This is a genomic window from Thalassovita autumnalis (assembly GCF_001458255.1).
Classification (GTDB): Bacteria; Pseudomonadota; Alphaproteobacteria; order Rhodobacterales; family Rhodobacteraceae; genus Thalassobius; species Thalassobius autumnalis.
Window position 1 is genome coordinate 224,458 of record NZ_CYSB01000041.1, and the last position, 53,683, is coordinate 278,140.

Sequence of the window (53,683 nt, forward strand, 5' to 3'; positions counted from 1 at the left end):
TTGATCACCGCAGATTTAAGCGTTTTCCCGTTTGACACGAGATTGTCGCAGCTTAACAATGTGAACAACGGAAGGCGGCGTTTCTGGCGCGTATACAGCGCTTCCACAATGTAAAGAAGCGCGGAGGCGCTTGACTGTTCAAAGTTTGAAGGGGTCCAATCAGGTGACTGATCTTCCGGCCAGACATATCCTTTTTCGGTAATCGTCAGCGTAACAATTTTCACCTCGGGGCGGCAGAGTTCCTCGAGGACACGCGCTGGATCTTCCGGGGCGCAGATCACTTCCGAGATCGAACCGATGACCCTAAAGCGCTCTTTGTCGTTCTCGCGACAGTTCACACTGTAGAGATAGTCCTGGCTGGAAAGAGTGTTCTTTATTCGCGGCGACCGCAGCGAAACACCGACTATTCCCCATGACAGGTCGCCACGACCAAGCACATCGTCAGTATAAACTGCTTGATGGCCCCGGTGAAAATTACCCACCCCAAGATGTACAATGCCATTCGTTACCTGAGCTCTGTCATACGCTGGCTGCAAGACGTCCGCTGGCAAGTTTTTGACACTGTTGTTGTCGAGAAGTTCCGGCACCTTGCTTTGCGAATTCTGAACCATCAGTCCTGATCCAGCATCAGTTGCACTTTCATCGCAGAACCCCGGTCCGCCGCCGCATGCATCGCTTTTTCAGCGTCTTCAAGCGGGAAGGTTTGGGTGATCAGAGGTGCAACATTCAGTGCTTTGTCGTTCAAATATTTCACGGCTTGTGCAAATTCATGATGAAATCGGAAAGTGCCTTTGAAATTCAACTCTTTTCCGACAATGACATTGAGCGGAAACGCAGTCTCACCGGCAGATCCGACGAGAACAATTGTGCCACGCGGTTTCACGTGGTCGATCGCAGTTGCAATTGCAGCCTTCGCGGCGGAACACTCGAAAGCAACGTCAAACTGACCTTCCCGTTCTACAAATGCGCTCAGCAGAGCGGAGGATTTAGCGACGTTAACTTCAAAAGTTGAGCCCATTTGTTTTGCCACGGCGAGCGTAAAGTCAGAAAGGTCAGTCACAACAATATGCTTCGCGCCTTGCGTGGCTGCGACGGCCACACACAAGGCCCCGATCGGACCAGACCCAGTAACGAGAACGGATTTACCCTTGAGGTCTTCGACCTGCGCAGCGGCGTGCAGGCACACCGCCAAAGGCTCTGCACATGCAGCCTCTGCAAAGGTCACGTGGTCTTCAACACGATGACATTGCGACGCTTTCGCCACCATGAAGTTTCGAAAACCACCATCAATATGCGGCTTTGTTTTTGCGGAGCCTGTAAACTTCAGGTCGGTGCAGTGTTGATGTAAATCCTCACGGCAATACGCGCAGTTGTTGCAAGGCAGGCTCGGGTTTATCGCGACTTTGTCGCCGACACTGAGTGATGTAACTGAAGAACCCAATTCACGAACGACACCAGAAATTTCATGGCCCAGAATGATCGGTTCAGACACGCGGATCGTGCCGATGCCTCCGTCTTGATAATAGTGAAGATCGGTGCCGCATATGCCGCCACGCTTCATTTCAACCACAACGGATGAATCGTCTGGACCCTCAAGCATCTGGGTTTGAATCTCGAGCTTACCTTTTTCGAGTAGTGTGCAAACGCGGTTTAGCATTGTTTTGGTCCTGATTAGTTCGTTGTAGTTTACGCGACCGAAAGGTCAGACGGGGTTGGCACAATCGCGCCTTTTGATTGAATGACTGCACTTGCAAGCTGATGTCCCGAAAGGGCTGCCTTGCCGGTGTCTGCATAGCTTAGAAACGTGCCGAGAAAGCCTCCATCAAAGCTATCACCGGCTGCAGTTGTATCGGCAACTTCCGACACAACTGGAAACGAGAACTCTTTTGGCTTGAATTGACCCAGTAAAATCGGCGCACGGGCGCCTCTTTTGATCGCGCCTGAGGAATAATTATAGTGCTGAAAGCGTGCAATTACCTGTTTTTCTGTTTCACCGTAAAGTGCCATTTCGTCGTCCAGCGAAGGCAACGCGATGTCACACAATGTCCAGGCAGTATGCGTTCGCTCAGCCGCAAGTTCACGACTTTCCCATAGGGCCGGCCGATAGTTTGAATCGAAGGCGAACACGCCACCCCGCCGCTTGAACTGCTGCAGCCAATCAAAAAAAGCCAGTCGGGTTGCGTCAGGCAAAATGGCCAGAGAAATGCCCGACGTGTAAACAACATCATACCCGTCCAGTATCGAAAAGTCGGGACCATCATTCGTTTCAAACATCTGGCGTGCCGCTGAGTCAGATCTCCAATAGCTGAAACTGCGTTCTCCTTGATCATCTAAAGTGATTGAGTAAACGCCAGGTAGCTTCGCAGGAACCCGTCTGATCCGCGTTCCTCCCAATCCGTGCTTTTCGATCGCATCAAGCATTTTGCCGGACAGATGATCCTCGCCAAGTGCAGTGACGTAATCCACTTTGTGTTCACCGGGCAAAACGCGACGAAGGTAGACCGCTGTGTTGAACGTGTCTCCTGCAATATTGGCTTCTGTTGCGCCTGGCAGTTCTTCGAACATCAGTTCGATCATCACTTCACCGAAACAGGCGACATTTAGGGGATTGGCCATCTTTGATCTCATGGTAAGGTTGGATGCGGTGCGGCGGTCCGAAGTGTTCGCATCGCCGCACATCATTTCATATGTTGCTGCCCACTACGGAAGAAGGACCGAAGGCAACCAGGTTGCAATCGGAGGCACGTAGGAAACGAGCAACAGCACCAGAATGTTGGTGATGATGAACGGCATGATTGCGATCACCACAGGGGTCAAAGGCAACCTCGCAATCCCCGCGCAGACAAACAGGCAAACGCCCAAAGGTGGTGTCGTAAGACCGATCATCAAATTCAGAACAGCAAATGTTGCAAAATGAAGCGGGTCTATTCCTACAGCGGTTGCAAGGCTCAAAAGCGGCACAAACAGAATGATCAATGCTGCGATTGTTTCCATGAACATCCCCACGAACAGCAGAAGGATGTTAATGATTAAGATGACGACAAACTTATTGTCTGTAAACGACAGAACTGCCGATGCAATCATCTGTGGAATGCGTTCCGAAACCAGTATCCAGCCAAAGACATTTGCAAAGCCGACCAGCGCCAGAATTCCGGAAGCGGCTACGGCGCTCTCGACAACGATTTTGGGTACTTTTCGGATTGGCAGTTCGCGATAGACAAACAAGCCAACACTCATTGCATAGACGCTGGCGACGATAGCTGTTTCTGTCGGCGTCGCGATGCCGCTCAACAGCCCGTATAGAATTAAGCCAGTCATCGCCAGAGCCCAAAATGCGCTTGTGAAGGATTTCCCAATCTCGCGGAAGCCCTGCCAGGGTTGCTTGGGAAAATTTCCACGACGCGCAATGATATAAGTGGTTACCATCATGGAAACACCCATCAAAATGCCTGGAATTGCGCCTGCCAAGAACATTTTTCCAACAGAAATACCTGACAGCGCCCCAACGATAATCATGGGAACGCTTGGTGGAATGATCGGGCCAACGGTTGACGAAGCCGCAGTTACCGCCGCTGAAAAAGCGGCAGGGTAGCCTGCCTTTTTCATTCCGGGGATCATGACGCCTCCAATAGAGGCAGCGTCTGCCACGGCGGTACCTGTGATCCCTCCAAAGAGCATCGAGGCGCCAACATTGGTAAGACCAAGGCCACCTCGTATCCAACCGACCAACGCATTTGCAAACCGAATAATACGCTCTGTGATGCCACCTTGGTTCATCAGGTTTCCAGCCAAAATAAACCCTGGAATGCTTAGGAGAACAAAAACGTCCATTCCCGCATACATCTTTTGTGGCATTACGACGGCCGGAATATCCATCACAAATAAGTAGCACAAAGAGCTCAAACCAAGCGTGACAGCGACGGGGAGTCCCACCACCAAGCCGATCACGAAAACTGATATCAAAATCAACAAACCCATCTTATTGCTCCATTCGGTTTGCAGGGACGCTGCTGTCATCAGCGATGATCATAGAAACAACGCGGAGAAGCGAAAAAACCGCGAGAACAACGAGCAGTAACCAAACAGACAAGTGGATGTAGTCCATACGTAGTCCCAAAGCCGGAGAAGTCTGAAGTTTTCCGATCGAGACGTACTTCCATGCCGGGGGAATCAAGATTGCGCAAAGAATGAATGTCACTGCGGCAGAACACAGCCTTAGCCTGCGCGGCCAATTCCCTGGCAAAGCATCACAAACGATATCGACGTTTACCAGATCACCACTTCGAAATGACAAGCCAGCGCCGAAAGCGACCACAAACAGCATTGCAATTCTTGTGAGTTCTTCTGTCCAAACCGGTGAAGACGCCAAAGTTCGCCCAACGACCTGGGTAAGTACGGCAGCCATCAAAACCATAAAGGCAATGCCTACGCCAATACTGCAGATCGCTACTGTTATGTTCTCGATGCGTTTCATGTTGGTCCCCTTTCTCATTCGGGAGGCCGCAGAACCGAAATGCCGCAGCCCCCCAGGGAGTAAACTTTTCAGATTATTCCGAGAACAAACCTTCTACGATCGGTCGAATTTCGTCGCTTACATTCGCGAGAACAGCCTCTTTTGCTGCGGCTTGGAAGGCAGCGCCGTCGACTTCGACGAATTCCATTCCTTTTCCTTCGAGGTAGTCACGGTCTTCTGCCAGGCTGGTCAGTAACAGGCCACGCTCATATTCTTGAGCAACGGCAGCCGCTTTCATGACAGCTTCCTGATCTTCTGCAGAGAGCTCTTGCCAGGTGGATTCTGCGATTGTCAGGTAGATCCAGGAACGCACATGCTCAGTAAGATTTACATAACCCTGAACTTCGTTGAACGTCGCGGAGCGGATCAGAGCCAGCGGGTTTTCCTGACCTTCGATTACGCCGCTTTGTAGCGAGGTGAACACTTCAGAGAAAGCCATAGGTGTTGGAGCTGCACCAAGAGCACTCCAGACATCAACAAACAGAGGTACGTTTGGAACGCGCATTTTCATACCGTTCAGATCAGCAGGGGACGCGATCGGTCGCTGCGAAGTCAGGTTGCGAGGCCCACGCGCGAAGAATGCGATTGGACGGATCTGCGCATTTGCAATAATCTGATCACGGATGTCGTCGCCGATTTCGCCAGACGCAACTTCATCCATGTGATCAAGCGATTTGTAGGCGTAAGGAACCGCAAGCAACGCGGCCAAGGGAGCCCAGTTTTGCAGACTTTCGCCGGTGATTGTCATGTCAACGGTACCAAGCTGCATGCCATTGATGAGGTCAATTTCTTTGCCCAGCGATTCATTTGGGAACACTTCAACGGCAATCCGGCCATCTGTCAGAGCGCTTAGCTCTTCGCCAAATTTTACTGCCGCCAAATGCCACGCATTTTGCTCATTTGCCAAATGGCCCAGTTTCAGGGTCATTTCTTGTGCAAATGAAGCCGAAGTGCTGATTGCAGCGAAACAAGTCGCCAGCGCAACGGATTTAAGTGATTTAAAGAGCCTCATAGATTTCTCCTCCAGATAATTAAGGCTTACGGATCATTCACCTTGCCACCTCCTCCAGCGAAATACTGTGGATACAGCTGCTGGATTCTTGGCAGGGAATTCAGGATTTCTTTTAGGTGGCGTCGCATGCTGCGCTCGGCGGCATCGGCGTCACCTTCTTCAATTTTATCTACAATCTGACCATGCTGTGCGATCAAGGTGTGGATTGGAAATTCGACAAACGAAATGAAACGAACGCGGTCCATCTGGGCCTTGACGGCCTCAAGATATCCCCATGCCTGTTCAATCCCAGCTGCGATTGCCAGGGTTTCATGAAATACCTCGTCCAATTCGATAAATTTCGCTGGATTTACGTCTGCGATCGCCGCCTGCTCTTTTAGCTGAGAACGCAACTCTTTTATCAGCGACGTATCCGGGGTTTGGGCCAAGTTGTGAACAACGTCTGCCTCAAAGGCTTCCCTTACAAATCGACCACCAAGAACTGAGTTCACATCGATTGGCTTTACAAATGTCCCGCGTTGCGGGCGGATTTCCAACAGTCCCTCATGCTCAAGCGTAATGAAGGCTTCTCGCACCGGCTGTCGGCTGACTTGGTATTCTTTGGCGAGATCGGACTCGGATAATCTGCTTGATGGCTTTAGCTGGTTTCGAACAATGCGGCTTCGCAAGATAACGCGCAATTGTGGCGCAACGGCCTTTCGCGGATTTAGTCGCCAATCATTCAAATCCAACAGCATCCTGTCTCCTCCTGCATTTTTCATACTATCATACTTCCATACAAGTCAACACTCTGTTAACATTTCTATTGCGATGTGGGGGTTCACGATGCCAACACCAGAGAAAAGCAATACAGAACGGATGGTATAAAATGAAGCAAACATGGCGTTGGTTCGGCCCGGTGGATAAAGTATCGCTGGAAAATGCACGGCAAGCCGGAGCGACGGGTATTGTCTCTGCCTTGCATGAGATACCCAACGGCGTCGTTTGGAGTTTGCGTGCAATTCAGGAGCGACAAGCCCAGATCAGTGCAAACGCGAGTGGCCTGACATGGGACGTCGTCGAAAGTTTGCCGGTTTCTGAGGACATCAAACAGCAGTCGGGCGATTGGGCTGATCATATTTCAAGCTACAAGGCCAGTCTGCAAAACATCGCCGCCTCCGGTATCGAAACCGTTTGTTATAACTTTATGCCGGTGCTGGACTGGACCCGTACGGATCTTCGTTTCGCATTGCCGGATGCTGCGCGCTGCATGCGCTTTGACGTATGTGACTTTGCGGTTTTCGATGTCTTTCTGCTTATGCGAGACGGCGCAGAAGGCGACTATGACAAAGACATAGTGGCAGAGGCGCGCATACGTCACCAGCAGATGTCTGACAAAGACAAAGCCGGGTTGGTAAACAACATAATCTGCGGCCTGCCAGGCTCCGAAGAAGGCTATTCTGTTGAAACGTTGAGAGAACAGCTTGAGCTTTACAAAGATATGAGCGCAGATCGGTTGCGCCAGCATCAGATCGACTTCTTAAGCGAAGTCATTCCCGTAGCCGAAGACCTGGGTATTCGGATGTGCTGCCATCCGGATGATCCACCATTTCCACTCTTGGGGTTACCTCGGATTATGTCGACCGAGGCGGATTACACGGCCTTGGTTACCGCCATCGACTCACCGTCCAATGGGATCACATTTTGCACTGGGTCATTGGGTGTCCGCGAATCAAATGACCTGGTTGGGATGGTCGAGCGGCTCGGTTCAAAGATTCATTTCGCACATCTGAGAAATGTGCAGCGCGAAAGCAATGCCATCCCTAACAGTTTCCATGAAGCCGCCCACCTTGAAGGGTCGTCAGATATGGTTGCCGTTGTCTCTGCTCTTTTGAATGAAGAAAAGCGGCGAAAAGATGAGGGAAGAAAAGATAGCGACATTCCGTTTCGCCCCGATCACGGTCAGGACATTTTGACCGACCTGCAAACGGATGCGCAACCCGGTTACCCCGCGGTCGGACGCCTTAAAGGCCTCGCCGAGTTGCGCGGCATTATCGCGGCGCTTTCGGCTGATGGCACATCCAGCCAAAGCTCCGGATTCCATTGATCTTTGTTTGAAAACCTCAGGTTCACCAAAGAGATCATTGTTGAAGGTCAAGACGAAGGAAGAACACAGTGTCTGAACGAACAATCACCAACATAGAAGACCTTGAACGCGCCTATGCCCGCCGCGTGCCAAGGGTCTTTCAAGAATATGTAACGTCTGGCGCCTGGACAGAAAGCACCCTAAAGCGCAATCTGAGCGATTTTGAGGACTTGCAGTTCAGACAGCGCGTGGGGGTAGACATCTCCAACCGTTCAACCGAAGCAACCATCTTGGGAGAGAAGGCAACGATTCCGCTGGCACTCTCTCCTGTCGGCCTGCTCGGAATGCAGCATGGTGATGGGGAAATTCTTGCGGCCCAAGCAGCCGAGGAATTCGGCGTACCATTCACGTTGTCGACGATGTCAATTTGTTCGTTGGAAGATGTCGCTCGCAACACGTCAAAACCATTTTGGTTTCAGCTTTATGTCATGCGCGATCTGGATTTTATGCGCGATTTGATGCAACGCGCGAGAGACGCAGGGGTATCAACCCTGGTCGTGACGTTGGATCTTCAGGTTCAGGGGCAACGCAACCGGGATCTGAAAAATGGCATGTCCGTTCCGCCAGCCCTGTCGGCGGCAACCATTCTAGACATGGCCACGCGCTGGCGGTGGGGTCTGAATATGCTGAAAACCAAGCGGCGCAGTTTTGGGAATCTTGTCGGACATGTGAAAGGCCTTGATGATATGTCCTTGCTTGTCGAATGGGTGAACAAAAACTTTGATCAGGCATTGGACTGGAACAAACTTTCAAGAATTCGTGACGAATGGGACGGAAAACTTGTTCTAAAAGGCATTCTGGACCCTGCGGACGCATCGCGCGCTGTGGAAGTCGGCGCCGACGCCATCATTGTGTCAAACCATGGAGGACGGCAAATGGATGGCGCTCCGTCTACAATTTCGATGTTGCCAGCCATCACCGACAGCGTTCAGGGCGCCGCCGAAGTTCTTCTTGATAGTGGTGTGCGTTCAGGCCAGGACGTTTTACGGGCCCGCGCACTTGGTGCTGATGCTGCCATGATTGGCCGCGCCTTCACCTTCGGCTTGGGGGCGAAAGGAAAAACTGGTGTCACGGAAGCTCTTTCGCTCATAAAAAACGAACTTGAGCTAACTATGGCATTTACCGGATCGGTGAAGAACCAAGGAATCGGACCACACGTGCTACTGTCCTACCCCCCTAATACTGTGCCAGTAAACTGATCAAGAGAGGGGGAGTTGTGATGGTACGGAAACGACATTCGGACGAAGACGTATTGAAGCTGCTGCGTTATAGACCAAAGCGGGACCCAGTGGACATATTGAAGTTAAGGGTACAGTGGCACGCCCCGTGATCTGCCGTGCGATGGCGTCTGCTGCGAGGATGGTTTGAAGCGGATTGTGACATGCTAATCGGCCATCAAATATTGTTTCTCGACCCCGGCCCGCCGCCGCTCCGCAAACGCCGTCCGAGATCTCAGAATGCAAGCCTTCGACGCACGGAAACTCAGCGTTCCTTGTTGGTCCCCCAGCCATTGGCGCGTTTGCACAACTGTTTGGATTACAATCGGCCTTATGCTTTGTCGTTCTTGTAGGTGTCGTCACAGTCTTCTCAAGAAACCTATTTACAGTCGGAACTCACTAATCCAAAATTTAGACAAAGCCGGTGCTAACTTTTCGAAGTGCAAGACCCACATTGAAAGCTGCCCTTGAGGCTAAAGTCAACAAGGTCCCCCAACTTGATCGTCAGCCACAGGTGCTGCGAAAGTACGGTTTGGATTCTGCTGAATTCTGCGCGTCTGAATGACCGCAATCAGGAAACCTGCTGCAACGCCGCAATTCTCGTGCTACCGCTGCGAACACTTTCTGCGCCAGCAATAGCTGCGTAAGCAAAAGGCAGAAAAGTCCCGCACCGCCGACATTCGAGTCGATTGCAGCGAAAGACCGCTTTCCGCCCTCATCATCGAGTATAGAAGCTCCTTCGCGGACCGTGGTAGACCCTGCATCATGGCAATACGTGAACGGAAGCATTCCGGTATCCTGCTACCGTCTCACGCAGCTCCCGAGGCTCAAGCACCTCAACCTCCCTCCCCCATTTGGCCAAATGCCAGGCCATCTCCACCAGCCCGCTGGCCTCGAAGCTGACCAGCAACCCGCCATCCTCCAAGTCGATCATGTCTTGCTTGGGATGGAATTCAAACTCCCGGGCCGTAGCCGCGGCCGCTGGGCTGAACCGCCACACGACCCGGCTGAACTCGTCGTCTGAGTGAAACGACCCGAACGATCGGGCGGCATAGGCCTCAAGATCGAAGTCCCTGTCCTTTTCGAACCAGTCATTGGTGATCTCGGCCTTTTCGATGCGATCCAAGCGGAAGCGCCGCAGGTTGGCATCTTTGGCGGTATCACGGGCAATCAAGTAATGCCGCGTGCCGAGCAGGATCCCATAGGGCTCGATCAAACGCTTGCGCGGTTTGGCATCCTGCGCACCCTGGTATCGGATGATGAGCCGGAACGGCCCTCTCAGGGCAGCCGAGACGATGTTTAGCACAGCCGGAGAGATTTTGACCTTTGGGCCAGGGCGGCAGGCATAGCCTTTTGCCTCGAGGATCGCCTCAGCATCCACCTCCATGCTTCGGGCCTGCGCTGACGGCAATGTTGCCACCAAGCGGTCTCGCAGCGACCGTAGCGCCTCCACCTCCATATCCGCACCCTCCCGCTCAGCCCGCGTGATACTGGCCTCGAGTGCGACGAGTTCGCGGCGGTAAAGCCCCTGCATGCCGAGCATGCTGGTGTCGCGCAGCTTCCACCGTCGGCGGCGCTCGTTGTCCGTCTGATGGGAGATACTTGGAAAGACATCTTTCAGGGCAGCAATCATGCGCTGGGCGGTCCGTTCATTCACGCTGAATGCCTCTGCGACCTCCTTTACAGTGATCCCTCCGTGCCGGCTGGCGGACATGCCTGCGAGCTTCAACAGGTCTTGTGCCTTTTGGAACGACATGGCGCGTATCCCCGACAGTTCTTGACGTAGTGCCTGGGTTATAACCCGAGAGAGGACGATTCGTCCTAAGGATGCCGATCGATTGGAGAATTTGGCAGTCGCCGCATGAGCGTGAGTGCGGGGGTGCAGCTTCATGCGGCCTGCACCCCGGAGTTTCTGCCTCGCTGCCACTTGGGCGGCGTCAGCAACTTGCCAGGCCGCCCGCTGTCTTACCTCGACATCAGAACTGGAGCCCACATGGCACTACCTCAAAGAGCATTCTTCACCCTGCACGAAACCGCATCCCGATGGGGCTGCACCATCGCCGACATTGGCGGCTGGGCCACCGAAGGCAAACTGGACATCGTCACAGGGGTTTCTCTCGCGATCTGCGGCGACGAGAAGGTCTCTGGCAAGATCACGATCTCGCCGATGGACATGCTGCCCCTCTTCCGCCGCAGCGGAACCGGCCCCACGGTCATCAAGCTGCAGCGTATCAAGCCCGAGCATTCCGAGGAGTGGTGCTACGTCACCGAGCCCGCGGATGGGGTCGAGGTGTCCATCGCGGACCTGTTGATCACCGGTCAGGACGTGCTTCGGTTCGAAGACGAATATGACCTGCTGCGCCGCATTGGCGGCGGCACCGGCGCCCTCTCGCCCTACGACTGGGAAGGCATGTATGTGGCCCTGCTGAAGCGCGTCCACGAACATGGCATTCCAGAGACCCAGGCCGAACTGATAGGTTATCTTCAGGACTGGTTCGCCGATGTGGCCGAGAACGGGGAGATCCCCGACGAAAGCACAATTCGCCGTCGCTTGCGCCCCTTCTGGCGCGCCATGCGCGGCGAGAAGTAAGCGGCCCCAGCTTTTAGGCCCGCTTGGCCTCTTTCTCGGCATCCGCGTCATGCACAATCTTCGGGCGTGGCCGGAACATGCCGGCCACGGCATCGACCCCGGCGCGCAGCGGCGAGTCCATCAAATGCGCATAACGCAGCGTTGTCTGCATTTGGCTGTGGCCAAGCAACTTACCGATCATTTCCAGCGAAGCGCCGCCGCTGACCAAGAGCGAGGCGAACGTATGACGCAGGTCATGGATCCGCACATCCGGCAGGTCTGCCTCGCGCTGCACCTTCACCCAAAACCGGCGGATTTCCTTGACAGGTTGGCCCGGCACATCGCCCGGGAACAGCCACGGGTTGCCCTTGGGTACAACAAGCGCCCGCCGGCGCACGATCGCCGCGACGTCAGCTGAGATCGGCACCCGGTGGATTTTGCGCTGCTTGGTGGTCGCCGCGGGCTTCGACCAAATTCCAAGCTCCAGATTGAACTGCTCGAACTGCGCCTGTCGCACCTCCCCCACGCGGGCGCCTGTCAGCATGCAGATGCGGATGATGCCCGCGGCGCGTTGATCCTCGGCCGCATCCAGCACTTCGGCCAGCCGGCCGATTTCCTCATGGGAGAGGAACCGTTCGCGCGCTGTCTCGACACGTTTCTTAAAGCCCGCGGCCGGATTGTCCGTGCGCCAGCCCCATTGGATGGCGAGATTGAACATCTTACGCAGCACCTCACCCACGCGATTGGCGCGCACGGGCGTGGGCTTGCGCCCCTGCAGCTTGCGCGCACGATTGTTGGGCTTCGCCTTCGATGGCCTCGCCCTGCCTTCTGCAATCAGGTTCAAAAGCTTTGTCACATCATGTGGCGTGATCTCCGTGACCAGCTTGTTGCCCCAATGCGGTGCGACCAATTTGGTCAGGAAGGATTTATGATCGGACGCACTTAGGGGCGTCAGGGTTGAGGCATGCTCGATCAAATACCGCTCGATCATGTCCTTGAAGCGAGGCGCCTCACGCAGCGTATCGCGTTCCTCCATCGGATCTGTGCCCTCGTCAATCAGCCGGCGTAGTTCGCGGGCCCGCTCCCGGGCAGCTGTGACGCTCCATTCAGGCCAGCGCCCAATCGCCATGCGGCGCTGCCGCCCGGCAAAGCGGTAATCCATCACGAAGGACCGCTCGCCCGAGGGCATTACGCGGATGGAAAGCCCACGTATCTCGGTATCGAAGACCTGATACGCCCGATCCTCTTCCGGGATCTGCTCGCGCACGGTTTTATCATTTAATCGCAATCGGTTGACCATATTCATACCTCCTTGATGCGCATGACACAGGCGTAGATGCGCAGGCTTATCAAGCGAAGCATGGGGCTTTGGGCGGCATACAGGCGGTGACCGGCGGTGATGCGCCAAAACCCTGCCGGTCGTTGAAAAAATGGGAGAAATTACCGGGGAGCGTTCATCGCGCTGGGCGAATCTGTGGGCCAGCGGTCTCGATCTCGCGCCCGAAAGCGCGCACTGAAGGCCATCTTACTCCTAAAACTGGGCCTGATTTTGTAAATTCCGTTTAAAATCAATGACCGGCAAGGGTCCAGACCCCTTGCCGGTTGGGCGAATACCTTTGAACGCCCGTAAAACCCGCTGAAACACGGCGAAATCTTGTAAAGTGGCCGATTTTAGGCCGTCACGACTCTTCTCCAGCCAATTTGCTCGGCTTCTGCAACGCCCTGCGCCGCAAACTCGACCGGCGCCAAAAACGTAAAACCTCAATGATATCAATGACCGGCAGCCATTTGGCGCATCACCGCCGGTCTCCGCCTTCCCGCCACCCTTTCCGCTCTGCGCTTCTGAACACCTGAACTCTGCCCGTGCCGGGCCAAACTCAGGAGAACCTAGATGCCAGACATTGGAACTGCCCCCCGATCCAGTAGCCCTCAGCGCGTGATGAGCGGTTGGATCAGCCGCCTCGACCTCGCCCTTGAGCTCGGGGTCACCGTCGAAACCCTGCACCGCTGGGAAAAGATCCGCTTCGGCCCACCCTGCGTGCGCGCCGGCCGAAAAATCTATTACCGTCGTGATGCCGTGCAGGAATGGCTGATGCTGCAGGAAGCTCCTGCGCCACGCCGTGCGGGGTCACGCCGATGAGCCTCCCCCTTCCCTTTCGCAAGCCCAGCGCCCGGGACCGTGTACGCCAGGAGTGGATTAAGGAGCGTCGGCGCGAAGCGCGCATGGTGGTCGCCGATATGGTTCACCATTCCGACTATCTCGTTCGGCTCGCCTGCAATGTGTTGGTCCAGCATGGTGAAACACCCGAAGAGCGCGAGGATGCCCGCATCCTGCTTGTCGTACTCGATGCCAAAACGCCGGGGCGGCTGCCCGCGCCAGATCGGGAGGGCCGCTCATGAAGCGACGCGGAACACCCGAGGCAGATCTGCAGCGCGCTGTCGTGACCGCGCTGCGCTTTGCCCTCCCCAAGGGCGCCATCATCCATCACTGTGCCAATGAGGTGACTGAGGCAGGCCCGCGTGGCGCAAAGCGGCAGGCGATACTTGTCGGCATGGGCGTCCATCCCGGTTTTGCCGATTTAGTGGTTGTATGCGCTGGGCGCGTGCTCTTCCTCGAGCTGAAATCCCTCAAAGGACGGCTGAGCCCAGCGCAGGAGGCATTTCGTGATGCGGTCACCGCGCAGGGCTTTGGCTGGGTGCTGGTGCGTTCGCTTGATGACGCGCTGGGCGCCTTGGCAGACCACGGGTTCACAACGCGTGTAGCCTCTCCATCTGGGAGGGTCGCACCATGAGCCATGCCGCCACAAACTGGGCCATTCAGCAGCGTGGACTCAAGCCTGCGACGAAGATCGTCCTCTGGCATCTGTGCGATCGTCACAACCCAGACTTTGGCTGTTTCCCGACACAAGCCCGTCTGGCCGAGGACGCGGAAATGTCGATCTCTTCGCTCAACGATCACCTCAAGAAGCTGGAAGTTCTCGGGCTCATTCGACGCATTCAGTGCCAGGATCATCGCACCAAACGCCGCCAAGCCACACGCTACATCTTGGGGTTTGAAATGATCGACCCACAAGAGCCATCTCCAGAAATCGGAGATGGGCAGGATGGCATAGACTGGGAAAATGACACCGAGCCGTGTCCAGAATTCGGAGACGGAGCCAACTCCGAATTTGAGGCGGGCCCATCTCCGAAAAATCGCCAAAGCCATCTCCGAAATTCGGAGACTAACCCTGTAAGGGAACCTTTAAGTAAACCAGTAAAGGAGGAGGAGGACGCGCAAGCGCGCGAAATCGTCGATGAAGAGTTTTTCGGATCGCTGTTGGCAGCGCTTGGCTTTGACCCTGACGGGCCTCTCCCAGGCTGGTGGCAGGGTTGGCCACCCCGAGAGCATGTTCGGCGCTGGCAAACGGACCTCGGACTGACCGAGAAGGATATCCTCGAGGCGGCGGCAGCGTCCCGGCAGGAACACCCCGAGCCGCCAGATGGCCCCAAGGGCTTGGATCGCATCATGCAGCGCGCGGCCCAACGCAAGGCGGATGAAAAATCCCGGGGTCGGCGCAAAGCCCGCAAGCCAGCGACGTCGGAAACCCGACCAATCACCGACTTGCCCGTATTCTACGCCGAGATGGTCAACTCCGATCGCTACCTTCCCGTCAGCGCAATCTCCAACTCCATGCGCGATGCCATGCTGGCCCGGGGCCTCGTGACGGTCGAGCGCCTGCGCGAACGAGGTATCCGATGAAACACGATCGCAATCTACACAGCTCGTCACGGCAAGCTGGTCACGGGCGGCCGAAACGCGTTATGTCCGTGCAGCAGGCGCTGGAATGGGCGTTTCGCGTTGAGCATGCGCAGCTGGAACTGCCTGAGCCACCCGATCCAGAACGTGGTCAAGGATTTGGCTTCGGTCTCGAATACGTGCTCATGCAGCGGGCGGCGCTGGGCTGCAAAATCGATGGCGGCCAGTACAAGATGGGCACCTACACCCACGAGGATGCCGAAGTGATCGCTGCGACCGTTGCCGGGATACCCGACAACCTCGGCGGTAAGCGCATGGCGATCCGCGTGGCTGAACTCGCTCGCGCTGGGCTTACGCCCGATTGGATGCCAGGGGCTGTACCGCGCTGCGTGCCGGTCGAGATGAAGCGCAACCGTCATGGGGATCATGCAACGACCGTGGTGGTGGGCACCGAGCGTGTGCTGTCGCGCGGCAAGTGGCGGACCGTGGAGGTTCGGGCCTGTCCGGTGATGTTTCGGCCGGATGCCAGGCAAATTGAGGCGGCGCGGCGTGCATACGCTGAATGGTGGCGAGCGCTAGTCTGGACCCGAGATGGGCTCGCCGCCGGCGGCATGTTAAAGGACATCAATGTGACAAGCCTGACACCGAAGGCCAGGCCTTGGGAAACTAAGTGACGACCATATTTTTGCGGCTGACATTAAATTCAACTGATCTGGATGAACTGCTGGCTTCGGTAAGTCAGCTTCGAAACCTCAGCGACCCAGAGTGGTACCAATTGGAACTATCTATCTCGATCCGCTTTCGCTTTCACCGCGCTGCGCACCAGTTTGCCAAACGCACGATCCTTTTCGCGGCGTTCCGCAAGACTGGATGAGTTGAAAGCGTCCTCAGCCTGCAGTTTACGCCAGCGGGCGAGGCGCGCGGGGTCGAGGCTGTCATTCTCGATGACGGTTTGGACGGCGCATCCGGGTTCGGTCTCATGCCGGCAGTCGGCGAAGCGGCACTTGGCGGCCAGCGCCTCGATATCCTCGAACACGTCGGCGATGCCCGCGGCGGCGTCGGTCAGTTGAAGCTCGCGCATGCCCGGCGTGTCGAGGACGAGGCAGCCGCCGGGGGTGGCGTGCAGCTCGCGCCGGGTCGTGGTGTGCCGGCCCCTCGCGTCGTCCTCGCGGATGCCCTGTGTGGCGATGGCCTGAGTGCCGAGGAGCGCGTTGGTGAGGGTCGACTTGCCCACGCCAGAGGAGCCGAGGAAAGCGACCGTCCTTCCTGGTTTGCACCAGTCGGCCAGCGCCGCCGTCGGTTCTTCGCCGCGAGCGTCGAGCGCCACGACGGGCACGCGGTCCGATACCTTCCGCGCCTCTTCGACATAGGGCGTGGGGTCTTCGGCGAGGTCCGCCTTGGTCAGCACGATCACCGGCTCGATCCCGGCCTCGAAGGCCAGCGCGACATAGCGCTCCAGCCGCGCCACGTTGAAATCCTGGTTGCAGGAGGTGACGACGAACACCGTATCGATGTTCGCCGCGATCAGCTGCACCTCGCGGCCCGTGCCCGGTGCGCGGCGCTTGATGAGGCTCTTGCGCTCCAGCACGCGGCTCGACCGGGGGCGCGCGCGATCGTAGAGCAGCCAGTCGCCGACCGTCGCTTCGGGCCCCGGAGGGATCGTCTCGTCGATGCCGTCGCCCACCACCTGCAACCCGCTGCGATGCACGGCCACGACGCGGACTGGCGGCGTTTCGGTCAATGCACCGGCGTCGATCTGGCTTGCGAAGGCCGGGCCCCAGCCCAGCCCCTCAAGGGCCGTGGGTTCTCGCCTTGGTGGTTTGCCACCCGGCAGGAAGGCGGAGTAGTCGCGGACCATAGGCCTACCAGAGCGCGGGGTCGTCGAAGGCCGCGACGCAGCGGGCAGGGCCGCGTAGCGGCGTCAGCGGCGCCTCGGTCAGGGACTGGGCGATCCAGCCCTGCGGCTGGTTCAGTGGCTGCGGCGCAGGAAGATCGGCCTCCGAGACGGGCTCGAACCCGACACGACCGTAGAACGCGGGATCGCCGTAGGTGACCGCGATGTCCACGCCCTCTTGCCGGAGCGCGTCGAGACCGTGGGCGATCAGCCGTTGCCCGATGCCCTTGCCCTGATGTGCCGTTGCCACGGCCACGGGGGCCATCATGAAGACCGTGCGCGGATCGCCCTCGTAGGTGAGGCGCGTGAAGAAGATGCCGCCGACAAGCGTGCCGTCCTCCCAAGCGGTGAACACGCGCAGATCCCCGGCGGGCGTCTCCGCGATCAGCCGGCGTGCGAGGGCGCCGATCAGCGCGCCTTCCTCCGTGCCCTCCGAGGCAGTGAAGGTCGACGCGAAGAGTTCCACAATCGCCTCGGCGTGGGTGGTGTAGTCCGTCGAATAGTCCATTTCTTTATCCTCTCTGGTGCTTGGTGGGGTCAGGCCCGTTCCAGCACGAACATCTCGTAACCGAACTGCCCGCGTCCGGCCTGATTCACGGCGATCTCGCGGCGCAGGTCGTCTAGGACACGGCTCCCCGCGAGATCCGGCTCCAAGGCCTCAAGCCGCGTGGCGAGTGGGCGGTAGTAGGTGTCCATGGCCTCGCGGCCCATGTCGAAATGGCCGAGGACGCGGTAGCCTGCGCGCTTTGCCTGTGCGACGCGCGTCGAAGGCGTCGCCATTACGGGGTATTCTGCGGCCCAGAAGGAGCGGACCTCATCGTCGGGTTTGCCGGTCCGCCAGACCATGTCGGAGAACACGAGAACGCCACCGGGGCGCAGGAGCGCCCGCCAGTCCACAAGCGCCTTTTCCACGCCGAGGACATAGGCGCTGCCCTCGGACCAGATCACATCCCAGGGATGCTCGGGGGCGGGAATTGCGGCCATGTCGACGCACTGCACTTCGATCCGCTCGGCGAACCCTCCCACAGCGATCCGCGACCTTAGCTTGTTGAGCGCGACTTCGGCGGTGTCGGTGGCCGTGATCCTCGCGCGTGTCGCCTCGGCCAGCGTCATCGTCGCCATGCCGGGGCCGCAGCCGATCTCGAAGATCGTCTCGGGCGCGAAAGGCACCAGTGTCAGCGCGCGGCGTGTTGCCTCGGCCGTTCCCGGGCCCCACCAGTCGAGACCGGCGAACACCTCCATGAACACGGCCATGTAGGCGTCATGGGCGTTCATGTCCTTGGACACCAGCGCGACCAGCCCGGCCTCCGCGCTGGAAAACCCCTGTGACATGAGCCAAGCGCGGTGCAGATCGGGTGCGACGCGCTCGACCTCTTCGTGCCAGTCCTTAAGGCTCGACTGTCCGAGCAGAGCCGCCAGAAGGTCGCGCGACTTGCGCTTTTCGGCGATCTCGCGCTCCACTGTCTCGAGGCGCTGTCCCAGCATCTCGCGGTCGAGCTTGCCATCGAGGCAGGCCTGACATTCCTGAAGGCTCAGCCCGCCCGCTTGCAGTTGCTGCATCAGCCGCAGCCGCTGTCGATCGGCGTCGGTGTAGACGCGATAGCCGTTCGCTTGGCGTTTGCCCTTCAGCAGCCCCAGTTTCTCGTAATAGAGCAGCGTCGCGCGTGACAGGCCCACGCTCTCTGCCAGTTCAGAAATGTGATACATTCGCCAACTCGTCTGCCTACATCGAATCACAAAAGTTGAGTGCCTTCTAAGGTGTGAAGCTATAGACAGGTCAAGTTTGATGTAGCTGAGAGTTAGCTTCGTCCTTTTACCCGACCTTCTCGTATGACAGTCGCAACGCGTGACAACTTCTCTGCCAAGCGCCTGAAAACCAAAGCGGGACTGGAATTTGTGTAAGCTTCGTGCTACATATACCTGCAATATGAAGCGCCAAGGTTACAAATGCCCACTCCACACACCCCTCCAGCGGCCGTGCGCCGCGCCCTTCGGAAGCTCGGCGCGGACATCCAGGATGCCAGACGCCGCCGAAAGCTGCCTATGGCAGTCGTCGCAGAACGTGCGTTCACATCCCGATCGACCCTGCAACGGGTCGAAGCTGGCGACACCAATGTGAGCATAGGCATCTACGCTGGCGTCTTGCAGGCCCTCGGCCTACTCGAAGGTCTGGGGCAAGTGGCCGACATAAGCAATGACAGCGTCGGACAAGCACTGGCCAGCGCCGATCTGCCCAAGCATGTTCATCTCAAACGCCCAACGAGGTCGTCTCAGGATGGCTGATTTCGAGGTGCATATCGACCTCCAAGGCGGCGCTCGACTAATCGGATTAGCGCGCAGCAACCGTGTTCGCGGCACGGAAACGATCCTGTTCGAATATGACAGCAGCTGGCTAAACGACTCCGACCGCTTCTCATTGGAACCGGCTCTCGCTCTGACGCGCGGCACCTTCGCTCCTCCTGCTGGTCTTGTAACCTTTGGATCCCTCACTGATTCAGCACCGGATACATGGGGGCGACGCCTGATGCAGCGCGCTGAGCGCCGAGTTGCCGCTCGCGAATGCCGCGCCGTCCGAACTCTGACTGAAAGCGATTACCTCTTGGGCGTCGCAGACGAAACGCGCCTAGGTGCACTTCGCTTCCGATGGGTTGGTGAAGAACGCTTTGAAGCGCCGATCCGTGCTGGCGTGCCAGCCTTGATAGAGCTCGGTCGCCTTCTTGAGATCACCGAGCGCATCTTGCGCGACGAAGAAACAGACGAAGACCTCCAACTGATTTTTGCTCCGGGCTCGTCACTCGGTGGCGCGCGGCCGAAAGCCTCAGTCATCGATCAACATGGCCACCTCGCTATCGCGAAGTTTCCAAAGGAAACCGACGATTACAGCATCGAGACCTGGGAAGAGATTGCACTGCGGTTAGCCAAGCAAGCGGGCATAGATACGCCACAGCACGCGCTAATCGAGGTAGCAGGCAAGGCCGTCATGCTGTCACGGCGCTTTGATAGAGACGGCGAGCGCCGCATACCCTTCCTATCTGCAATGGCGATGCTGGGTGCGAAGGACGGCGAGGGCGGCAGCTATCCAGAGATAGTGGACGCCATTGCTCGTCATGGCGCGCAGGGAAAAAAAGACGCGCACGCACTTTACCGGCGGGTGACATTCAATGTGCTGATCTCCAATGTCGATGATCATCTGCGCAACCACGGCTTTCTGTGGCTAGGGAAGACAGGGTGGTCGCTTTCGCCCGCCTATGACCTCAACCCTGTTCCAGCAGATCTGAAGGCGCGCGTCCTTACGACAAACATAGATCTGGACGAGGGCACTTGCTCCATAGATCTGCTCGAGGCTGCAGCGGAATATTTTGCTCTCACGCTGCCGCAGGCCCGTGAAATTATCAAAGAAGTGGCCACGGTGACAGCCACCTGGCGCGATACCGCTAAAGCCGTTGGCGCCCGGTCGGCCGAGATCACGCGCATGGCAAGTGCCTTCGAACACGACGACCTCAAAAGAGCGCTAGCGCTATGACAAGAACATCGGGTGGCAGCTCCGGCCCCATTACGCTCAATTGAACACGTTTCAAACGAAAGCAGAGACCAAGACTATGAACCTCCGCGCCATCCGAACCGATGAAGATCTGGATTGGGCGCTTGCGGAAATCGAACAATACTTCGATGCACCGCCTGCGCCTGGAACGGAAGAAGCCGATCGCTTCGACATCCTTACCGATCTCATCGAAGCCTACGAGAACCGTGAATACCCCATCGAGGCGCTCGATCCGATCGAGACGCTCAAGATCTTCATGGACATAAAAAAGAAGAAGCAAAGTGATCTGGCCGAGCTGGTGGGCGGCAAGTCTCGCGCGTCCGAAATCATGAACCGCAAGCGCCCGCTGACCCTGCGCATGATCCAGAAGATCAACACCAGCTGGAAAATCCCAGCTGCGTCCCTGATCGCACCCTACCACCTCGAGGCCAACGGTGAGAGGGCCTGACCCCCCTCCCATGGTTCCTCCCCGGGCTTTTGCGTATACGGGCGTACTCAGCGCGCAAGTTTCCTAGCGTCTGGCCTTTTCACCGGGGAATCCACCTGGAAGCCAGCACGCGGGCAACGCGCAAAAACCTGACTCATTATCAAAGGGTTACGCATCTCAGAGCCCTTTCAGGTGGATTCCACCGAGGAATCCAAGGAAGCCACCTTTCGTGGAAGCCACCGCCCCTTTAAGAAGCCATTGATTCAAAACAGAAAACGGATTGACATTTCTAGCCCCCTTGACCTATCAAAGAAACATCGAAGATTTGCGCCCAGAGGAGAACCTCACGGGCGCTTTTGTTTTTCCGGCACCGCGATCGCTGACACGCCCATGCATTTGGAGCTGGCTTCAGCATGCCTTGCCTGCAGCCAGTGAGCGTCCCGCCCCATGGATCTTGTCTTTGCGCCGCGCCAGATCGAGCTCTGGCCGATCGAGAAGCTGCGCCCTTATGCCAAGAACGCGAAGATCCATGGCGAGGCCCAGATTGCGAAGATTGCGGCCAGCATGGCCAAGTTCGGATGGACCGTACCATGCTTGGTCGCTGACGACGGCGAGTTGATTGCGGGCCATGGGCGTGTGCTGGCAGCCGGCGCGCTGGGCCTGACCGAGGCCCCTGTCATCCGGCTTGGCCATCTTGATGAAGCGGAGCGGCGCGCTTACCGGATTGCCGATAACAAGCTGACCGAGCTTGGCGAATGGGACGAGGCGATGCTGCGCGATGAGATCGCGGGGCTCTTGGCGGAAGACTTCGACCTCGATCTCCTGGGCTTTTCGGATGAGGATCTGGATGCTCTTCTGCAGGATCCAGAGACGGTGAGCGACGATGGGGCCGTTGAGGGCGAGGATGATATCCCGGAGCCGCCGGTTAACCCGGTGTCGGTGGCAGGCGACCTTTGGCAGCTTGGATCGCATCGACTGATCTGCGGTGACAGCACCAGCGCCGATGTGGTTGGGCGCCTCCTGGGCAGCATCAAACCGTTGCTGATGGTGACTGACCCACCCTACGGCGTGGAATACGACCCGTCCTGGCGCAACCAAGCGGGCGCGGCCAAGACGAAACGCACAGGCAAGGTGCTGAATGACGACCGCGCAGATTGGCGCGAGGCTTGGTCCCTCTTTCCCGGCGATGTGGCCTATATCTGGCATGGCGCGCTTCATGCAGCGACTGTGGCCGACAGTCTAATTGCCGCCGGTTTCGCCATCCGCTCCCAGATCATCTGGGCAAAGGATCGGCTGGTACTCAGCCGCGGCGACTATCACTGGCAGCATGAGCCCTGCTGGTATGCAGTGCGTGCCAAGGGCAAAGGTCACTGGGCCGGCGATCGCAAACAAACCACGCTCTGGCAGATCGCCAACAAGGACCAGGATGCCGAGACCGTACACGGCACGCAAAAACCGGTCGAATGCATGCGCCGTCCGATCTTAAACAACTCAAGCCCCGGCCAAGCAGTCTATGAGCCGTTCATGGGATCGGGCACCACGCTGATCGCGGCTGAGACCACCGGGCGCATTTGCTACGGCGTCGAGTTGAACCCGGTTTATGTCGATGTCGCTATCGAACGCTGGCAAGCCTTCACCGGCGAGGAGGCAGTTCTGACAGACAGCGGGGAGAGTTTCGCAAGCCTTAAATCCAAGCGGCTAGCAGCGTGATGCAGTCGCGTCGCCAATCGCTGATTGAAGCGATCACCAACGTCGTGGTCGGTTATGCTTTGGCCGTGATCACCCAGATCGTGGTGTTCCCATGGTTTGGACTGCAGGTTAGCCTTGGCGACAATCTTGCGATCGGCGCGCTGTTTGTGATGATCTCCTTGCTGCGCAGCTATGCTCTGCGCCGGCTGTTCGAGCGCTGGCGATGACTGGCGGGCTCAAGCCGCGTCCAATTTGTAAACAGTGCCGCGCTCGGGGTGTTTCTCGGAAGTAATTGGCAGGCCAAGCTTCTTCTTGAGGGCACCAGAGATTGCACCTCTCGCCGTATGCGCTTGCCAAGATGTCGCCTCAACAATCTCGGTGATCGAGGCACCTTCGGGGCGCTGAAGCATTTCGATCAACAGGGCCTGCTTGGTACCTTGCCGGATAGAAACCAGCTTAGGGCCTGCGCTTGCGTCTGTGGGCACTGCTGTAGATTTGACCGCCGGTCGAGCCTTGCGGATATTGCTGACAGCGCTCGCGACGACTGGGTCAATGCCGATGGCACCAAGTCCGGCCCCAGTTGCGATCAAGGTCGTGCCATGACCCTCGCCGATCTCACGCCAGAGCGGTTCATGACGCCGGAGATTGGCATCGACCTCTTCAAGCCAGCCGCGCTCGATCATCTTGGCGACGGTCATCTTGGCCGCAGCGCCAGCCAGCCCGTCGGGCAGAGGCATAGCCAAGTTGCCAGGGCGGGATGCGGCGCGGGTAAGAATAATGGTTTGTGTATCGGTGAGTTTGGACATCGTTTACGCCTTTTCAAAAGGTTTCGGGAAGCAGATCAGTTGGCATCTTCCATCGCAGCCGTGACGGCGAAGTGCTGCACCCAGCCAGTCAGATAAGGCAGCCCCGCAGGGATGCCGTGCTCACGTTCAGTCTTGCGGTCGATGCGCCAGCCCTGCCAGCGGCGGATCGCAGAGCTGATAGCAGCCTCGAGCCCAATGTTGCCGCCCGTCATATTGCCGACGACATCATCGGCGAAATGCCGACCTATGCGGCTGTCGAGGAAATCACGGATGCCGCTCATCTCGTCCTCGCTGTCGGCGTGGATGGCTTCGGCGATCAGGCGCGAGGCCAGCGCCCAGACCTCCGCGCTGCGGCGGTCGCGCTCTGGGCAGACGGTCAGGGTGCGGAAGAAGCCGTAGTCCTCATTGCGGCTGGGCGGGATGGAGTGTGTGGTCATGGCGTGGGCCTTTCAGGTGAGTTGCATCGTTTTGGTGCAATCACAATCGCTCTGAAGAGCCGATTAACGTAGCAAAATCAGAGCACTATAATTGCTATCTGATCACTGCGCTTAATCCGTCGCATCGATCCAATGCCCGTCCTGCCAGAGGTAGAGATGGGACAATTCACAGGTCGGCCGCGAGAGGAACCGGGGCGGCCGAGGCGGGTTGAAACAATCCAACGCCTCGGCGCTGACCTGCCGGATTTCCCTTGCGGCAAGGATGTCTTCGGGCGTCCACGCGGCTAGCGCGGGAAGCATGTGCGCTGGGTAGCCATCGTAATGGACATATACATGCGCCCATTCTTCGGGCCCGGTCTGGATGGCGATCTGTGCGCGGGTGCTCATAGGATCGCCCTCACTTCTGCTGTTCAATCAGCGCGAGGAGGACCGCCGCCATGCCGCCCAGGTACTCGCTGCGGCGGAACACGATTTCGTCGATGTGGCCGGCGTTGTCGATCGCGGGGTCAACCGCGAGATCGTCTGCCATGTGCGGCATCAGGCGCTTGGCTTCCGCGTTGTAGCGGGTGGCAAGGGTCATCTGTGTTTCTCCAATCAGGCAATTTGCTTGATGTGAGAATCGCTCGACACCGAAGTGTAATCAACTCAAATAGGCAGATTTTTCTGTTTATTTTCAATATTTTGAGGTCACTCCAACCGCCATGGAAGGTATGTCTGAACGCGCCTATGCTGAGCATGCCGGGATCTCCCGCGGGGCCGTACAGAAGGCGCGCAAGACCGGTCGGCTGGTGCTTTTTGCAGACGGGTCCATCAACGCGGTGGCCTCGGATGCGCGGCGTGGCACTGCGACCGACCCGGATCAACAGATGCGCTCACGTGGTGGGTTTGGGGCAGCTGGTGACGGTCCGGCAGTCTCAGGCCCAGGCGACAGCACATCCTACATCAAGGCCCGGACGGCGCTAACCGTTTACCAGGCTCAGGAACGGCAGCTGTCGATCCAGAAGAAAAAGGGCGTGCTGGTCGACCGTGCGCGCGCCGAGACGCTGGTGTTTCGTTTGGTCCGTCAGGAGCGGGATCTTTGGGTCACCTGGCCCACCCGAGTCGCGGCCCTGATGGCTGCACAATTATCCGCAGATATGGAGAAGGCATCCGGCAAGGCGGTGACGATCGAGACTGCGATCTTGCAGAGGGTGTTGGAAACCCATGTCCGAGAGCAGCTCGACGCCCTGGCCGACCTCAGGGTCTCGCTTGAATGATGAGGAGAACACACCTGATCTGACCGAGGGCCTTGATCTCGCCTTTGATGGCGCAGAGGATATCCTGCGCGCGTGGCGCCGTGGGATGCGGCCCGACCCTGACCTGACCGTGTCCGAATGGGCAGATAAGCATCGCAAGCTGTCCTCGCGGGCCTCGGCTGAACCGGGGCAATATCGAACAGCCCGAACGCCATATCTGCGGGCCATTATGGATGCGCTGTCGCCAAACCACCCGGCCCAGCGGATCAGCTTCATGAAGGCCGCACAGGTCGGGGCAACAGAAGCCGGCAACAACTGGATCGGCTTTGTGATCCATCACGCACCTGGCCCCATGCTGGCTGTGCTGCCCACGGTCGAGATGGCCAAGCGCACCTCGCGGGGGAGGATCGATCCGCTGATCGAGGACAGCCCAGCGCTAAAAGAACGCGTGCAGCCCGCGCGCTCGCGGGATGCGGGCAATTCAATGCTGTCAAAGGAATTCTCAGGCGGCATTCTGGTGCTGACCGGTGCGAACAGCGCGACGGGCCTGCGCTCGATGCCCGCACGCTACGTGTTTCTGGATGAGGTCGATGCCTATCCGGCCTCGTCCGACGAAGAAGGCGATCCGGTCACGTTGGCCGAAGCGCGCACCACGACCTTCGCGCACAGGCGTAAGGTGTTCATGGTCTCGACACCCACGATCCGGGGGCTCTCGCGCATTGAGCGAGAGTTCGAGGCCAGCGATCAGCGGCGCTATTTCGTGCCATGTCCTCATTGCGACCATATGCAATGGCTGCAATTCGAACGCCTGCGCTGGGATAAGGGACGACCGGAAACCGCGGCCTATGCCTGCGAGGGCTGCGAGCGCCCGATCGCCGAGCACCACAAGACGGACATGCTGGCGCGAGGGGAATGGCGGGCGACAGCGACCAGCGCGGATCCCAACGCCATCGGGTTCCACCTCTCGGCCCTCTATTCGCCGATAGGCTGGAAAAGCTGGGAGCAAATCGCACGGGATTGGCTGGCAGCGCAGGGCTCGGACGAAATGCTACGCGCGGCGCGCAACACGCTCTTGGGCGAGACCTGGGTCGAAAGCGGCGACGCGCCGGAATGGCGTCGGCTGGCGGATCGGCGCGAGGCTTATGCGGCGCAGATCCCTATGGGTGGTCTGTTCCTGACCGCGGGGGCCGATGTGCAGAAGGACCGCATCGAGGTCGATGTCTGGGCTTGGGGCCGAGGTCTGGAAAGCTGGCTCGTCGATCACATCGTGATCCCGGGCGGGCCAGATGACCCGGCCTGCTGGGAGAGGCTGACCGCCCTCTTAGGCCAGACATGGCAACATGAGAACGGCGTCGTGATGCCGCTCGCCAAGCTGGCGATCGATACCGGCTACGAAACCTCCGCCGTCTACGCCTGGGCGCGGGCACAGGGTATTGCGCAGGTGGCACCCGTGAAGGGGCTCGAAGGCTTCAACCGTGCGACACCTGTTTCGGGCCCGACCTTCGTCGATGCGACCGTGAATGGGCGGAAGCTCAAGCGCGGAGCACGGCTTTGGACAGTGGCGACGGCCACCTTCAAGGCGGAGACCTATCGCTATCTGCGCCTTGAACGGCCGTCGGATGAAGATCGCGCGTTGGGCGTGCCCAACCCGGCGGGCACCATCCACCTGCCCGACTGGACGGACAGCGAATGGCTCAAGCAGCTGGTGGCCGAACAGCTGGTCACCATCCGCGACCGGCGCGGTTACGGCCGCCAGGAATGGCAAAAGATGCGCGAGAGGAACGAGGCGCTGGACACAAGGGTCTATGCGCGGGCCGCCGCGTGGATCCTCGGCGCCGACCGCTTTGATGAACGGATGTGGCGCCAGTTGGAGAAGCAGGCCGGTGTGGAGACGGCTGTGCCAGCGCAGGGTGCCGAGCCCGAGAAACCGACTGAACCTCAGGCGGGGCGGATCGCATCGCCCCGGCGGCGTGGCTGGAAGATCAGCACGCCCAAATACATGGAATGACCAATGACCATCGAAGAGCTAAAACTCCGGCACAGCGCGCTCTTGGCCGCGCGCTACAGCGGCACACGGTCTGTGAGCTATGACGGCAAGACGGTGAATTATGGCACCGACGCCGAGCTTGCCGCGGCCATAGGTGATGTCGAACGGCGCATCGCGAAACTCGAACGCGGCGCTGGGCGCGTGTTGCGCCCAAATGCCGTGAAGGATCTCTGATGAACTGGCGACAGCGCCTTGGGGCCTTCATAGGTGGCTTCGATGCTGGCCAGCATCATCGCCGCCTGCGTGGGTTCCAAGCGACACGCTCGCATGTGAATGCCTTGGTTGCGGCCTCCGGGCCCGACATCACCGCCCGTGCCCGCTGGCTCGTGCGCAACAATGGCTATGCCGTGAACGCGGTGGAAAGCTGGGCGGCCAATACGGTGGGCGACGGGATCAAGCCTATCTCGAAGCTGGCGGATGCCGCCCAAAAGGAAGAGCTGCAGCGGCTCTGGCTCGCCTGGACGGATGAGGCCGATGCCGAGGGCTTGACGGATTTCTACGGGCTTCAGCGGCGAGCGGCGCGTGAGGTGTTCCTGGCAGGCGAAGTCTTTGTTCGGATCAGGCCGCGGCGGGTGGAGGACGGCCTCACGGTACCGCTCCAACTCCAGATGCTGCCCTCGGAAATGCTGCCGCTTCATGAAACGGGCGTGGCGCGCAACGGTAATGCCATCCGGCAGGGCATCGAGTTTGACCGGATCGGGCGCCGTGTGGCCTATCACTTCTTCCGCCGCCATCCGAGCGACAGCACCGATCCGGGGCTCTCTGGAGAGATTGTCAGGGTGCCCGCCTCGGAGGTCATCCACGTCATGGACCCAGTAGAGGGTGGTCAGCTGCGCGGCGTCTCGAAACTGGCGCCCGCCATCGTGAAGCTGTTCCTGCTCGACCAATATGACGATGCCGAGCTCGACCGCAAAAAGGTCGCCGCGATGTACGCGATGTTCGTGACCTCGCCCGCCCCGGAGAACCCGCTCGCGCCCTTGGACGACGATGAGATGCCTGTAGGCGTTGAGATCAGCCCCGGTCAAATCGTGCGACTGGATCCCGGCGAGGATGTGACCGTCGGCCAGCCCGCCGATAGCGGGTCAACCTACGAGCCGTTCCAGTACCGGACGCTACTGCAGATCTCGGCAGCGTTAGGCATCCCGTACCCCTATCTCGCGAATGACATGGTGAAGGGGAACTTCTCCAACTCGCGCCTGGCGCTGATCGAGTTCCGCCGCCGCGTCTCCGCCTGGCAGCATTCGGTGATGGTCTACCAGCTCTGCCGCCCGGTCTATGCGCGCTGGCTCGATCTGGCCGTTCTGTCCGGCACGCTGGCCCTGCCGGGCTATGAAGCTGAACGCCCGCGGATGCTGGCAGCAGATTGGTTGCCCACCAAATGGGATTGGGTCGACCCGCTGAAAGACGCCAATGCCGAAATCGCCCAGATCGAGGCGGGCCTGAAATCCCGAACGCAGGCCATCGCCGAACGCGGCTATGACGCGGAGCAAGTTGATCGGGAAATCGCATCCGAGCGGGAACGCGAACGTGCACTGGGCCTTGATTTCCGCCGGCCAGGATCGCCCGCGCAAGGCGTGCAGGCGGTTCCTATCGAGGACGATGAGGCCGAGCCAAACAATGAGACCGATGACGCGGAAGACCGCCCGCGCCCTGACGAGGACCAAGCCTGATGCTCCATGTCCGCATTGCCGCGCGCGCTTTCAACACGCCACTGCTGGTTGAACCCACCAAGGCCATGGCTTTTCTGTCAGGGCTCGGGTCGCGCATTCTAGGACGACAGGTAGAGCTTTCGGACGGCTACGCGGCACACGACATCACGGCCGCGACACCCGCCCGCGCCAGCATTCTGGCCGGAAACCTCACCGAGCGTCTGCAGCAACATGGCAATGCGCCCTACCCGGTTGTCGACGGCATCGCCGTGATCGAGATCGCGGGCGTTCTAATCCATCGCGGAGGCTGGATCGGACAGTCCTCGGGCCAGACCAGCTACGAAGGGATCGCGGCGCAGATCGAGGCTGCAAAACGCGATCCGTCCGTGCGCGCGGTGGCGCTCGAGATCGACAGCTTTGGCGGAGAGGTGGCGGGCGTCTTCGACCTGGCGGATCAGATCCGGGCCCTGCGCCGCGACAAGCCCGTCTGGGCATTCGTCGCCGAGCACGCTTTCTCGGCGGGTTATGCGCTGGCCTCCCAGGCGGACCGGATCCTGCTGCCGCGCACCGGTGCCGTCGGCAGCATCGGCGTCGTAATGATGCATGCCGATCTCAGCGGCCAGCTCGATCAGGATGGTGTGCGGGTCACACTTATCCATTCCGGCCAGCACAAGGTCGACGGCAATCCCTACGAGCCACTGCCAGAGAACGTCCAGGACGACATCCAGCGCGAGATCGATGTGCTGCGGTTCCTCTTCGCCGAGACCGTCGCTGCAGGCCGCGCTGAGCGTCTGAACCAAGATGCGGCGCTGGCGACCGAGGCTGCCACCTTCCGCGGAACGGATGCCGTCGCCGCAGGCCTGGCCGATGAGGTGATCGACCTCACCCGTGGCTTTGCCCGCTTTCGCGAAAGCCTGTCTGCCCAATCACCTACCGCGCGGCTGCCCCGCGCCAGTCATCCCCGAGCAAAGGAGGCCGCCATGAGCGCCACAACTGACGCCACTGAGGCAAACACGGAAATCAGCGATACCGAGGACACCGTGCTGGAGAGCACTACTGAACAAGATGAGCAGGAAGCTGAACAAAGCGCACAGGAAGAAGACCCCGCGCCCGTCGCAGCTGCCGCGCCTTTGCCCACCCCGGCGGCTGCGCAACCCAGCAATCTGGCGGACCTGTCGGCTCAGCTTCGCGAGGCGGCAGCCGAGATCGCCGAGATCGCGGCGCAAGCAGGTCGGCTCGGCATCGCGATCGATGCGGCGAAGGCGCTCCGCGATGGCACAGCGCCAGAAGCCCTCCGCAAACTGGTCCTTCAACGCGCCTCCGCGGCTGCGGATGCTCGCGACATCGTAGCGGCCCCACCCTCACCCTTCCTCCCCAAATCCGTGGAAAGCCCGATTGTGGCTGCCGCGAAGAAGGCTGCCTCGGCGGGCAGCAGGGGCTGAACTGCTCTCCCTGACATCTGTACCGCCCACCTGATCCCCCGCCACTCCTCCCCGGCGGGGGATTTCTTTTTGACCCCCAATCTTCAGGAGATTGCCCATGTCCGTGCTGACCCAACCGCCCACGATGGGCGACGTCCTCAAATACGAGCTGAACCCCAACTTCACCCGCGAGACCGTCACGCTGCTGGCCGGCACCAGCTACCCTGTCGGTGCCGTGCTCGGCCGCATCACAGCCAGCGGCAAGTACAAACTCGCTACCTCGGGTGGCTCGGATGGCGCGCAGACCGCCACCGCCGTGCTGCTTTACGCCACCGATGCCAGTGCCACGGATCAGGAGGCGGTCGTGATCGTTCGCGGGCCGGCCATCATCTCCAAAGCCGCGCTGGTGTTCGATGCCAGCGTCGATGACGCGGCCAAAACGGCGGCCAAACACGCCCAGTTGACCGCGCTCGGCATCATCCCACGCGACGCCGCCTGATCCGGCCGCAAGATTCCTCCCCTCATTCCCGGAGTTCCCCATGACTATCACGCGCAACCCGTTTGACGCGGGCGGCTATTCGCTCGCCGAAATGACGCAGGCCATCAACATCCTGCCCAATCTCTATACACGCCTCGGCCAGATCGGCCTGTTTCGCTTTGAAGGCGTCACGCAACGCTCCATTGTCATCGAACAGCGCGAGGGGGTTCTGAGCCTCCTGCCTTCGGTGCCGCTGGGCGCGCCCGCCACCGTCGGCACCCGCGAGCAGCGCTCGATGCGCAGCTTTGCGCTCCCCTGGATCCCACATGACGATGTGATCCTGCCCGCCGATATCCAGGGCATGCCCGCGCTGGGCCTCTCAGACGCAGCCGATCCCTTAGTCGAGGTGATGAACCGCAAGCTAACGCTGATGCGCCGCAAGCATGCCCAGACCCGCGAATACATGGAGATGAACGCGCTGCGCGGCATCGTGAAGGACGGCGCGGGCACGACCCTCTACAACTACTTCACGGAATTCGGGATCGAACAGATCTCGGTCGACTTCGTCTTCGGTACGGCCGGAACGAATGTGCAGGCCAAGGTTCGCACCGTGCTGCGTGGGATCGAGGACAGCCTGCTCGGAGAGACCATGACCACGGCGCATGCGCTTGTGAGCTCGGAGTTCTTCGACAAGCTAATCAGCCACCCGAAGACGGAAGAGGCCTACAAATTCTTCTCGGCGACCGGCGGTCAGCCGCTTCGCGAGGACATGCGCCGGGCCTTCCCCTTCGCAGGCATTCTTTTTGAGGAATACAACGGCTCGGTCACCCTCTCGAACGGCACCTCAGAGCGGCTGATCCCCGCGGGCGAGGGCATCGCCTTCCCGCTTGGCACCTTCGACACCTTCACCACCTATGGCGGACCGGCCAACTTGCTGGAGACGGCCAACACCGTGGGTCTGCCGCTTTACGCGCGGCAGATGATGGACACCAAGGGGCGCTGGATCGATCTCATGACCGAGGCCTCGATCCTGCCGGTCAACAAGCGCCCGCGGCTGGCCATCCGGATCTTCAGCTCGAACTGAGGCCGCTGAGACATGACGGCCTTTGCCGTGGCCCTCGATCTGCTCTTCGCTGATCCGAACCTCGCCCATGAGGCTTGGCATCGCGACAGCGAAGGGCAGTTCACCCGCATCCGCATCATCATGCGTCGCAATGATGATGTGACCACGTTCGGGGCCGCGCGCCTGGTCTCAGAGACTATGCGCTTTGATGTGCGCGTTTCGGAACTCCCCGCACCCCGCCCTGATGAGCAGATCCTTTTCGGCTTTGAGACCTTCCTGATCCAAGGTGAGCCGATCCGCGATCGCGAGCGGCTGATCTGGACCATTGAGGCGACGCCCGCGTGAAACTCGACCTCTCCGTGACTGGCGACATCGTCACCGCGATGCGCGCCGAAATCCTCGCTGGCGAAAAGGCCGTGACCACGGCAATGCGCGCGGCGGGCAGCAACCTGAAGTCAGACTGGCGCGCCCAGATCACGCGCGCTCGCCTTGGACAGCGGCTTGCCAACACGATCAGGTCCAAGACCTTTCCGGCGGCGGGCGAAAGCCTCGAGGCGGCCGCGTTCATTTGGTCCAACGCACCCCAGATCATCGGGGCGCATGACGCGGGACCCTTGATCAGGTCGAAAGACGGGTTCTGGCTTGCCATCCCAACGCCAGCGGCCGGTAAGGGCTCGCGCGGCAAGGCGCTCACGCCCGGCGAATGGGAAAGGCGGCGCGGACTACGCCTTCGGTTTGTCTATCGGCGGGGCAGTCCAAGCCTGCTCGTGGCCGACGGGCGGCTGAACAGTCGCGGGCTGGGCGTGGCATCACGGTCCAAGACTGGGCGTGGACAGAGCACGGTGCCGATTTTCCTCTTGGTGCCCCAGGTGAAACTCGCCAAACGGCTGTCGCTGGCGCGGGACGCAGAACAAGCGCAGGCAGCGATACCGGGGCTGATTTTGGCGAACTGGCTCGATGCGCGGGCGTCGTGAAAGGGCTGGCGGAAGCGGTGGGATTCGAACCCACGGTAGGCTTTCACCTACGCTGGTTTTCAAGACCAGAGCCTTAAACCACTCGGCCACACTTCCTTTGGTGCCCCCTGCCGGACTCGAACCGGCACGCCCGAAGGCAAGGGATTTTAAGTCCCTGGCGTCTACCGATTCCGCCAAGGGGGCGGTGGTAGGCCCGGCAGGATTCGAACCTGCGACCAAGGCGTTATGAGCGCCCTGCTCTAACCGCTGAGCTACAGGCCCGCCGCTAGCTGTGATGGCGGAATTCAAGGCAGAAAACAACCACATGCCCACCACCCGCGAAACCATCCTGACCGCATTGGCGGACCTGCTCAGGACGATCCCGCATGTGCCCGTTCTGCGCGGAGAAGTTCTCCCGGAACGCATCCCGCCCGCAGGTCTCATGATCCTGCGTGACGGCACCCCGGGCGAGCCAGGCGTAACGTTGTCGCCGCTGACCTATCATTTCCAGCATCGTGCTGAACTCGAAATGATCGTGCAATCAGCAACGGATCGGGACGTCCTTTTTGACGAGCTTATCACTCAGGTCGGCGCTGTGATCGCCGCTGACCGGACATTGCGGGGTCTATGCGATTGGGTCGAGCCAGAGGCTGCTGAACCTGTCGACCTTCCAGTCGAGGGAGCCGCATCCCTGAAAGCCGGGATCATTCCGATCACCCTTCACTACGCGACCAGTGACGCGCTGGGCTGACGAGACCAATTCAAGGAGAAACACCATGGCACGAGCCCAAGGCGCGCGGGCGCAAATGGCGCTGGCGTTCGAAACGACCTATGGCACGCCACCGTTGAGCAGCTTCACCAAGATGCCCTTTGCCAGCACGACGCTGGGGGCAGAGCAACCGCTGCAGACCTCAGAATTGCTGGGATACGGTCGGGATCCGCAGGCTCCAATCAAGGATGCGGTGACGGCGGATGGCGATGTGGTCATCCCGATTGACGCCGAGGCCTTCGGCTTCTGGCTGAAGGCCGCTTTTGGCGCGCCCACCACAACGGGTGCCGATGCGCCCTATAGCCACGAGTTCCGCTCCGGAAACTGGGCGCTGCCCAGCTTCTCAGTCGAGACCGGCATGCCCGAGGTGCCGCGCTACGCGATGTATTCCGGCTGCATGGTCGACAGCCTGAACTGGCAGATGGCGCGATCAGGGCTGCTGACGGCGACCGCCAGTATCGTTGCACAAGGTGAGACAATCGCGACAAGCACGGCAGCGGGCACACCTGCCACGATCGCCCTCAAACGCTTCGGCCATTTCAACGGGTCGATCACGCGGAACGGGGCCAATATCGGTAACGTTGTCTCTGCCGACCTTACTTATGCCAACAACCTCGATCGCATCGAGACGATCCGAGCGGATGGCAAGATCGACGGTGCGGATCCCTCAATTGCGGCACTGACCGGCAATGTCGTTGTGCGCTTCGCTGACCAGACGCTGGTGACACAGGCGATCAATGGCGAGGCCTGCGAGTTTGAGTTCTCCTACACGCTGCCAACCGGTGAAAGCCTGACCGTCACCGCGCATGCCGTCTATCTGCCACGCCCTCGGATCGAGATCTCCGGCCCGCAAGGCGTGCAGGCAACCTTCGACTGGCAGGCCGCCAGCGACCCGGTATTGGGCCGGATGTGCACCGTCACCCTGACCAACGACCGCGAGGTTTACTGACCATGCTGTGCTTGAACCTCTCTACCGAGCAGCGCTGGCTCGACCTCGGCCATGGCGTGCGGCTGCTGGTTGAGCCGCTCACCACCGCCATCATGTTGGCCGCGCGCAGTGATCCGACGATCGTCGCTGCCGCCGGTGATGCTGACGGCAGCGCCTCCAATGATGACCTCGCGCGCATCGTGGCCAAGGCCGTTGCCAGGATCGTTGTCAAAGACTGGGAGGGCGTGGGTGATGAAGATGGAAAACCGCTGCCGCTAACGCCCGAGGGCATTGACGCCCTTCTGGAACTCTGGCCGATCTTCGAGGCCTTCCAGACCAAATACATCGCAGGCGCGCTGATCCTGGACATGGAAAAAAACGCCTGACCGCTCTCGCCGACTGGGAGTTCGGCGGGGGCGGCGACTATTGCGCCGCATGCCCATCTGTTTGCGCGGACTGCCCGCGCACTCTCCATCAGCCCATGACCTTCGAGGGCTGGCAGGTCTGGGACCTGGTTCAGCGCCTTGGCGGACAGGTCCGCATCGCGGGCGGCATGAGCGGCAGCGCTGTGCTCGGCTGGGATATGGCTGCTGCCCTCCAAATCGGGGCGGCCCTCGGGCTCTCGCCCCTCATTATCGCGGAACTCTTGCCGCCCATTGAGGCGGTGATGGTGCGCAAAACCAACGAAGAGATCGAACATCGCAATGGCTGAGAAACGTGTCTCCGTCCGCCTCTCCGCAACCGGTGGGCGCCAGGTGCGTGCCGAACTCGAGGGTGTCGGAGAGGCAGGTGCGCGCGGCTTGGGGCGCCTCAGCCGCGAGCTGGACCAAGCCAATGCGCGTATGGCGGCCTTTGGGCGCCGGGCCCGGATTGCCGCCACCGCTGCCGCCACCGCCTTGGCCGGTGCTGTTGTCGCGATGACCCGCTCGACGGTTTCTGCCGCCAACGAAATCAACCAGCTCAGCCAGGTCGCCAATGCGAACCCGGAGGTTTTCCAGCGCTGGTCGGCGGCCTCCGCCACCGTCGGAATAGAACAAGAAAAGCTCGCCGACATCCTGAAGGACGTGAACGACCGCGTCGGCGACTTCCTGCAGACAGGTGGCGGTCCTATGGCGGATTTCTTCGAGAACATCGCGCCAAGAGTAGGTGTGACGGCGGACCAGTTCGCCCGGCTTTCGGGGCCGGAAGCGCTACAACTCTATGTCGACAGCCTCGAGCGCGCGGGCGTCAGCCAACAGGAGATGACCTTCTATCTCGAGGCTATGGCCTCGGATGCAACGCGGCTGATCCCGCTCCTGCAAAACGGCGGCGCAGAAATGACCCGCCTCGGGACACAAGCGCAGGCCCTTGGGGCGGTGCTCGATGCAGATGCCATCGCCGCCATGCGCCGGTCGGAACTCGCGCTGGTCAGCATTGGGCAGGTCTTCACCGGCGTGCGCAATCGGATCGCTGTCGCGCTGGCCCCGTCGCTGGAAGCGGTGGCCAATGCGTTTGTCGCCCTTGCGTCCAGCACCAGCCCAATCAGTCGGGCCTTTGATGCTGTGCTGGCCAACCTTGATAGGCTGGCGATCTATGCGGGGACATTTGCCAGTTTCCTTGTCGGTCGCTGGGTGGCCGCGATGGCGGCGGCCGCCCTGTCGGTGCGGGGATTGGCCACGACGCTCGTTGTTTTGCGCGGAGCGCTTATCCGTACTGGCATCGGTGCCCTCATCGTCGGTGCCGGGGAACTTGTCTACTGGTTCACCCGGCTGGCGTCTGGCGCAGGCGGCTTCGGCGAGGCCATGCGGCTCTTGAAGGATGTCGCGGTCGAGGTCTGGGAACGGATCAAGATGGGCGCCAACGCCGCGGGATCGCGCGCCACGGCCATGTTCTATGATCTCAAAGCCGATGCTGCGACCGGGATGGCTGGAGCGATAGAGAGTGTGGTCGCCTTCGGCAACACTACGGCGAATACCTTCGAGGGTGCACTCTTGGCCGTCCGCGAAATCTGGTCGCGCCTGCCGGATGTGATCGGGGATCTTGTCTTCTCGGCTGCCAACCGCATGCTCGACGGGATCGAAGCCATGTTGAACGGCGCAATCCGCAGGATCGACGCCTTTACAGGAAACATTCGCGATGCGCTGGCGGCTGTCGGCATCGAGACCACCTTTGGTCAGATCGGCGAAATCAGTCTTGGTGACATCCCAAACCCCTTTTCCGGGGCCTCCGCCGACGCTGGAACGGCTGCAGCAGAGGCCTTTCGCCGAGCCTTCGAAGACAACCCGCTCACGCCCCCTGACCTTGGCCTTGATGCAATTGCTGCCGAGGCGCTGTCCACCGCGAACACCTACCGTCAGGCCGCCACCGATCTCGCCAATGGCGCGACGGCACCACTCACCTCCTGGGGTGCGCTGCGTGACGCTGTTGCGGGCACCGGCGAAGAAGGTGCAGCGGCGCTGGATGAGGCCACGGCCTCTGCAGATCGGCTGTCGGATGCCATGGGGCGCGCGGGAGGGGCTGCGGGCAGCGCTGGAGATCGGATCGCCACTGGGTGGCGTGCAGTCTCAGAATCTCTTCAAGCCTATGCTACCGACGCCCTGAACTGGGGCAAAGGCCTCGGCGAAACCCTGACCAGCGCCTTCAGCGGTGCAGAAAGCGCATTCCGAAGCTTCGTCGAGACCGGCAAGTTCGACTTCAAGGGCCTCGTGCGCTCAATCTTGGCGGACCTTGCGGTCCTGTCGTTCAAGCGCGCGGTGCTGGGGCCCATCGCCTCGGCGCTCTCGGGCATCTTCGGCGGCGGGTCCGTCGTGGCGGCCGTTTCGCATGCGGGCGGCATCGTAGGGTTATCGGGACACACTCGCTCGGTACCAGCGCTGGCGTTCGCGGCGGCGCCCCGGATGCATTCCGGCGGTTGGGCTGGTCTCCGCCCCGACGAGGTCCCGACGATCCTGCAGCGTGGGGAACGGGTGCTCAACCGGCGCGAAGCAACTGACTATGGCCGAGGCGGCAGCATTGGCGCGGGCGTCACCGTGAACATCGACGCGCGCGGGGCGCAGATGGGTGTGGCTGAGCAGATCGATGCGCGCCTTCGCGCGGCCATCCCCGAGATCGCGCGCATTGCCAAGGAAAGCGTGGCCGATGGGCGGCGCCGGGGTCAGGTGATCTGAAATGGCCATTCCTGTCTTGCCGTTGACGCTCGTCACCTCGCTTGAGCGGCGGCTGGTCACATCAGTCGCCGAGGCGCGCTCGCCGTTCACCGGCACATCCCAGATCCAGGACTGGGGGGCCTCATGGTGGGAGTACCAGTTTGAGATGGCGGTGACCCAAGGGGGCAAGGCTCGGCGGCTCTCGGCCTTCTTCACCGCGCTGGGCGGATTGCGAGGCCGGTTCCTGTTCCCCGATCCCTCGATCGAGGTACCGGTGGCGGCAGGCAACCCTTATGTCACTGAGGCGCAGGTTGCAGGATCCTCAACCCTGCGCACGGCCGGGTGGGGACTTGGGCTTCGCGCGGGGGATTTCTTCCAGCTGGGCAGCGATGTGACGACGCGGCTCTATCAGCTGACTGCCGATGTGACGCCCGTGGGCAGTGAGGCGACGTTGGAGTTTGTACCACCGCTTCGGGCTTCCGTGCCGGTCGGCACGCTTCTCGGCCTCGATGCCCCGTCGGTCCTGTTGCGGCTGACGGCCCCGATTCCCTCGGTCATCGGTCGGGCTGATCAGCACCGTTTCACGATCTCCGCCCGCGAAGCCCTTTAACCAGCGAGGCCCTCTAATGAGCCGTGATCTCACCGTCGCCTTCGCCACCGCGTTGGCTGATCAAAACCTCAGGCCGGTCATCTTCTTCGAAGGGCAGTTCGCCACGGGCTGGGTTCGGATCTGGTCTGGGCTGGGAGAGGTCAGCTGGAACGGTCAAAGCTGGGCCGGTGCCGGGTCTCTGCTTGGGCTCGGGGCCATCGATGAAACCGGCGAGGTCGTGGCTGGCGGCACGGCCGTATCGCTTTCCGGCGTGCCGCTTGATCTCGTGCAGATGGCCATCGATGAAGCGCGTCAGGGGCTGCCGGGCCGGATCTGGCTGGGGCTTCTGGCCGAGAATGGCAGCATCATTGCTGATCCGGTTCAGGCATTCTCGGGCCGCCTCGATGTTCCAGAAATCAAGGATGATGCGGACACCTGCACGATCACCATCAGTTATGAGAGCCGGTTGATCGACCTGACCGTGGCGCGGACCTGGCGCTACACACACGAAAGCCAGCAGGTCTTGTTCCCGGGCGACCTTGGCTTCGAATATGTGACCGCGATCCAGGACCGCGAAATCACGTGGGGGCGCGGATGATGCGCCCCCGCGTTGACCACTGGGAACGCCTGCTCGCAGCGGCGATCGATACCGCACGAGCAAAGCCCTTTGTCTGGGGCCTCCATGATTGCCCAACCTTCGCATTCGAGACGCGCATGATTCTGACCGGCGGTGAGGATGTCGCGACCCTCTGGCGAGGGCGCTACACCACCGCGCTTGGCGGTGCGCGTGTGATGCGCCGTCTGGGCTGGGCCTCGCTCGAGGACATGGGTCGTGCGCTTTTAGGCGAACCACGCCCGGGCGTTTTGTTGGCCCAACGCGGCGATATCGTTCTGGCCGACACCGGCCTCGGCTTTGGCGTCTGTACTGGAGCGCAGGCCGTTGGCATGGCACCTGAAGGCCTCGTGACTGTACCGCTGACCTCCTGCCGGTTTGCCTGGCACATTTGAATTCGGATCCACTCCATGCCCTTCATCGTGACAGCCGTCACCGCGATCGCGGGGGCGATCAGCGGCGTATTGGCTGCAGGCGGCATTGGTGCCGCGCTTTTGCGGATCGGTGGCACGCTGATTCTCTCCTATGCGGCGCAGGCCCTGATGCCGAAGCCGCAGACAACGATGCAGCCGCGGACGGTCACGATCCGCGAGCCCGTGGTGCCCCGCGATCTGGTCTATGGCCGCACCCGAAAGGGCGGGGTCATCGTCTTCCTTCACTCCTCGGGGCCGGACAACAAATACCTCGATCTGGTGATCGTGCTGGCCACGCATCGGGTCAAATCGATCGGGGCCATCTACTTTGAAGGCGAAGTGGCAGTGAATGCCGCTGGGGCCGCGCAGGGCCGCTGGGCTGGAAAGGTTGTCGTCGAGAAGAAACTGGGTACGGCCAACCAGACGGCCTTTGCGGGCCTCAAGGCAGCGCTGCCCGACAAGTGGACCGAGAACCATCAGCTTCGGGGCTGTGCGGCCATTCGGCTGCGCCTCACCTATGACCAGGACGCCTTCCCGGGCGGCATCCCGAACATCACGGTCGATCTCGAGGGAAAGGACGACATCTGGGATCCGCGGACGCAAACCGCGGGCTATTCGGAAAACCCCGCCCTATGCCTTGCCGATTATATGGCGAATGCAACCTGGGGCATCGGGGCGCGCATCGGCCAGCCCGACGGGATTGACGAGATCTCCTTGGTCGAAGCCGCGAACATCTGCGACGAGACCGTTCCACTCGCCGGCGGTGGGGCAGAGCCGCGTTACGCCTGCAACGGGGTGATCACCCTCTCGGAGGTCCCGAAGACGATCATTGAGGGGATGCTCTCCTCCTTCGCCGGGCGCTGTGCCTTTTCGGGCGGGTCCTGGCGCATCCATGCGGGCGCGTGGCGCGCGCCGGATGTCGCGCTGACCTCGGACCATGTCCGCGAGGGCGGGCTGACGCTCGCGACGCGCGTGACGATGTCCTCGAACTTCAACGGGGTGCGGGGGCAGTTTGTCAGCCCCGAGAACGATTGGCAGCCTGACGACTTCCCAGCTTACGCCTCGGATGTTTATCTCGCCGAGGACGGCGGGGAGCGAAAATGGCGCGACATCTCGCTGCCCTTCACGATCTCGGCCGCCATGGCGCAGCGGCTGGCCAAGATCGAGCTGGAACGCGCTCGCCGGCAGATGACGGTGCGGCTCTCGGGCAAGCTCTCAGCTTGGGCGGCCACCGTCGGCGATGTGGTGACGCTGTCCTATGCGCGTTGGGGCTTTGCCGCGAAACCCTTCGAGGTGCATGGGGTCAGCCTTGATCTGACAGCTTCGGGCGATGGCGCACTGCTCATGCCGGAGCTCGTTCTGCGCGAGACCTCGCCCCTCGTCTATGACTGGTCGGCGTCCGAGCAGCAGATCTACGCAGCTGCCCCACGCACAGCGCTGCCCAATGCTTACGACATCCCGGCACCCGGCGCGCCACAGGTTACCGAGGACCTCTATGTCACGCGGGATGGGGGCGGACTAAAGGTTCTGGCCAAGATCAGCTGGGAAGCTGCACCGTCTGGGTTTGTCTCTGCATACCAGCTGCAGGGGAAACTGGCGGACGCAACCGAGTGGATCGACTATGGACGCACTGATGGCACCACACTGGAAATCCGCGACATTGCCCCAGGAGAATGGGCTTTCCGTGTAAAGGCGATCTCAGTTCTGGGCGTTTCTTCGCCTTGGCAACAGACTGCGGCAGAGATCCTCGGGCTGACTGCGCCGCCAGCGCAACTCGAGAATGTCACGCTGCAAACGGCAGGCGGGCTCGCCATCCTGAAATGGACACGCTCGTCCGATCCCGATGTTCGCGTGGGCGGCAACATCGTGATCCGGCATTCGAAGGAAGCAACGGCCACTTGGGCTGACAGTTATTCGATGGACCGGGTCTCGGGTGGCGAAGCCATCGCCGTCGTACCCCTCAAACCCGGGACCTACCTGATACGAGCTGAGGACAGCGGCGGCCGTGCCGGTCCAGAAACCCGGGTCTCGACCAAGGGTGCGCAGGTGCTGGCCTTCTCGACCTTGGACTTTCTGCAGGCTGATCCCGGCTTCTTCGGCCCGAAATCAGGGCTACAGGTTACGGGTTCGACCCTGACGCTCGCCACGGCGACCGCAGATGGCGTGACGCAGGCCACCACGATGGAGGGGCAGTACGCCTTTGCCGCCGGGCTCGATCTCGGCACGGTGAAGCGGGTCCGTCTACGCTCAGAGATTGGCGTTGCAGCCTTGGCGCTGAATGACCGGATCGATGCCCGCACCGCGCTGATGGATACATGGGCCGACTTTGACGGATCAGCGGGTGCAGAAATCGATGTGCTCTTCGAAATCCGCGAGACCGATGACGATCCGGCCGCATCGCCGAACTGGGGTCCCTGGGGCCGGCTCGACAACCACGAAATCGAGGCCCGCGCGGTAGAGGCGCGGGCGTTTCTCACGACGAAGGATGCGTCCTACACGCCCATCGTCAGCCAATTGCGGCTCTATGCCGATGAGGTCGCGTAATGCCCCAGACATCCAGCTTCGTGATCGCGAACGACGCGGGCGCGGCCGTTCGGGCGCGCATCAATGAGGTGATCGCCGCGCTGCAATCGACAAGTGCCGGGGCCTCGGCTCCCGTCGCCACGACCGCGGGCATGCTCTGGGTCGATACGTCGGTCTCGCCGCCGGTTCTGCGCCGCCGGAATGCCACCAACACGGGCTGGGATGCGCTCTTGGATGCGGCAGGCAATCTGGCGGGTCTGGCAAACACGGCCATGGCGCGCACGAACCTTGGTCTTGGGACAATGGCGACGAAATCTGCCGCCGATTACGATGCAGCGATTGCGGCGAAAGCGGCCTTGTCCGGGGCAACCTTCACAGGGGTCGTCACTGCCCCGAACTTCGTCTCCTCGTCCGATGCGAGGCTGAAATCCGATGTTGAGACCATCGTCGACGCGCTGGCCTTGGTCAGCGCCTTGCGCGGCGTGCGCTTCACGATGGATGGCACGCGCCAGATCGGCGTCATCGCACAGGAGGTCGAGACAGTCCTGCCCGAAGTCGTCCGTGACAACGAGGCGGGTCAGCTCTCCGTCGCCTACGGCAATATCACCGGCCTTCTGATCGAGGCCGTCAAGGAACTGGCCGCCCGAGTCGCGGCGCTCGAGGAGGCACGCCCATGAATGATGGTGGGTTCATCGACATGATCAACTCGTTCTTCGGAGGTGCCGTGACCACGCTGATCGGCGCCTTCACCGGACGGCTGATGTGGCATTCGGGGGAGGTGAAGCTCGGCAATCGCCGCTTCTTCGGCAAGGAACTTCTCTGGGAAATCCCCGTCGCCGTCGGCATGGCGCTGATCGGGGAGGCGGCGGCGCGTTACATTGGCCTGTCGCAGCCGGTCTCGACGGGGTTCGTGGCAACCCTTGCCTATCTCGGGCCCCGCGGGGCGGAGGCACTTCTGGCCGCCTGGCTCTGCCGCAAGAAGTAACCCGCACACTCTTTCACACACATCACACACGCCGTCCCATCTGGGGCGGCGTTTTGCATTGCATGGGAGACAACCATGACGCCGTTCGACATCGCCCGCAGCTACATCGGCACGACCGAGGGCCCGGGCTCCGCTGACAATCCTGTCATCATGGAGATGTATGCCTCCGTTGGCCACGATTGGGTTGAGCATGATAGCGTCGCCTGGTGCGCAGCCTTCGTCGGACACTGCCTCGAGAAGGCCGGGATCAAATCCACCCGCAAGCTGACGGCGCGGTCTTATCTCGACTGGGGCATCCCGATCGAAGTGGCGGACGCCGAGCCGGGTGATATCGGCGTGATCCCCCGAGGCTCGTCCAGCTGGCAGGGGCATGTGTTCTTCATCGACCGGATCGAGGGACCATGGGTCTGGGGCCTCGGCGGCAATCAGAACGACGCTGTTAATGTGAAGCGCTATCCGGTCTCAAAGCTCCTCGGAGTGCGCCGTGCGGGCAATGTCGCGCCGAGCGTTACGATGTCCGTCGAGGCGGTGCAGCGACGGCTGAAAGACCTCGGCTATCACGAGGTGGGTCAGATCGATGGAAAGATCGGGCCGCGCACCCGCGCTGCCATCCTGGCCTTTCGGCAGGACAACGTCCTGGCCCTCGTGCCCATCATCGATGTGGCGCTGACCGATGCGCTGGACCGAGCGTCACCTCGCGAAATCGCACCTGAGAGGGCATCTGGCACGCCTGCAGAAAGCCGGATCGTAACAGCATCCAATGCGCAGATCGGTCTCGGTGTCATTGGTGCTGCAGGCTCGATCGGCAGCCAGATCGCCCCGGCGCTGATGGAGGCCGAGCAGGCCCGCGACATGGCCGGGCGCGTGTTCACCTTGATCGGTCTGGAAAACGCGCTTTCCGATGCCCTGCCGTGGATTGGTGCGGGGGTGTTCATCGGCGTGGTGGTTTATGCGCTCCGCGCCAAGGCGGCCCGGATCGACGACCATCGGACGGGGAAAACGCCGTGACCTGGGTCTTGATCGTTGTCTCCTGCATCGCAGGCGACAGCCTGCCTGACTGCGGCAGTGGGATCAGCCCAGTTCGCTTTCCAGACTTCGCCACCTGCGAAGATGCCGCTGTTCGAACGCATGATCACATGCGGGCCAGCGCCGATGCGCGCGGGCAAACCCTACTGCTGCTCGATACGCGCTGCTTCGCCCTCTCACCGGGGGCACCCGCATGAGTACCATCCTGACCATGCTATTCCCGGGCCTTGGTCGGCGCTTCGCCTATTGGGGAGCGCTTATCGCCGCGGTGTTCATCGCCGTCTGGATTCTGCTCCGGCAGGGCAAGCACGCCGCAGAGGCCGACCTCGCCATCCGCCGCGCCGATGCCCGTGTTCGCGCGCTGCAAACGTCCAAGGAAATCCGCCATGACCTTCAAAACACTGATCGTGCCGATCTTGAGCGTCGGGCTGACCGCTGGATGCGCGATTGACCCGCGAGGTTTGCTGGACGATTGCGATTGGGCCGAGCCTATTCGCCCCTCGCGCCAGGACCTGCTGAGCGACGGCACTCTGGCGCAGATCGTCGCCCACAACGAGGTAGGCGCGCGGCTCTGCGGGTGGCAGCCATGACAATCGCCACTTTGAGCGAGGGCCCGGCCATTCTCATCGGCTACGCCTGGCGGCTGCAGATTGAGGCGGAAGCACCTGTCTTTGCCGAAGGCGCGAGCTATGCCGGCCATCTCCGCCTCAAACCCAGTGACCCGACGCTGCTTGCAGAGCTGTCCAGCGCCGATGGAGGGATACAGCACATCACAGAGACTGTGTTGGAACTGTCTCTGACGCCTTTCCAAACCGCAGGGCTCTCACCTGGGCGCGTGGTGCTGGATTTGGTGCGCACCGATCTCGAGCCAGACCTGCACTTGGGCTTTCTACTCGAAATCCCCGTGATGCTGCCGGTGACGCGAGGGTTGAGCCCATGAGTGACGCGATCCGGCAAACAGGCCCGATCACCATCACCGCGCCGATCAAGGTGCGTGTTGTAAACGGGCCATTCCGTATTCGGCTTGGCGGCCAGCCAGGACCGCAGGGGGCGACGGGCCCACAAGGCGACAAGGGCGATCAAGGTGATCCGGGCATCACGATCCTGCCCACCGACGCCCCCATCAATGGAGGATTTTTCTGATGGCCAATACGATCCAGCTGAAACGCCGCGTCTCCGGCGTGGCGGGTGCGCCCGCTGCGCTGAAATCGGGTGAGCTTGCCCATAACGAGGTCGACAACACGGTCTATGTCGGCAAGGGCGACGATGGCAGCGGCAATGCGACCTCCATCGTCCCCGTAGCAGGGAGTGGCGGCTTTCTGGCGCTGGTGGGCACGCAGAATGTTGGTGGGGCCAAAACCTTCTCTGTCGTGCCAAAATCCGGACAAGATGCCAGCGGCGGGACCGACCTTGTTCGCAAGTCTCAGGTCGACAGTCTGCTATTGGCGAAAGCGCCCTTGGCGTCACCAACCTTCACAGGATCGCCCGCGGCGCCGACGGCGGTCGCGGGCACGAACTCGACGCAGATTGCAACGACGGCCTTCGTCAATGACGCCATTGCCGGCTTTGGCGCCGGCGACATGGCAAAATCCACCTATGACACGGACAATGATGGCAAGGTGGATGCCGCGGAAATTGCAGATGCCGTTCCTTGGTCTGGGATCACGGGCAAGCCCACAAGCTTCACGCCCTCCAGCCACAGCCATTCGATCGCACAGGTCACCGGGCTCCAGACGGCGCTGGATGCAAAGGCACCTCTTGCATCGCCTGCACTGACAGGATCGCCGACTGCCCCAACGGCAACGGCCGGTACGAACACAACGCAGATTGCGACAACAGCCTTTGTGGCTGCCGCCATCGGTGCGCTTATTGATGCAGCTCCCGGCGCCATGGATACGCTGAACGAGTTGGCCGCAGCGCTGGGCGATGATCCGAACTTTGCGACCACGGTCACGAATGCACTGGCAGGCAAGCTCTCCGCAGCATCGAACCTGTCCGACCTCCCCAATAAAGCAACATCGCGGTCGAACCTCGGACTGGGGTCCATGGCCACGCAAGCCTCCAGCAATGTCGCGATCACCGGTGGGTCGATCAACGGGATCACACTTGATGGTGGGACCTTCTGATCATGGCAAATACCGTTCTGGTAAAACGAACGACCGTGGCCGGCCGGGTGCCCAGCACGGCGCAACTCGCTGCCGGAGAACTCGCCGTAAATGTCACTGACGGAAAGCTCTTCCTGAAACGCGTCTCCGGCGCCGAAACCGTGATCGAGCTCGGACAAACTGGACCGCAAGGAGCCGCAGGACCGGCTGGTCCTCAGGGCGCGACCGGGCCAACAGGGCCTCAGGGCCCAACAGGGGCAACAGGCCCGAAAGGTGACACAGGTGCAACAGGTCCTCAGGGTCCGACGGGCGCCACAGGACCGACACCAGCGCATCAATGGTCCGGCACCAGTCTGCGTTTTTTCAACGGATCGACCTGGGGTGGTTACGTAAACCTGAAAGGTGCTACCGGGGCAACAGGTGCGACCGGAGCCAAGGGTGATACTGGCGCCACCGGCCCGACAGGACCCCAGGGACCTGTAGGTCCCACAGGCCCAACCGGTGCAACCGGTCCACAAGGCCCCGCAGGAGCGGATGGGTCTCCCGACACGGCCGCGCAGGTACGTGCCAAACTGGTGACAGTGGATGGCTCTGGCTCTGGAATTGATGCCGACTTGCTCGATGGCAGCCATGCCAGCGCTTTTGCCCGCCTGTCGGGAGCGACGTTCTCAGGCACTGTGACAGCGCCGAACTTTGTCTCCTCCTCAGATGCGCGTCTCAAATCTGACATCGCGCCCATCGCAGATGCGCTCGCCAAGGTACAAGCGCTCAACGGCGTCACCTTCAAAATGACAGGTAGTGACACGCGGCAGATGGGCCTCATCGCGCAGGAAGTGCAGGCGGTTTCGCCGGAGGCTGTCGTCGAGACGGAGGGCGTTCTGCGCCTCGCTTACGGCAATCTCGTGGGCCTCCTCGTGGAGGCAATCAAGGACCTCGCTCAGGAGGTCGACAAGCTGAAAAGGACCGCACCGTGATCGAGACCGGGCTTCATGTCATCTACAACACGGGCTCGCGGCTGCATTACGCCGTCGATGTCCAAGACACCTATGCCGGGATTGCCGTCTTCGATCCCTGTGAGATCGGCCAAGGGCTGCGCGATGGCATCGAGCCACTGCCATGGGCAGACTTAGCGGCAGCACTTGAGACACCTTATGACCGCGCGAATGCCGCAGGCTTTGTCGATATGCGCGGCAACGGCGTGTTCATTCCAGATTTGCCCGGATTGACCCATGGGGCGATCTATAGGGGGCGTTCGTATGTGTTTCTCGACGGGATGATCGGCCATGATGAAATCACTGATTACGGGCTGATTGATATCATGACCAACGAAGCGGGATTTCCACTTCCTTGGCGTAACCGCTTTGCGCAGTCTGCGCGTGAAAAAGTTGACTTTTCCTTCCGGCATCGGGCCCGAACGCAGTGCTCCAACGCGCTGGTGATCTTCATGCCGATCGCGGGGGCCCTGTCCGGCGCGCGCATCGAAGTCCTCTGTGAGCAGGAGCCAATCCTGCTGAACGGCACCACCGTCGCGGGCCGGATCGATGACGCGACGATCCCGAATGACGGGCAGTGGTTCAAGCAGTTCTACTTCCACACGGTGGCGACCGAGACGGTGACCGTCCCCGCGGGAGGGCGGGCTCATGTGCCGATCGCGCTGCGCTGGAATGGCGATGGCGCGCCATGCGCACACGCGCTGGCACTGAAACTAGACAGTGACGCCGGCTATCTGCCGAAGCGGCGGCTGTCGACCGATTCGAATGGTGCGGGCAGCTTTGCCGTCGAGGCGTTGGGGCTCAACCCGGGCGACCAGATCGCGGTCAAGATCAACACCGAGCATTACACCGCAATCGGCAAGATCATCCTGGAGGTCGTGTGATGGAGATCGCGACCACGACCGAGTTCCAGGTGATCTACCCTGCCTTCATCCTGCACAAGCATTGGGACATGCCCGAGGGCTTCAATGACCGGCTCCATGCGCTGGCGGCAGACGACGCAGTGGCGAACCGCATTCAAGACGCGGGCGACGGCCGTAACGTTGGCGACCAGACCAACCATCTCGGACATTTGCGGCACAACTTCCTGATGGATCGGCAGGACCCGGCCATCGCAGTACTGGCGCAGATGGTTGCCGCTGGGGTCCGGGAATACCTGCAATTGGCTTATGGCTATGAGCACGAGGGTGACATCCGGATGATGTCGGACACCTTCTGGCAGCGCCGGGCTGCGCGGGAAAACGTCGGGATCAACGCGCACACCCATATCCAGACCGACATCGTCTGTACCTATTACCCGCGGGTGGTGCTGGACGCCGATTGCCCGGAGACCTCGCTCCATCGCGGGGCGGTGCGCTTCTACGATCCGGCGAATGTGGGCAAGCGGCTCTGGCCCTGTCGCAACCCGGAGGCTTACGTCGGCGGCTGGTACGCGGTCGAGCCCCGCACCGGGTCCATGATCGTCTTCGAGGGCCATGTGCCTCATGACAGCACCTATTTCGAGGGCGAGGAGCGAATGTGCATCCCCGTCCTCTGTTCGCTCGAACTTCCGAATTCCCACTGCAAGGCCAGTCTCGCCGAGATCCTGGCCCATCAGGCGCAAGGAGGCAGCCATGGCCTATAAGGTCGGAACAACGATCGTGATTGACGACAGCGGCAACGTGGACTGGTCGCGGATCACCAACAAGCCGGCAATTGGTGCAGGCACAATCACGGGCGTATCTCTCAGCAATGGCTCCCCGACGTCTGGAGGGTCTTTTTGGCCGCGCGTTTACAACTATACCGGCAACAATTGTAACTGTGTGGCAAACTGCACGGTTCACAGCCTCTCTGGCGGCGGCAGCTCTGGTGCAGTGACCATTACAGCCAACCGCTATAGCTTCAACTGCAACTGTAATTGCCGGTGCTGACCATGGAAGTTCGCAGCACCAGCATCGATTTCTGGCCGACACGCGTCACATTCTTCGAAACACCAGTCGCCTGGATGGTGAACAGGCAACTGGCCGACGAGGCCATCGCCGCCGTCGAAGCAAATGGCAGCGGGTCGATGGCCAATGCAGCCAAGCGCCGTGTGCGTGGCATACTTGAGAAAAGCGACGCAGGTCAGGCCCTAAAAGCCCATCTCTTTGCTTGCGCGCGTGCCGTCCTCGGCCCCTGGGCCCAATATCTCGACCCCGATCATTGCGAAAACCGCGCATTAGTGATCGAGCCCGGTGGCTTCATCTCAACCCACAAGGACAGCCGCGAGGGCGATTTGACCTGCGTCCACTTCCTGACCGGCAGTGGGTCAGGTCAGCCGGTGAACAGCGTGGGCACCCCGCGCTTCGTGATCGAGGATCCGTCGCGGTACTTCGACGAGGGTCGGCTGCCCTATGAGAGCCGCCATGGCTTCTCGGTCAACCCGCGGCCCGGGCTCTCGATCTTCTTCCCTTCCCACATTCCCCACAACCAGCACCCCCACGAGGGGAGCGCGCAGCATGTGCAGGTCGTCGCGAACTTCCGCGTCAACCTGCCAGTAGCAATCGAGGAAAGGCTGTTCGACTGATGTGGTTTGATCTAACGCTGGAGGCGCGTGACGGCTGCCGTCATCACGTGCGCTACAACCCGCATACCTCTGAATGCGAGGGGCTGCCGCTGCCGGTCGAACCAGGGATTTTTGCACCGGTACCGCGCGTGGCCAAGGATAAGCCGCTCGGAAAATCTCGTGCGCCGCGCGTGCTGAAAATCCAACTCGGGCTCTCGTGCAACTATGCCTGCAGCTATTGCAGCCAGGCCTTCCAGATCGCTGACGCGACGGTTTCGAAGCTGGCCGATGTCGAGCACTTCCTGACTGAGCTTGACGGTTGGATTACCGATGCGCCGGAAAAGGTCGAGCTTTGGGGCGGGGAGCCGTTTCTTTACTGGGCCAAGATCAAGCGGTTGATCCCGGCGCTGGCCGCGCGGTTCCCCAAAGCTGCCTTCTCGATCATCACGAATGGATCGCTTCTCGACCGCGAAAAGCTGGATTTCATCGCCAAACACGACGTTGAAATCACGATCTCACACGACGGGCCTGGTCAGCATCTGCGCGGGCCGGATCCGTTCGACGATCCGGAAAAGCGTCGATGGATCAAAACCTTGTTGGCAGAGCGCCCGGAAAAGACCGGGTTCAACGCAGTTCTGACGCGCCAGCATCACGACCTTCGGGCGCTCAAGGCCTGGTTCGCCGAAAAAGTCGGGCCGGACATCTTCGTCGGGCTCGAGGGTGTGGTGAACGTCTATGACGTAGCGACGGCCATCGGGACGGGGCGGTTTGAGCCAGCCGAACTGAACAGCCTGACACGCTCGATCTTCGAGGCATTAGTTGAGGACCCGAATGCTTTCGGTCTCGGGGAGCGCATCGACGAGTTCTTTGCCTCCATTCAACGTAGGCGCCCCATCGAGGCCCTCGGCCAGAAATGTGGCATGGACAGCCCCGACGCCATCGCCGTCGACTTGCGCGGCAATGTCATGACCTGCCAGAACACCGGTGCGAAGGGCGTGCACAAGATCGGTCATGTTGCCGACTTTGACGCCATCGCGCTCGACACCGCGACGCATTTTGCCTTCAGGGAGGAATGTATGTCCTGCCCCGTCGTTCAACTCTGCAAGGGGTCCTGCATGTTTCTTGAGGGGGAGTTCTTCAAGCAGAGCTGCGCCAACGAATTTGCATTCAATATGGGGATCCTGATGGCGGCAGTCTGGCATTTGACGGGGATGGTGGTGAGGGAGGTCAAAATACCAGATCGATAAAACCATGAACCGCGAGGAACGCGATAACAAACCAGACACAGAACTGCAGAGCACCCTTCATGCCACCTCCAGTTTGCTACCCGCTCTGCGCCAGCATTCCGTCGAACAACGGATCACGGGTTTAGCGGGCTGAGATCAATTTCGCCGCCCTTGCTTCTGAAGGTTGCCGCATCGGCATCCCAAGTTGCCACCACATAGCACGGGTCTGCGCCTGCCCCGCTGTTCCCGTCACTTGTGACACAGCCGCTCCCGTGGATTGGGATCAAAACAAATGTGTCATCCCCTTGCGTCACCGAGGACGGACGAAATCCACTCCGGCGGAAAAAGGCGACCCCGTCCACGATCAGATGGAAGCCGCAGCCACCCGAGCCGCACCAGCCATATCCAACATTGGTGCAGTGAAACTCGTTATATAGAACCGTGCCAGTGACACCGTCTGGCGTTAGCGCAATGTCGTAAATGGCATCCTCGGACAGGCTCAAGACGCCCTGCAGCGGCGCATCAAGATCGTCGTCAATCCCGTGAAAATTCGCCTGTTCAGCATCGCACTGTTCCTGAAACTGCTCGATGATGAAGTCGACCATTGGGTCGGCTTGGACGGGCTGGACCATCATGGGGACGCAGAGCAAAGCGTGGCATGAGTGGCCAAGAAACCGGAGAGCCCAGCTACGCATCACGCATCCCCTGCACAAATCCGACCAGAAGATCCCACACAAACAAGACCGGCAGGGCCGAGAGCCACAAAAGATAAATTGCAGCACGCGCCATAAAGGCCAGCAAGACCACGGCTGCGGTGATCAGCAGGTAGATGACCTGCAGCTGAGCAGCCTTCTTTCCGCGCAGCTGTACGCCGGCAAACTTGAACGACGAGTACTGGGGCTTGAGGAAGTTGAAAGTACCTGCCCTGTTCTTCACCGACGCACTGACACCGGTTTTGGACAGGTTGAAGCCAAGCGGTCCTGCCCGCCAACGACCGATCAGCTGAAACCTTCCGTTCTGCAGTGCCATACGTGTGCCGTTGGCAACCCGGGTGGACGCCCGCAGGCCCTTCGACGAGTTGGCCGTCAAGTTGACCGGGCCCACCTTCTCTTCAGCCCGAACCGCCACACCGCCCGTGCGAGAAGCGCGGGTGTATTTCCCTCGATGTTCGATCCGGACCTGCTTGCCGTCTTCGTCTTTTTTGCCAAGACCAATCACGAACCGTCCCCACCAGCCTCCGGCTCGAACGTGCGTGACCGGACATCGGCGTTCAATTTCTGCAGCGGATCGCGAAACGCCTTTTCAATGCGCACCATCGCATCCGTCATGAACTCGATCATGCGCGGCCAGTCCTCACGCTCGAACATATCGGCTTCGGTCTCGCATTTGATACGACACGCGCGTCGATGATCGAGGCGCTCCCATACCAACGGCCCACCAAACGCCGCCTCAAGGGCTTCGCGCTGGGCGAGAAGCTGATCGAAGACATACTTGTTCTCGGCCTGCTCACCCCGATCGATATAAATCTCCGCGCGCCCATACTTGCCCGCCGCGGCAAAATTGAAGCCAACGCCACGCATGCCAGACCCCGCACCGATCCAATTGGCGACCCCCGCGGAAATATTGTCGTATAGGCGTGATTTGGTCTGCATGACGCGGATCACTTCGCCCCAGAACTCGCGCCGTATGGTGTTCCGGGCGGCTTCCGCAGAAGAGGTTTGCACTTCGTCCTGAGCCTTGTCTGCCAGGCCAATCACGAAGTCCTGTGTATCCTTCACAGGGATGATCTGCTCGACGTTTAGAAAGAGATCGTCTCCCATCGACCACGGCGTGACCTTGAAGCACTGAACCTGGAGCTTGAAGTTCATCAGCCACAGAACGGTAGAGGTCACCTCTTTGCGAAAGTTCGCAGCAATCAACATAATCCGCTGTGACACTCCACGGTTGAGCGTGACCTCCGACAAATCGGCCACTTCCAGGAAATCGGCAATCAGCTCGCTCGCCGTACCGGGCTGGCCAGTCTTGGTCAGGTGATCCTGATAGATGCCACAGATGCTCTCAGTTTTCAGGCTTGCGCAGTAGGACGCGTATTTCATGGCCTGCCAGGTGACGTCCTTGCCGGTATCATCAAGCTTGTTCTCGATGATGACCAAGCGACCTTTCTTGTCCAAAGCCAAGAGATCGAGGCGCTCCTGCGTGTCGGAAAACCCCGCGAATTCCTTCTGGATGATCAACAGGTCCTCACCAAGACAGGATGGATACTTGGCGATCCACTCCTGCAGGTGCTGACGCTCCTTGAACCCCAATTCGGAAAAGCTGCGGGCCTTGAGCGGCTTGATCGAGTTTTCGTCTTTATCGATGCGGAACATGCGTCTTACCCCTGCTCAGCGCGAAGGTAGGTCACATAAAAGCCCTTGATGATGCGGTGCTCCTGCAACCGATCACTGAGCGAAAACCCATCCTTCTTGATCGGCGCCTGGAAAATATCGAGGCCGCGATCCAGCACGATCTTCCAGCCAGTATCGGTGACAATGTCGCGCGCATGCGCTGTTCCCGTGCCGTCGAAGGCCCATGTGAATTCAACGCCCGAGCCAACACAGGCGTCCACGATCGAATCCAACAGCTCGCGCTGTTTGCCGACATTGCCATCGTCTGGCCCTGTGACGAGGTGAACGCTGACCTGGTCCTCGGGCGATTTCCGCCGGATGACCATCTCGACAAATTCCATCATGTTTCGGATTTGATAGAAGTATCGGACATAGGGGTCTGTCACGATAATCTTTGACGCGCCTTCAATGTAAGGGCCGAAGAGCCGATCGTAGCTGATCCCTTTGCGATCCTCGGTGAAGACATGGTGGCCTTCTTCGAGAAGGGGCTTCGCCTCCGATTTGACAGGGCGCCCTGCCTCCGAAGAGGGCCCTGACGTCGATGCCTCTCCTTCAGCAACAGATGTGGCCTCACCAGCACCGGCTGACGTCTCTGAGTGTTCCTGCTCCTTGGGATCCAGCGCAGGCTTAAGGTGATAGAACTGCGGGTATTCTTCCTCCTCG

The 53,683-nt window shown here is 60.4% G+C and carries 65 protein-coding genes and 3 tRNA genes (2 of these 68 running past the window's edge); 45 read left to right on the plus strand and 23 right to left on the minus strand.

Features of this window, described 5'->3' with window-relative positions; all coding sequences use genetic code 11:
* The 7 genes from TL5118_RS19590 to TL5118_RS19620 all read right to left on the minus strand — a co-directional run.
* On the minus strand, positions 1-611 hold the 5' portion of the coding sequence (locus tag TL5118_RS19590; protein ID WP_058243578.1) for a mannitol dehydrogenase family protein. 847 nt of this gene lie to the left of the window's left edge; 611 of the gene's 1,458 nt are visible here — the first part of the coding sequence; it begins with the start codon at positions 609-611; its stop codon lies beyond the left edge, outside the window.
* Positions 611-1,657: an L-idonate 5-dehydrogenase gene (locus TL5118_RS19595; protein ID WP_058243577.1), complete on the minus strand. Its 1,047-nt coding sequence runs from the start codon at positions 1,655-1,657 to the stop codon at positions 611-613. The genes TL5118_RS19590 and TL5118_RS19595 overlap by 1 nt, the downstream gene beginning before the upstream one ends.
* Before the next feature lie 29 nt (positions 1,658-1,686).
* Positions 1,687-2,616 (minus strand): sugar kinase, encoded by a 930-nt coding sequence (locus tag TL5118_RS19600; protein WP_058260820.1) that lies wholly within the window; start codon positions 2,614-2,616, stop codon positions 1,687-1,689.
* Between the two features lie 84 nt (positions 2,617-2,700).
* Entirely contained in the window at positions 2,701-3,978 is a 1,278-nt protein-coding gene (locus tag TL5118_RS19605; RefSeq protein ID WP_058243575.1) for a TRAP transporter large permease, read from the minus strand.
* Position 3,979: 1 nt separating this feature from the next.
* On the minus strand, positions 3,980-4,474 hold the full coding sequence (locus TL5118_RS19610; protein ID WP_058243574.1) for a TRAP transporter small permease: 495 nt from the start codon (positions 4,472-4,474) through the stop codon (positions 3,980-3,982).
* Between the two features lie 73 nt (positions 4,475-4,547).
* Complete coding sequence (locus tag TL5118_RS19615; RefSeq protein WP_058243573.1) at positions 4,548-5,525, minus strand: TRAP transporter substrate-binding protein; 978 nt, start codon at positions 5,523-5,525, stop codon at positions 4,548-4,550.
* A 26-nt stretch (positions 5,526-5,551) separates the two neighbouring features.
* Positions 5,552-6,262 carry a GntR family transcriptional regulator gene (locus TL5118_RS19620; RefSeq protein ID WP_058243572.1) on the minus strand — a complete coding sequence of 237 codons (711 nt, stop codon included), beginning with the start codon at positions 6,260-6,262 and terminating at the stop codon, positions 5,552-5,554.
* A 131-nt stretch (positions 6,263-6,393) separates the two neighbouring features.
* Between TL5118_RS19620 and uxuA the strand changes: the two genes are divergently transcribed.
* Complete coding sequence (gene uxuA, locus TL5118_RS19625) at positions 6,394-7,611, plus strand: mannonate dehydratase (RefSeq protein ID WP_058243571.1); 1,218 nt, start codon at positions 6,394-6,396, stop codon at positions 7,609-7,611.
* Between the two features lie 68 nt (positions 7,612-7,679).
* Entirely contained in the window at positions 7,680-8,849 is a 1,170-nt protein-coding gene (locus TL5118_RS19630) for an alpha-hydroxy acid oxidase (protein ID WP_242601823.1), read from the plus strand.
* A gap of 781 nt (positions 8,850-9,630) precedes the next feature.
* On the opposite strand, the gene TL5118_RS19635 is transcribed toward TL5118_RS19630, so the two are convergent.
* On the minus strand, positions 9,631-10,623 hold the full coding sequence (locus TL5118_RS19635) for a helix-turn-helix transcriptional regulator (protein ID WP_165590071.1): 993 nt from the start codon (positions 10,621-10,623) through the stop codon (positions 9,631-9,633).
* A gap of 237 nt (positions 10,624-10,860) precedes the next feature.
* Between TL5118_RS19635 and TL5118_RS19640 the strand changes: the two genes are divergently transcribed.
* The gene (locus tag TL5118_RS19640) at positions 10,861-11,457 is read left to right on the plus strand and encodes a hypothetical protein (protein ID WP_058243569.1); all 597 of its coding nucleotides are present in this window, start codon (positions 10,861-10,863) and stop codon (positions 11,455-11,457) included.
* Positions 11,458-11,470: 13 nt separating this feature from the next.
* Here the strand turns inward: TL5118_RS19640 and TL5118_RS19645 are convergent, their stop codons facing one another.
* Positions 11,471-12,736 (minus strand): tyrosine-type recombinase/integrase, encoded by a 1,266-nt coding sequence (locus TL5118_RS19645; protein WP_058243641.1) that lies wholly within the window; start codon positions 12,734-12,736, stop codon positions 11,471-11,473.
* Positions 12,737-13,327: 591 nt separating this feature from the next.
* On the opposite strand from TL5118_RS19645, the gene TL5118_RS19650 reads away from it, so the two are divergent.
* From TL5118_RS19650 to TL5118_RS19670, 5 genes are all read left to right on the plus strand, one after another.
* Entirely contained in the window at positions 13,328-13,576 is a 249-nt protein-coding gene (locus TL5118_RS19650) for a helix-turn-helix domain-containing protein (protein ID WP_058243568.1), read from the plus strand.
* Positions 13,573-13,836 (plus strand): hypothetical protein, encoded by a 264-nt coding sequence (locus TL5118_RS19655; protein ID WP_058243567.1) that lies wholly within the window; start codon positions 13,573-13,575, stop codon positions 13,834-13,836. The genes TL5118_RS19650 and TL5118_RS19655 overlap by 4 nt, the downstream gene beginning before the upstream one ends.
* Positions 13,833-14,228 (plus strand): VRR-NUC domain-containing protein, encoded by a 396-nt coding sequence (locus TL5118_RS19660; protein ID WP_058243566.1) that lies wholly within the window; start codon positions 13,833-13,835, stop codon positions 14,226-14,228. The genes TL5118_RS19655 and TL5118_RS19660 overlap by 4 nt, the downstream gene beginning before the upstream one ends.
* Positions 14,225-15,178, plus strand: coding sequence for a helix-turn-helix domain-containing protein (locus TL5118_RS19665; RefSeq protein ID WP_058243565.1), 954 nt, complete (start codon positions 14,225-14,227; stop codon positions 15,176-15,178). Before TL5118_RS19660 ends, TL5118_RS19665 begins: the two co-directional genes overlap by 4 nt.
* A gap of 62 nt (positions 15,179-15,240) precedes the next feature.
* Positions 15,241-15,849 (plus strand): hypothetical protein, encoded by a 609-nt coding sequence (locus TL5118_RS19670; RefSeq protein WP_242601824.1) that lies wholly within the window; start codon positions 15,241-15,243, stop codon positions 15,847-15,849.
* A 107-nt stretch (positions 15,850-15,956) separates the two neighbouring features.
* Here the strand turns inward: TL5118_RS19670 and rsgA are convergent, their stop codons facing one another.
* The 3 genes from rsgA to TL5118_RS19685 are packed head-to-tail and all read right to left on the minus strand — an operon-like array spanning position 15,957 to position 18,776.
* Positions 15,957-17,033 carry a ribosome small subunit-dependent GTPase A gene (gene rsgA / locus TL5118_RS19675; RefSeq protein ID WP_058243563.1) on the minus strand — a complete coding sequence of 359 codons (1,077 nt, stop codon included), beginning with the start codon at positions 17,031-17,033 and terminating at the stop codon, positions 15,957-15,959.
* Positions 17,034-17,037: 4 nt separating this feature from the next.
* Complete coding sequence (locus tag TL5118_RS19680; protein WP_058243562.1) at positions 17,038-17,577, minus strand: GNAT family N-acetyltransferase; 540 nt, start codon at positions 17,575-17,577, stop codon at positions 17,038-17,040.
* A 29-nt stretch (positions 17,578-17,606) separates the two neighbouring features.
* The gene (locus tag TL5118_RS19685) at positions 17,607-18,776 is read right to left on the minus strand and encodes a MerR family transcriptional regulator (RefSeq protein ID WP_058243561.1); all 1,170 of its coding nucleotides are present in this window, start codon (positions 18,774-18,776) and stop codon (positions 17,607-17,609) included.
* Positions 18,777-19,016: 240 nt separating this feature from the next.
* Between TL5118_RS19685 and TL5118_RS19690 the strand changes: the two genes are divergently transcribed.
* The 5 genes from TL5118_RS19690 to TL5118_RS19710 all read left to right on the plus strand — a co-directional run bounded on the left by TL5118_RS19690 (position 19,017) and on the right by TL5118_RS19710 (position 22,953).
* Positions 19,017-19,352: a helix-turn-helix domain-containing protein gene (locus TL5118_RS19690; RefSeq protein ID WP_038008806.1), complete on the plus strand. Its 336-nt coding sequence runs from the start codon at positions 19,017-19,019 to the stop codon at positions 19,350-19,352.
* The gene (locus TL5118_RS19695; protein WP_058243560.1) at positions 19,345-20,592 is read left to right on the plus strand and encodes a type II toxin-antitoxin system HipA family toxin; all 1,248 of its coding nucleotides are present in this window, start codon (positions 19,345-19,347) and stop codon (positions 20,590-20,592) included. The genes TL5118_RS19690 and TL5118_RS19695 overlap by 8 nt, the downstream gene beginning before the upstream one ends.
* Positions 20,593-20,668: 76 nt before the next feature.
* Complete coding sequence (locus TL5118_RS19700) at positions 20,669-21,058, plus strand: helix-turn-helix domain-containing protein (protein WP_058243559.1); 390 nt, start codon at positions 20,669-20,671, stop codon at positions 21,056-21,058.
* Between the two features lie 426 nt (positions 21,059-21,484).
* Positions 21,485-22,747, plus strand: a complete 1,263-nt coding sequence (locus TL5118_RS19705; RefSeq protein WP_058243558.1) for a site-specific DNA-methyltransferase — start codon at positions 21,485-21,487, stop codon at positions 22,745-22,747.
* Complete coding sequence (locus tag TL5118_RS19710; RefSeq protein WP_370701693.1) at positions 22,747-22,953, plus strand: DUF7220 family protein; 207 nt, start codon at positions 22,747-22,749, stop codon at positions 22,951-22,953. The genes TL5118_RS19705 and TL5118_RS19710 overlap by 1 nt, the downstream gene beginning before the upstream one ends.
* Positions 22,954-22,962: 9 nt before the next feature.
* Here TL5118_RS19710 and TL5118_RS19715 read toward each other — a convergent pair whose 3' ends face one another.
* The 4 genes from TL5118_RS19715 to TL5118_RS19730 all read right to left on the minus strand — a co-directional run bounded on the left by TL5118_RS19715 (position 22,963) and on the right by TL5118_RS19730 (position 24,549).
* On the minus strand, positions 22,963-23,532 hold the full coding sequence (locus TL5118_RS19715) for a DUF3489 domain-containing protein (protein WP_058243556.1): 570 nt from the start codon (positions 23,530-23,532) through the stop codon (positions 22,963-22,965).
* A 35-nt stretch (positions 23,533-23,567) separates the two neighbouring features.
* Positions 23,568-23,969, minus strand: coding sequence for a hypothetical protein (locus TL5118_RS19720; protein ID WP_058243555.1), 402 nt, complete (start codon positions 23,967-23,969; stop codon positions 23,568-23,570).
* A 111-nt stretch (positions 23,970-24,080) separates the two neighbouring features.
* Positions 24,081-24,356: a hypothetical protein gene (locus TL5118_RS19725; RefSeq protein ID WP_058243554.1), complete on the minus strand. Its 276-nt coding sequence runs from the start codon at positions 24,354-24,356 to the stop codon at positions 24,081-24,083.
* Positions 24,357-24,366: 10 nt separating this feature from the next.
* Positions 24,367-24,549 (minus strand): hypothetical protein, encoded by a 183-nt coding sequence (locus TL5118_RS19730; protein WP_058243553.1) that lies wholly within the window; start codon positions 24,547-24,549, stop codon positions 24,367-24,369.
* A gap of 121 nt (positions 24,550-24,670) precedes the next feature.
* On the opposite strand from TL5118_RS19730, the gene TL5118_RS19735 reads away from it, so the two are divergent.
* The 9 genes from TL5118_RS19735 (at position 24,671) to TL5118_RS19775 (ending at position 32,836) form a co-directional block, all read left to right on the plus strand.
* Complete coding sequence (locus TL5118_RS19735; RefSeq protein ID WP_058243552.1) at positions 24,671-25,225, plus strand: hypothetical protein; 555 nt, start codon at positions 24,671-24,673, stop codon at positions 25,223-25,225.
* Entirely contained in the window at positions 25,173-27,212 is a 2,040-nt protein-coding gene (locus TL5118_RS19740; RefSeq protein ID WP_058243551.1) for a phage terminase large subunit family protein, read from the plus strand. The genes TL5118_RS19735 and TL5118_RS19740 overlap by 53 nt, the downstream gene beginning before the upstream one ends.
* Before the next feature lie 3 nt (positions 27,213-27,215).
* Positions 27,216-27,425: a phage head-tail joining protein gene (locus tag TL5118_RS19745; protein WP_058243550.1), complete on the plus strand. Its 210-nt coding sequence runs from the start codon at positions 27,216-27,218 to the stop codon at positions 27,423-27,425.
* A complete protein-coding gene (locus TL5118_RS19750) occupies positions 27,425-28,921 on the plus strand; it encodes a phage portal protein (RefSeq protein ID WP_058243549.1) in 1,497 nt (498 codons plus the stop codon). The genes TL5118_RS19745 and TL5118_RS19750 overlap by 1 nt, the downstream gene beginning before the upstream one ends.
* Positions 28,921-30,342: a S49 family peptidase gene (locus tag TL5118_RS19755; RefSeq protein ID WP_058243548.1), complete on the plus strand. Its 1,422-nt coding sequence runs from the start codon at positions 28,921-28,923 to the stop codon at positions 30,340-30,342. Before TL5118_RS19750 ends, TL5118_RS19755 begins: the two co-directional genes overlap by 1 nt.
* 97 nt (positions 30,343-30,439) lie before the next feature.
* Complete coding sequence (locus TL5118_RS19760; protein ID WP_058243547.1) at positions 30,440-30,820, plus strand: head decoration protein; 381 nt, start codon at positions 30,440-30,442, stop codon at positions 30,818-30,820.
* A 40-nt stretch (positions 30,821-30,860) separates the two neighbouring features.
* Positions 30,861-31,883 (plus strand): major capsid protein, encoded by a 1,023-nt coding sequence (locus TL5118_RS19765; RefSeq protein WP_058243546.1) that lies wholly within the window; start codon positions 30,861-30,863, stop codon positions 31,881-31,883.
* 12 nt (positions 31,884-31,895) lie between these two features.
* Positions 31,896-32,207 carry a head-tail joining protein gene (locus tag TL5118_RS19770; protein WP_058243545.1) on the plus strand — a complete coding sequence of 104 codons (312 nt, stop codon included), beginning with the start codon at positions 31,896-31,898 and terminating at the stop codon, positions 32,205-32,207.
* Positions 32,204-32,836 carry a DUF6441 family protein gene (locus TL5118_RS19775; RefSeq protein ID WP_058243544.1) on the plus strand — a complete coding sequence of 211 codons (633 nt, stop codon included), beginning with the start codon at positions 32,204-32,206 and terminating at the stop codon, positions 32,834-32,836. The genes TL5118_RS19770 and TL5118_RS19775 overlap by 4 nt, the downstream gene beginning before the upstream one ends.
* A gap of 6 nt (positions 32,837-32,842) precedes the next feature.
* On the opposite strand, the gene TL5118_RS19780 is transcribed toward TL5118_RS19775, so the two are convergent.
* The 3 genes from TL5118_RS19780 to TL5118_RS19790 form a co-directional block, all read right to left on the minus strand.
* Positions 32,843-32,932 (minus strand) — tRNA-Ser (locus TL5118_RS19780).
* A 2-nt stretch (positions 32,933-32,934) separates the two neighbouring features.
* Positions 32,935-33,019: transfer RNA gene (locus TL5118_RS19785), tRNA-Leu, on the minus strand.
* Positions 33,020-33,021: 2 nt separating this feature from the next.
* Positions 33,022-33,097 (minus strand) — tRNA-Ile (locus TL5118_RS19790).
* Positions 33,098-33,140: 43 nt separating this feature from the next.
* Here TL5118_RS19790 and TL5118_RS19795 point away from each other — a divergent pair.
* The 23 genes from TL5118_RS19795 to TL5118_RS19895 all read left to right on the plus strand — a co-directional run bounded on the left by TL5118_RS19795 (position 33,141) and on the right by TL5118_RS19895 (position 50,654).
* Entirely contained in the window at positions 33,141-33,566 is a 426-nt protein-coding gene (locus TL5118_RS19795; protein ID WP_058243640.1) for a hypothetical protein, read from the plus strand.
* Between the two features lie 25 nt (positions 33,567-33,591).
* Positions 33,592-34,533, plus strand: a complete 942-nt coding sequence (locus TL5118_RS19800; protein ID WP_058243543.1) for a phage tail tube protein — start codon at positions 33,592-33,594, stop codon at positions 34,531-34,533.
* Positions 34,534-34,535: 2 nt separating this feature from the next.
* Positions 34,536-34,898, plus strand: a complete 363-nt coding sequence (locus tag TL5118_RS19805; protein ID WP_058243542.1) for a phage-derived protein YdaY family protein — start codon at positions 34,536-34,538, stop codon at positions 34,896-34,898.
* Between the two features lie 95 nt (positions 34,899-34,993).
* On the plus strand, positions 34,994-35,224 hold the full coding sequence (locus TL5118_RS19810) for a DUF7697 family protein (RefSeq protein ID WP_058243541.1): 231 nt from the start codon (positions 34,994-34,996) through the stop codon (positions 35,222-35,224).
* Positions 35,217-37,658, plus strand: coding sequence for a phage tail tape measure C-terminal domain-containing protein (locus tag TL5118_RS19815; protein ID WP_058243540.1), 2,442 nt, complete (start codon positions 35,217-35,219; stop codon positions 37,656-37,658). The genes TL5118_RS19810 and TL5118_RS19815 overlap by 8 nt, the downstream gene beginning before the upstream one ends.
* 1 nt (position 37,659) lies before the next feature.
* Positions 37,660-38,247 (plus strand): hypothetical protein, encoded by a 588-nt coding sequence (locus tag TL5118_RS19820; RefSeq protein ID WP_058243539.1) that lies wholly within the window; start codon positions 37,660-37,662, stop codon positions 38,245-38,247.
* 16 nt (positions 38,248-38,263) lie between these two features.
* On the plus strand, positions 38,264-38,824 hold the full coding sequence (locus tag TL5118_RS19825; RefSeq protein WP_058243538.1) for a hypothetical protein: 561 nt from the start codon (positions 38,264-38,266) through the stop codon (positions 38,822-38,824).
* Positions 38,824-39,234, plus strand: coding sequence for a DUF6950 family protein (locus TL5118_RS19830; protein WP_370701695.1), 411 nt, complete (start codon positions 38,824-38,826; stop codon positions 39,232-39,234). The genes TL5118_RS19825 and TL5118_RS19830 overlap by 1 nt, the downstream gene beginning before the upstream one ends.
* 15 nt (positions 39,235-39,249) lie before the next feature.
* The gene (locus tag TL5118_RS19835) at positions 39,250-41,796 is read left to right on the plus strand and encodes a phage tail protein (RefSeq protein WP_058243536.1); all 2,547 of its coding nucleotides are present in this window, start codon (positions 39,250-39,252) and stop codon (positions 41,794-41,796) included.
* A complete protein-coding gene (locus tag TL5118_RS21455; protein ID WP_082626275.1) occupies positions 41,796-42,452 on the plus strand; it encodes a tail fiber domain-containing protein in 657 nt (218 codons plus the stop codon). Before TL5118_RS19835 ends, TL5118_RS21455 begins: the two co-directional genes overlap by 1 nt.
* A complete protein-coding gene (locus TL5118_RS19845; protein ID WP_048599768.1) occupies positions 42,449-42,760 on the plus strand; it encodes a phage holin family protein in 312 nt (103 codons plus the stop codon). The genes TL5118_RS21455 and TL5118_RS19845 overlap by 4 nt, the downstream gene beginning before the upstream one ends.
* A 75-nt stretch (positions 42,761-42,835) precedes the next feature.
* Entirely contained in the window at positions 42,836-43,768 is a 933-nt protein-coding gene (locus TL5118_RS19850; RefSeq protein ID WP_058243535.1) for a C40 family peptidase, read from the plus strand.
* Positions 43,765-43,983: a hypothetical protein gene (locus TL5118_RS21215; RefSeq protein ID WP_131727467.1), complete on the plus strand. Its 219-nt coding sequence runs from the start codon at positions 43,765-43,767 to the stop codon at positions 43,981-43,983. The genes TL5118_RS19850 and TL5118_RS21215 overlap by 4 nt, the downstream gene beginning before the upstream one ends.
* A complete protein-coding gene (locus tag TL5118_RS21220; RefSeq protein ID WP_131727468.1) occupies positions 43,980-44,237 on the plus strand; it encodes a hypothetical protein in 258 nt (85 codons plus the stop codon). Before TL5118_RS21215 ends, TL5118_RS21220 begins: the two co-directional genes overlap by 4 nt.
* A 135-nt stretch (positions 44,238-44,372) precedes the next feature.
* Complete coding sequence (locus tag TL5118_RS19860; protein ID WP_058243533.1) at positions 44,373-44,726, plus strand: hypothetical protein; 354 nt, start codon at positions 44,373-44,375, stop codon at positions 44,724-44,726.
* Positions 44,723-44,929: a hypothetical protein gene (locus TL5118_RS19865; protein ID WP_058243532.1), complete on the plus strand. Its 207-nt coding sequence runs from the start codon at positions 44,723-44,725 to the stop codon at positions 44,927-44,929. The genes TL5118_RS19860 and TL5118_RS19865 overlap by 4 nt, the downstream gene beginning before the upstream one ends.
* On the plus strand, positions 44,929-45,912 hold the full coding sequence (locus TL5118_RS19870; RefSeq protein WP_058243531.1) for a hypothetical protein: 984 nt from the start codon (positions 44,929-44,931) through the stop codon (positions 45,910-45,912). The genes TL5118_RS19865 and TL5118_RS19870 overlap by 1 nt, the downstream gene beginning before the upstream one ends.
* A 593-nt stretch (positions 45,913-46,505) precedes the next feature.
* A complete protein-coding gene (locus TL5118_RS21665) occupies positions 46,506-46,865 on the plus strand; it encodes a tail fiber domain-containing protein (RefSeq protein WP_242601827.1) in 360 nt (119 codons plus the stop codon).
* Positions 46,862-47,767 (plus strand): hypothetical protein, encoded by a 906-nt coding sequence (locus TL5118_RS19880; protein ID WP_058243529.1) that lies wholly within the window; start codon positions 46,862-46,864, stop codon positions 47,765-47,767. Before TL5118_RS21665 ends, TL5118_RS19880 begins: the two co-directional genes overlap by 4 nt.
* Positions 47,767-48,507, plus strand: coding sequence for a hypothetical protein (locus TL5118_RS19885; RefSeq protein WP_058243528.1), 741 nt, complete (start codon positions 47,767-47,769; stop codon positions 48,505-48,507). Before TL5118_RS19880 ends, TL5118_RS19885 begins: the two co-directional genes overlap by 1 nt.
* Positions 48,497-48,793, plus strand: a complete 297-nt coding sequence (locus TL5118_RS21225; protein ID WP_131727469.1) for a hypothetical protein — start codon at positions 48,497-48,499, stop codon at positions 48,791-48,793. The genes TL5118_RS19885 and TL5118_RS21225 overlap by 11 nt, the downstream gene beginning before the upstream one ends.
* A gap of 2 nt (positions 48,794-48,795) precedes the next feature.
* Positions 48,796-49,428, plus strand: coding sequence for a hypothetical protein (locus tag TL5118_RS19890; protein WP_058243527.1), 633 nt, complete (start codon positions 48,796-48,798; stop codon positions 49,426-49,428).
* On the plus strand, positions 49,428-50,654 hold the full coding sequence (locus tag TL5118_RS19895) for a radical SAM/SPASM domain-containing protein (protein ID WP_058243526.1): 1,227 nt from the start codon (positions 49,428-49,430) through the stop codon (positions 50,652-50,654). Before TL5118_RS19890 ends, TL5118_RS19895 begins: the two co-directional genes overlap by 1 nt.
* A 113-nt stretch (positions 50,655-50,767) precedes the next feature.
* Here TL5118_RS19895 and TL5118_RS19900 read toward each other — a convergent pair whose 3' ends face one another.
* From TL5118_RS19900 to brxL, 4 genes are all read right to left on the minus strand, one after another.
* Entirely contained in the window at positions 50,768-51,238 is a 471-nt protein-coding gene (locus TL5118_RS19900) for a hypothetical protein (protein ID WP_131727470.1), read from the minus strand.
* 82 nt (positions 51,239-51,320) lie between these two features.
* Positions 51,321-51,851, minus strand: coding sequence for a hypothetical protein (locus TL5118_RS19905; RefSeq protein ID WP_058243524.1), 531 nt, complete (start codon positions 51,849-51,851; stop codon positions 51,321-51,323).
* On the minus strand, positions 51,848-53,002 hold the full coding sequence (locus TL5118_RS19910; protein ID WP_058243523.1) for a DUF4268 domain-containing protein: 1,155 nt from the start codon (positions 53,000-53,002) through the stop codon (positions 51,848-51,850). The genes TL5118_RS19905 and TL5118_RS19910 overlap by 4 nt, the downstream gene beginning before the upstream one ends.
* Before the next feature lie 5 nt (positions 53,003-53,007).
* Positions 53,008-53,683, minus strand: the 3' end of a protein-coding gene (brxL, locus tag TL5118_RS19915; RefSeq protein WP_058243522.1) for a BREX system Lon protease-like protein BrxL. 1,433 nt of this gene lie beyond the right edge of the window; 676 of the gene's 2,109 nt are visible here — the last part of the coding sequence; its start codon lies beyond the right edge, outside the window; it ends in the stop codon at positions 53,008-53,010.

Excerpts from the sequence above, each read along its gene's own strand:
- TL5118_RS19710 (WP_370701693.1), top strand. The coding sequence starts at position 22,747 with ATGCAGTCGCGTCGCCAATCGCTGATTGAAGCGATCACCAACGTCGTG.
- TL5118_RS19900 (WP_131727470.1), bottom strand. The coding sequence starts at position 51,238 with ATGGTCGACTTCATCATCGAGCAGTTTCAGGAACAGTGCGATGCTGAA.
- TL5118_RS19595 (WP_058243577.1), bottom strand. The coding sequence starts at position 1,657 with ATGCTAAACCGCGTTTGCACACTACTCGAAAAAGGTAAGCTCGAGATT.
- TL5118_RS19860 (WP_058243533.1), top strand. The coding sequence starts at position 44,373 with ATGACAATCGCCACTTTGAGCGAGGGCCCGGCCATTCTCATCGGCTAC.
- TL5118_RS19745 (WP_058243550.1), top strand. The coding sequence starts at position 27,216 with ATGACCATCGAAGAGCTAAAACTCCGGCACAGCGCGCTCTTGGCCGCG.
- TL5118_RS19735 (WP_058243552.1), top strand. The coding sequence starts at position 24,671 with ATGGAAGGTATGTCTGAACGCGCCTATGCTGAGCATGCCGGGATCTCC.
- TL5118_RS19910 (WP_058243523.1), bottom strand. The coding sequence starts at position 53,002 with ATGTTCCGCATCGATAAAGACGAAAACTCGATCAAGCCGCTCAAGGCC.
- TL5118_RS19700 (WP_058243559.1), top strand. The coding sequence starts at position 20,669 with ATGAACCTCCGCGCCATCCGAACCGATGAAGATCTGGATTGGGCGCTT.
- TL5118_RS19755 (WP_058243548.1), top strand. The coding sequence starts at position 28,921 with ATGCTCCATGTCCGCATTGCCGCGCGCGCTTTCAACACGCCACTGCTG.
- TL5118_RS19865 (WP_058243532.1), top strand. The coding sequence starts at position 44,723 with ATGAGTGACGCGATCCGGCAAACAGGCCCGATCACCATCACCGCGCCG.
- TL5118_RS19850 (WP_058243535.1), top strand. The coding sequence starts at position 42,836 with ATGACGCCGTTCGACATCGCCCGCAGCTACATCGGCACGACCGAGGGC.
- rsgA (WP_058243563.1), bottom strand. The coding sequence starts at position 17,033 with ATGGTCCGCGACTACTCCGCCTTCCTGCCGGGTGGCAAACCACCAAGG.
- TL5118_RS21455 (WP_082626275.1), top strand. The coding sequence starts at position 41,796 with ATGCCCCAGACATCCAGCTTCGTGATCGCGAACGACGCGGGCGCGGCC.
- TL5118_RS19690 (WP_038008806.1), top strand. The coding sequence starts at position 19,017 with ATGCCCACTCCACACACCCCTCCAGCGGCCGTGCGCCGCGCCCTTCGG.
- TL5118_RS19615 (WP_058243573.1), bottom strand. The coding sequence starts at position 5,525 with ATGAGGCTCTTTAAATCACTTAAATCCGTTGCGCTGGCGACTTGTTTC.
- TL5118_RS19670 (WP_242601824.1), top strand. The coding sequence starts at position 15,241 with ATGTCCGTGCAGCAGGCGCTGGAATGGGCGTTTCGCGTTGAGCATGCG.
- TL5118_RS19620 (WP_058243572.1), bottom strand. The coding sequence starts at position 6,262 with ATGCTGTTGGATTTGAATGATTGGCGACTAAATCCGCGAAAGGCCGTT.
- TL5118_RS19685 (WP_058243561.1), bottom strand. The coding sequence starts at position 18,776 with ATGTATCACATTTCTGAACTGGCAGAGAGCGTGGGCCTGTCACGCGCG.
- TL5118_RS21225 (WP_131727469.1), top strand. The coding sequence starts at position 48,497 with ATGGCCTATAAGGTCGGAACAACGATCGTGATTGACGACAGCGGCAAC.
- TL5118_RS19770 (WP_058243545.1), top strand. The coding sequence starts at position 31,896 with ATGACGGCCTTTGCCGTGGCCCTCGATCTGCTCTTCGCTGATCCGAAC.
- TL5118_RS19765 (WP_058243546.1), top strand. The coding sequence starts at position 30,861 with ATGACTATCACGCGCAACCCGTTTGACGCGGGCGGCTATTCGCTCGCC.
- TL5118_RS19705 (WP_058243558.1), top strand. The coding sequence starts at position 21,485 with ATGGATCTTGTCTTTGCGCCGCGCCAGATCGAGCTCTGGCCGATCGAG.
- TL5118_RS19660 (WP_058243566.1), top strand. The coding sequence starts at position 13,833 with ATGAAGCGACGCGGAACACCCGAGGCAGATCTGCAGCGCGCTGTCGTG.
- TL5118_RS19815 (WP_058243540.1), top strand. The coding sequence starts at position 35,217 with ATGGCTGAGAAACGTGTCTCCGTCCGCCTCTCCGCAACCGGTGGGCGC.
- TL5118_RS19635 (WP_165590071.1), bottom strand. The coding sequence starts at position 10,623 with ATGTCGTTCCAAAAGGCACAAGACCTGTTGAAGCTCGCAGGCATGTCC.
- TL5118_RS19890 (WP_058243527.1), top strand. The coding sequence starts at position 48,796 with ATGGAAGTTCGCAGCACCAGCATCGATTTCTGGCCGACACGCGTCACA.
- TL5118_RS21220 (WP_131727468.1), top strand. The coding sequence starts at position 43,980 with ATGAGTACCATCCTGACCATGCTATTCCCGGGCCTTGGTCGGCGCTTC.
- TL5118_RS19645 (WP_058243641.1), bottom strand. The coding sequence starts at position 12,736 with ATGGTCAACCGATTGCGATTAAATGATAAAACCGTGCGCGAGCAGATC.
- TL5118_RS19810 (WP_058243541.1), top strand. The coding sequence starts at position 34,994 with ATGACCTTCGAGGGCTGGCAGGTCTGGGACCTGGTTCAGCGCCTTGGC.
- TL5118_RS19600 (WP_058260820.1), bottom strand. The coding sequence starts at position 2,616 with ATGGCCAATCCCCTAAATGTCGCCTGTTTCGGTGAAGTGATGATCGAA.
- TL5118_RS19800 (WP_058243543.1), top strand. The coding sequence starts at position 33,592 with ATGGCACGAGCCCAAGGCGCGCGGGCGCAAATGGCGCTGGCGTTCGAA.
- TL5118_RS19605 (WP_058243575.1), bottom strand. The coding sequence starts at position 3,978 with ATGGGTTTGTTGATTTTGATATCAGTTTTCGTGATCGGCTTGGTGGTG.
- TL5118_RS19760 (WP_058243547.1), top strand. The coding sequence starts at position 30,440 with ATGTCCGTGCTGACCCAACCGCCCACGATGGGCGACGTCCTCAAATAC.
- TL5118_RS19715 (WP_058243556.1), bottom strand. The coding sequence starts at position 23,532 with ATGTCCAAACTCACCGATACACAAACCATTATTCTTACCCGCGCCGCA.
- TL5118_RS19640 (WP_058243569.1), top strand. The coding sequence starts at position 10,861 with ATGGCACTACCTCAAAGAGCATTCTTCACCCTGCACGAAACCGCATCC.
- TL5118_RS19835 (WP_058243536.1), top strand. The coding sequence starts at position 39,250 with ATGCCCTTCATCGTGACAGCCGTCACCGCGATCGCGGGGGCGATCAGC.
- TL5118_RS19825 (WP_058243538.1), top strand. The coding sequence starts at position 38,264 with ATGAGCCGTGATCTCACCGTCGCCTTCGCCACCGCGTTGGCTGATCAA.
- TL5118_RS19885 (WP_058243528.1), top strand. The coding sequence starts at position 47,767 with ATGGAGATCGCGACCACGACCGAGTTCCAGGTGATCTACCCTGCCTTC.
- TL5118_RS19845 (WP_048599768.1), top strand. The coding sequence starts at position 42,449 with ATGAATGATGGTGGGTTCATCGACATGATCAACTCGTTCTTCGGAGGT.
- TL5118_RS19895 (WP_058243526.1), top strand. The coding sequence starts at position 49,428 with ATGTGGTTTGATCTAACGCTGGAGGCGCGTGACGGCTGCCGTCATCAC.
- TL5118_RS19655 (WP_058243567.1), top strand. The coding sequence starts at position 13,573 with ATGAGCCTCCCCCTTCCCTTTCGCAAGCCCAGCGCCCGGGACCGTGTA.
- TL5118_RS19610 (WP_058243574.1), bottom strand. The coding sequence starts at position 4,474 with ATGAAACGCATCGAGAACATAACAGTAGCGATCTGCAGTATTGGCGTA.
- TL5118_RS19680 (WP_058243562.1), bottom strand. The coding sequence starts at position 17,577 with ATGGACTATTCGACGGACTACACCACCCACGCCGAGGCGATTGTGGAA.
- TL5118_RS19805 (WP_058243542.1), top strand. The coding sequence starts at position 34,536 with ATGCTGTGCTTGAACCTCTCTACCGAGCAGCGCTGGCTCGACCTCGGC.
- TL5118_RS19695 (WP_058243560.1), top strand. The coding sequence starts at position 19,345 with ATGGCTGATTTCGAGGTGCATATCGACCTCCAAGGCGGCGCTCGACTA.
- TL5118_RS19830 (WP_370701695.1), top strand. The coding sequence starts at position 38,824 with ATGCGCCCCCGCGTTGACCACTGGGAACGCCTGCTCGCAGCGGCGATC.
- TL5118_RS19725 (WP_058243554.1), bottom strand. The coding sequence starts at position 24,356 with ATGAGCACCCGCGCACAGATCGCCATCCAGACCGGGCCCGAAGAATGG.
- TL5118_RS19650 (WP_058243568.1), top strand. The coding sequence starts at position 13,328 with ATGCCAGACATTGGAACTGCCCCCCGATCCAGTAGCCCTCAGCGCGTG.
- TL5118_RS19730 (WP_058243553.1), bottom strand. The coding sequence starts at position 24,549 with ATGACCCTTGCCACCCGCTACAACGCGGAAGCCAAGCGCCTGATGCCG.
- TL5118_RS19665 (WP_058243565.1), top strand. The coding sequence starts at position 14,225 with ATGAGCCATGCCGCCACAAACTGGGCCATTCAGCAGCGTGGACTCAAG.
- TL5118_RS19820 (WP_058243539.1), top strand. The coding sequence starts at position 37,660 with ATGGCCATTCCTGTCTTGCCGTTGACGCTCGTCACCTCGCTTGAGCGG.
- TL5118_RS19740 (WP_058243551.1), top strand. The coding sequence starts at position 25,173 with ATGTCCGAGAGCAGCTCGACGCCCTGGCCGACCTCAGGGTCTCGCTTG.
- uxuA (WP_058243571.1), top strand. The coding sequence starts at position 6,394 with ATGAAGCAAACATGGCGTTGGTTCGGCCCGGTGGATAAAGTATCGCTG.
- TL5118_RS19720 (WP_058243555.1), bottom strand. The coding sequence starts at position 23,969 with ATGACCACACACTCCATCCCGCCCAGCCGCAATGAGGACTACGGCTTC.
- TL5118_RS19870 (WP_058243531.1), top strand. The coding sequence starts at position 44,929 with ATGGCCAATACGATCCAGCTGAAACGCCGCGTCTCCGGCGTGGCGGGT.
- TL5118_RS19795 (WP_058243640.1), top strand. The coding sequence starts at position 33,141 with ATGCCCACCACCCGCGAAACCATCCTGACCGCATTGGCGGACCTGCTC.
- TL5118_RS19750 (WP_058243549.1), top strand. The coding sequence starts at position 27,425 with ATGAACTGGCGACAGCGCCTTGGGGCCTTCATAGGTGGCTTCGATGCT.